At 72.5% G+C, this 56,612-nt stretch carries 47 protein-coding genes and 4 pseudogenes; 20 read left to right on the top strand and 31 right to left on the bottom strand.

Features of this window, described 5'->3' with window-relative positions:
• The 3 genes and pseudogenes from ACFYOP_RS06540 to ACFYOP_RS06530 all read right to left on the bottom strand — a co-directional run.
• Positions 1 to 1,599 carry a carboxyl transferase domain-containing protein gene (locus ACFYOP_RS06540; protein WP_356898368.1) on the bottom strand — a complete coding sequence of 533 codons (1,599 nt, stop codon included), beginning with the start codon at positions 1,597 to 1,599 and terminating at the stop codon, positions 1 to 3.
• The gene (locus ACFYOP_RS06535; RefSeq protein ID WP_356898423.1) at positions 1,596 to 3,269 is read right to left on the bottom strand and encodes an acyclic terpene utilization AtuA family protein; all 1,674 of its coding nucleotides are present in this window, start codon (positions 3,267 to 3,269) and stop codon (positions 1,596 to 1,598) included. The genes ACFYOP_RS06540 and ACFYOP_RS06535 overlap by 4 nt, the downstream gene beginning before the upstream one ends.
• A gap of 344 nt (positions 3,270 to 3,613) precedes the next feature.
• Positions 3,614 to 4,402, bottom strand: a pseudogene (locus tag ACFYOP_RS06530) (TIGR03084 family metal-binding protein); the annotation flags it as partial.
• A 421-nt stretch (positions 4,403 to 4,823) separates the two neighbouring features.
• Here ACFYOP_RS06530 and ACFYOP_RS06525 point away from each other — a divergent pair.
• Together ACFYOP_RS06525 and ACFYOP_RS06520 are read left to right on the top strand one after the other, a co-directional pair.
• Entirely contained in the window at positions 4,824 to 6,734 is a 1,911-nt protein-coding gene (locus tag ACFYOP_RS06525) for a galactose oxidase-like domain-containing protein (protein WP_356898370.1), read from the top strand.
• Between the two features lie 52 nt (positions 6,735 to 6,786).
• A complete protein-coding gene (locus tag ACFYOP_RS06520) occupies positions 6,787 to 8,622 on the top strand; it encodes a Dyp-type peroxidase (RefSeq protein ID WP_356898371.1) in 1,836 nt (611 codons plus the stop codon).
• Between the two features lie 198 nt (positions 8,623 to 8,820).
• Here ACFYOP_RS06520 and ACFYOP_RS06515 read toward each other — a convergent pair whose 3' ends face one another.
• Positions 8,821 to 9,807: a DMT family transporter gene (locus ACFYOP_RS06515; RefSeq protein ID WP_388450970.1), complete on the bottom strand. Its 987-nt coding sequence runs from the start codon at positions 9,805 to 9,807 to the stop codon at positions 8,821 to 8,823.
• Between the two features lie 145 nt (positions 9,808 to 9,952).
• On the opposite strand from ACFYOP_RS06515, the gene ACFYOP_RS06510 reads away from it, so the two are divergent.
• Positions 9,953 to 10,810: a LysR family transcriptional regulator gene (locus tag ACFYOP_RS06510; protein WP_356898372.1), complete on the top strand. Its 858-nt coding sequence runs from the start codon at positions 9,953 to 9,955 to the stop codon at positions 10,808 to 10,810.
• On the opposite strand, the gene ACFYOP_RS06505 is transcribed toward ACFYOP_RS06510, so the two are convergent.
• Together ACFYOP_RS06505 and ACFYOP_RS06500 are read right to left on the bottom strand one after the other, a co-directional pair.
• Positions 10,768 to 11,115 carry a hypothetical protein gene (locus ACFYOP_RS06505; protein ID WP_356898373.1) on the bottom strand — a complete coding sequence of 116 codons (348 nt, stop codon included), beginning with the start codon at positions 11,113 to 11,115 and terminating at the stop codon, positions 10,768 to 10,770. The genes ACFYOP_RS06510 and ACFYOP_RS06505 overlap by 43 nt on opposite strands.
• A 51-nt stretch (positions 11,116 to 11,166) precedes the next feature.
• Positions 11,167 to 14,079, bottom strand: a complete 2,913-nt coding sequence (locus ACFYOP_RS06500) for an FAD-binding and (Fe-S)-binding domain-containing protein (protein WP_356898374.1) — start codon at positions 14,077 to 14,079, stop codon at positions 11,167 to 11,169.
• A 231-nt stretch (positions 14,080 to 14,310) separates the two neighbouring features.
• Between ACFYOP_RS06500 and ACFYOP_RS06495 the strand changes: the two genes are divergently transcribed.
• A complete protein-coding gene (locus ACFYOP_RS06495; protein ID WP_356898375.1) occupies positions 14,311 to 14,922 on the top strand; it encodes an ATP/GTP-binding protein in 612 nt (203 codons plus the stop codon).
• A 107-nt stretch (positions 14,923 to 15,029) separates the two neighbouring features.
• Entirely contained in the window at positions 15,030 to 16,148 is a 1,119-nt protein-coding gene (gene serC / locus ACFYOP_RS06490) for a phosphoserine transaminase (RefSeq protein WP_356898376.1), read from the top strand.
• Positions 16,149 to 16,226: 78 nt separating this feature from the next.
• Here the strand turns inward: serC and ACFYOP_RS06485 are convergent, their stop codons facing one another.
• The 4 genes and pseudogenes from ACFYOP_RS06485 to ACFYOP_RS06470 form a co-directional block, all read right to left on the bottom strand.
• On the bottom strand, positions 16,227 to 16,592 hold the full coding sequence (locus tag ACFYOP_RS06485) for a hypothetical protein (protein WP_356898377.1): 366 nt from the start codon (positions 16,590 to 16,592) through the stop codon (positions 16,227 to 16,229).
• Positions 16,593 to 16,786: 194 nt separating this feature from the next.
• Positions 16,787 to 17,014 (bottom strand): annotated as a pseudogene (locus ACFYOP_RS06480) (ABC transporter permease); the annotation flags it as partial.
• 54 nt (positions 17,015 to 17,068) lie between these two features.
• The gene (locus tag ACFYOP_RS06475) at positions 17,069 to 18,043 is read right to left on the bottom strand and encodes a WD40 repeat domain-containing protein (protein WP_356898378.1); all 975 of its coding nucleotides are present in this window, start codon (positions 18,041 to 18,043) and stop codon (positions 17,069 to 17,071) included.
• Positions 18,044 to 18,104: 61 nt separating this feature from the next.
• Positions 18,105 to 18,947: a methyltransferase domain-containing protein gene (locus tag ACFYOP_RS06470; protein ID WP_356898379.1), complete on the bottom strand. Its 843-nt coding sequence runs from the start codon at positions 18,945 to 18,947 to the stop codon at positions 18,105 to 18,107.
• A 119-nt stretch (positions 18,948 to 19,066) separates the two neighbouring features.
• Here ACFYOP_RS06470 and ACFYOP_RS06465 point away from each other — a divergent pair, with 119 nt between their 5' ends.
• A complete protein-coding gene (locus ACFYOP_RS06465) occupies positions 19,067 to 19,666 on the top strand; it encodes a TetR/AcrR family transcriptional regulator (RefSeq protein ID WP_356898380.1) in 600 nt (199 codons plus the stop codon).
• A 65-nt stretch (positions 19,667 to 19,731) separates the two neighbouring features.
• Positions 19,732 to 20,424 carry a GDSL-type esterase/lipase family protein gene (locus ACFYOP_RS06460; protein ID WP_356898381.1) on the top strand — a complete coding sequence of 231 codons (693 nt, stop codon included), beginning with the start codon at positions 19,732 to 19,734 and terminating at the stop codon, positions 20,422 to 20,424.
• 73 nt (positions 20,425 to 20,497) lie between these two features.
• Here the strand turns inward: ACFYOP_RS06460 and ACFYOP_RS06455 are convergent, their stop codons facing one another.
• The 3 genes from ACFYOP_RS06455 to ACFYOP_RS06445 all read right to left on the bottom strand — a co-directional run bounded on the left by ACFYOP_RS06455 (position 20,498) and on the right by ACFYOP_RS06445 (position 22,422).
• A complete protein-coding gene (locus ACFYOP_RS06455; RefSeq protein WP_356898382.1) occupies positions 20,498 to 20,914 on the bottom strand; it encodes a DUF6336 family protein in 417 nt (138 codons plus the stop codon).
• A gap of 72 nt (positions 20,915 to 20,986) precedes the next feature.
• Positions 20,987 to 21,886, bottom strand: a complete 900-nt coding sequence (locus ACFYOP_RS06450) for an alpha/beta hydrolase (protein WP_356898383.1) — start codon at positions 21,884 to 21,886, stop codon at positions 20,987 to 20,989.
• Positions 21,887 to 22,005: 119 nt separating this feature from the next.
• Positions 22,006 to 22,422, bottom strand: coding sequence for a thioesterase family protein (locus ACFYOP_RS06445; protein ID WP_356898384.1), 417 nt, complete (start codon positions 22,420 to 22,422; stop codon positions 22,006 to 22,008).
• 162 nt (positions 22,423 to 22,584) lie between these two features.
• Between ACFYOP_RS06445 and ACFYOP_RS06440 the strand changes: the two genes are divergently transcribed.
• Entirely contained in the window at positions 22,585 to 23,019 is a 435-nt protein-coding gene (locus ACFYOP_RS06440) for a CBS domain-containing protein (protein ID WP_356898385.1), read from the top strand.
• Between the two features lie 175 nt (positions 23,020 to 23,194).
• Here ACFYOP_RS06440 and ACFYOP_RS06435 read toward each other — a convergent pair.
• Together ACFYOP_RS06435 and ACFYOP_RS06430 are read right to left on the bottom strand one after the other, a co-directional pair.
• A pseudogene (locus tag ACFYOP_RS06435) lies at positions 23,195 to 23,344 on the bottom strand (alpha/beta hydrolase); the annotation flags it as partial.
• A gap of 26 nt (positions 23,345 to 23,370) precedes the next feature.
• Positions 23,371 to 23,880, bottom strand: coding sequence for a carboxymuconolactone decarboxylase family protein (locus ACFYOP_RS06430; RefSeq protein ID WP_356898386.1), 510 nt, complete (start codon positions 23,878 to 23,880; stop codon positions 23,371 to 23,373).
• A gap of 24 nt (positions 23,881 to 23,904) precedes the next feature.
• Between ACFYOP_RS06430 and ACFYOP_RS06425 the strand changes: the two genes are divergently transcribed.
• The 3 genes from ACFYOP_RS06425 (at position 23,905) to ACFYOP_RS06415 (ending at position 26,604) form a co-directional block, all read left to right on the top strand.
• Positions 23,905 to 24,450: a MarR family winged helix-turn-helix transcriptional regulator gene (locus tag ACFYOP_RS06425; RefSeq protein ID WP_356898387.1), complete on the top strand. Its 546-nt coding sequence runs from the start codon at positions 23,905 to 23,907 to the stop codon at positions 24,448 to 24,450.
• Positions 24,451 to 24,654: 204 nt separating this feature from the next.
• Positions 24,655 to 25,506, top strand: a complete 852-nt coding sequence (locus tag ACFYOP_RS06420; RefSeq protein ID WP_356898388.1) for an endonuclease — start codon at positions 24,655 to 24,657, stop codon at positions 25,504 to 25,506.
• 108 nt (positions 25,507 to 25,614) lie between these two features.
• On the top strand, positions 25,615 to 26,604 hold the full coding sequence (locus tag ACFYOP_RS06415; protein ID WP_356898389.1) for an aldo/keto reductase: 990 nt from the start codon (positions 25,615 to 25,617) through the stop codon (positions 26,602 to 26,604).
• 194 nt (positions 26,605 to 26,798) lie between these two features.
• Here the strand turns inward: ACFYOP_RS06415 and thpR are convergent, their stop codons facing one another.
• The 3 genes from thpR to ACFYOP_RS06400 form a co-directional block, all read right to left on the bottom strand.
• A complete protein-coding gene (gene thpR / locus ACFYOP_RS06410) occupies positions 26,799 to 27,371 on the bottom strand; it encodes an RNA 2',3'-cyclic phosphodiesterase (protein ID WP_356898390.1) in 573 nt (190 codons plus the stop codon).
• A 187-nt stretch (positions 27,372 to 27,558) separates the two neighbouring features.
• Positions 27,559 to 28,908 (bottom strand): MFS transporter, encoded by a 1,350-nt coding sequence (locus ACFYOP_RS06405; RefSeq protein WP_356898391.1) that lies wholly within the window; start codon positions 28,906 to 28,908, stop codon positions 27,559 to 27,561.
• A gap of 27 nt (positions 28,909 to 28,935) precedes the next feature.
• Entirely contained in the window at positions 28,936 to 29,385 is a 450-nt protein-coding gene (locus ACFYOP_RS06400) for a MarR family transcriptional regulator (RefSeq protein WP_356898392.1), read from the bottom strand.
• A gap of 130 nt (positions 29,386 to 29,515) precedes the next feature.
• On the opposite strand from ACFYOP_RS06400, the gene ACFYOP_RS06395 reads away from it, so the two are divergent.
• Positions 29,516 to 29,698, top strand: a complete 183-nt coding sequence (locus tag ACFYOP_RS06395; protein ID WP_356898393.1) for a ribbon-helix-helix protein, CopG family — start codon at positions 29,516 to 29,518, stop codon at positions 29,696 to 29,698.
• 46 nt (positions 29,699 to 29,744) lie between these two features.
• On the opposite strand, the gene ACFYOP_RS06390 is transcribed toward ACFYOP_RS06395, so the two are convergent.
• Entirely contained in the window at positions 29,745 to 31,199 is a 1,455-nt protein-coding gene (locus ACFYOP_RS06390) for an NCS2 family permease (RefSeq protein WP_356898394.1), read from the bottom strand.
• A gap of 191 nt (positions 31,200 to 31,390) precedes the next feature.
• Here ACFYOP_RS06390 and ACFYOP_RS06385 point away from each other — a divergent pair, with 191 nt between their 5' ends.
• Entirely contained in the window at positions 31,391 to 31,771 is a 381-nt protein-coding gene (locus ACFYOP_RS06385) for a DUF2530 domain-containing protein (protein ID WP_356898395.1), read from the top strand.
• Positions 31,768 to 34,167, top strand: a complete 2,400-nt coding sequence (locus ACFYOP_RS06380; RefSeq protein WP_356898396.1) for an HAD-IC family P-type ATPase — start codon at positions 31,768 to 31,770, stop codon at positions 34,165 to 34,167. Before ACFYOP_RS06385 ends, ACFYOP_RS06380 begins: the two co-directional genes overlap by 4 nt.
• A gap of 38 nt (positions 34,168 to 34,205) precedes the next feature.
• On the opposite strand, the gene ACFYOP_RS06375 is transcribed toward ACFYOP_RS06380, so the two are convergent.
• Positions 34,206 to 34,940, bottom strand: a complete 735-nt coding sequence (locus ACFYOP_RS06375) for a hypothetical protein (protein ID WP_356898397.1) — start codon at positions 34,938 to 34,940, stop codon at positions 34,206 to 34,208.
• 205 nt (positions 34,941 to 35,145) lie between these two features.
• Positions 35,146 to 38,865 (bottom strand): Tat pathway signal protein, encoded by a 3,720-nt coding sequence (locus ACFYOP_RS06370; protein ID WP_356898398.1) that lies wholly within the window; start codon positions 38,863 to 38,865, stop codon positions 35,146 to 35,148.
• 341 nt (positions 38,866 to 39,206) lie between these two features.
• Here ACFYOP_RS06370 and ACFYOP_RS06365 point away from each other — a divergent pair, with 341 nt between their 5' ends.
• A complete protein-coding gene (locus ACFYOP_RS06365) occupies positions 39,207 to 40,472 on the top strand; it encodes a phytase (RefSeq protein ID WP_388451062.1) in 1,266 nt (421 codons plus the stop codon).
• A 67-nt stretch (positions 40,473 to 40,539) separates the two neighbouring features.
• On the opposite strand, the gene ACFYOP_RS06360 is transcribed toward ACFYOP_RS06365, so the two are convergent.
• Positions 40,540 to 40,944, bottom strand: coding sequence for a VOC family protein (locus ACFYOP_RS06360; protein ID WP_356898400.1), 405 nt, complete (start codon positions 40,942 to 40,944; stop codon positions 40,540 to 40,542).
• A 279-nt stretch (positions 40,945 to 41,223) separates the two neighbouring features.
• Here ACFYOP_RS06360 and ACFYOP_RS06355 point away from each other — a divergent pair, with 279 nt between their 5' ends.
• Positions 41,224 to 41,898, top strand: a complete 675-nt coding sequence (locus tag ACFYOP_RS06355; RefSeq protein ID WP_356898401.1) for a 1,4-alpha-glucan branching protein — start codon at positions 41,224 to 41,226, stop codon at positions 41,896 to 41,898.
• Positions 41,899 to 41,942: 44 nt separating this feature from the next.
• Here ACFYOP_RS06355 and ACFYOP_RS06350 read toward each other — a convergent pair whose 3' ends face one another.
• Positions 41,943 to 42,449, bottom strand: a complete 507-nt coding sequence (locus ACFYOP_RS06350; protein WP_356898402.1) for an ATP-binding protein — start codon at positions 42,447 to 42,449, stop codon at positions 41,943 to 41,945.
• A gap of 169 nt (positions 42,450 to 42,618) precedes the next feature.
• On the opposite strand from ACFYOP_RS06350, the gene ACFYOP_RS06345 reads away from it, so the two are divergent.
• The 3 genes from ACFYOP_RS06345 to ACFYOP_RS06335 all read left to right on the top strand — a co-directional run bounded on the left by ACFYOP_RS06345 (position 42,619) and on the right by ACFYOP_RS06335 (position 44,728).
• Positions 42,619 to 43,533: a helix-turn-helix transcriptional regulator gene (locus ACFYOP_RS06345; protein ID WP_356898425.1), complete on the top strand. Its 915-nt coding sequence runs from the start codon at positions 42,619 to 42,621 to the stop codon at positions 43,531 to 43,533.
• Positions 43,496 to 43,627 (top strand): DUF397 domain-containing protein, encoded by a 132-nt coding sequence (locus ACFYOP_RS06340; RefSeq protein ID WP_356898403.1) that lies wholly within the window; start codon positions 43,496 to 43,498, stop codon positions 43,625 to 43,627. The genes ACFYOP_RS06345 and ACFYOP_RS06340 overlap by 38 nt, the downstream gene beginning before the upstream one ends.
• Before the next feature lie 273 nt (positions 43,628 to 43,900).
• On the top strand, positions 43,901 to 44,728 hold the full coding sequence (locus tag ACFYOP_RS06335; protein WP_356898404.1) for a hypothetical protein: 828 nt from the start codon (positions 43,901 to 43,903) through the stop codon (positions 44,726 to 44,728).
• A 227-nt stretch (positions 44,729 to 44,955) separates the two neighbouring features.
• On the opposite strand, the gene ACFYOP_RS06330 is transcribed toward ACFYOP_RS06335, so the two are convergent.
• The 8 genes and pseudogenes from ACFYOP_RS06330 to ACFYOP_RS06295 all read right to left on the bottom strand — a co-directional run bounded on the left by ACFYOP_RS06330 (position 44,956) and on the right by ACFYOP_RS06295 (position 54,815).
• Positions 44,956 to 45,183: a hypothetical protein gene (locus tag ACFYOP_RS06330; protein WP_356898405.1), complete on the bottom strand. Its 228-nt coding sequence runs from the start codon at positions 45,181 to 45,183 to the stop codon at positions 44,956 to 44,958.
• A gap of 341 nt (positions 45,184 to 45,524) precedes the next feature.
• A complete protein-coding gene (locus ACFYOP_RS06325) occupies positions 45,525 to 46,217 on the bottom strand; it encodes a class I SAM-dependent methyltransferase (protein WP_356898406.1) in 693 nt (230 codons plus the stop codon).
• A gap of 12 nt (positions 46,218 to 46,229) precedes the next feature.
• Positions 46,230 to 47,276, bottom strand: a complete 1,047-nt coding sequence (locus ACFYOP_RS06320; RefSeq protein ID WP_356898407.1) for a cation diffusion facilitator family transporter — start codon at positions 47,274 to 47,276, stop codon at positions 46,230 to 46,232.
• Between the two features lie 98 nt (positions 47,277 to 47,374).
• A pseudogene (locus ACFYOP_RS06315) lies at positions 47,375 to 47,518 on the bottom strand (transcriptional regulator); the annotation flags it as partial.
• 121 nt (positions 47,519 to 47,639) lie between these two features.
• Positions 47,640 to 48,557, bottom strand: coding sequence for an RNA polymerase sigma-70 factor (locus tag ACFYOP_RS06310; protein ID WP_356898408.1), 918 nt, complete (start codon positions 48,555 to 48,557; stop codon positions 47,640 to 47,642).
• A gap of 46 nt (positions 48,558 to 48,603) precedes the next feature.
• Positions 48,604 to 49,812: an FAD-dependent oxidoreductase gene (locus tag ACFYOP_RS06305; protein WP_356898409.1), complete on the bottom strand. Its 1,209-nt coding sequence runs from the start codon at positions 49,810 to 49,812 to the stop codon at positions 48,604 to 48,606.
• A 201-nt stretch (positions 49,813 to 50,013) separates the two neighbouring features.
• Positions 50,014 to 53,172, bottom strand: a complete 3,159-nt coding sequence (locus tag ACFYOP_RS06300) for a sacsin N-terminal ATP-binding-like domain-containing protein (protein ID WP_356898410.1) — start codon at positions 53,170 to 53,172, stop codon at positions 50,014 to 50,016.
• Between the two features lie 701 nt (positions 53,173 to 53,873).
• The gene (locus ACFYOP_RS06295; protein WP_356898411.1) at positions 53,874 to 54,815 is read right to left on the bottom strand and encodes a DUF3027 domain-containing protein; all 942 of its coding nucleotides are present in this window, start codon (positions 54,813 to 54,815) and stop codon (positions 53,874 to 53,876) included.
• Positions 54,816 to 55,205: 390 nt separating this feature from the next.
• Between ACFYOP_RS06295 and ACFYOP_RS06290 the strand changes: the two genes are divergently transcribed.
• A complete protein-coding gene (locus ACFYOP_RS06290) occupies positions 55,206 to 56,558 on the top strand; it encodes an MFS transporter (protein ID WP_356898412.1) in 1,353 nt (450 codons plus the stop codon).
• The last annotated feature ends 54 nt before the right edge of the window (positions 56,559 to 56,612 follow it).

The raw sequence follows: 56,612 nt of genomic DNA, 5'->3' as shown, positions 1-56,612 counted from the left end.
TCACATTCGGAAGACGCCGAAGCCGCCGCGCGCGCCCTCGACCGGTGCCGTGTGGATCGCGGACAGACACAGACCGAGGACGGTCCGGGTGTCACGGGGGTCGATGACCCCGTCGTCGTACAGCCGCCCGGACAGGAACATCGGCAGGGACTCGGACTCGATCTGCGCCTCGACCATCGCGCGCAGACCGGCGTCGGCCTCGTCGTCGTACGGCTGCCCCTTGGCGGCGGCCGACGCGCGGGCGACGATCGACAGGACGCCGGCGAGCTGCTGCGGTCCCATGACGGCCGACTTGGCGCTGGGCCAGGCGAACAGGAAGCGGGGGTCGTAGGCCCGGCCGCACATGCCGTAGTGCCCAGCACCGTACGACGCGCCCATCAGCACCGACAGATGCGGCACTCTGCTGTTCGACACCGCGTTGATCATCATCGCGCCGTGCTTGATGATGCCGCCCTGCTCGTACTCCTTGCCGACCATGTAGCCGGTGGTGTTGTGCAGGAACAGCAGGGGTACGTCGCGCTGGTTGGCGAGCTGGATGAACTGGGCGGCCTTCTGCGACTCGGCGGAGAACAGCACGCCCTGCGCGTTGGCGAGGATGCCGACCGGGTAGCCGTGCAGGGACGCCCAGCCGGTCGTCAGGCTGGCGCCGTACAGCGGCTTGAACTCGTCGAAGTCCGAGCCGTCCACGATCCGCGCGATCACCTCGCGTGGGTCGAACGGGGTCTTCAGGTCCTCGGGCACGATCCCGAGGAGTTCCTCCGACGCGTACTCGGGCGGCTCGGCCGGCACCGGATCGGCCTGCGCCTTGCGCCAGTTGAGACGGGCGACGATCCGCCGCGCCTGCCGCAGCGCGTCCGGCTCGTCGAGCGCGAAGTGGTCGGCGAGACCGGAGGTGCGGGCGTGCATCTCCGCGCCACCGAGCGACTCGTCGTCGCTCTCCTCGCCGGTCGCCATCTTCACCAGCGGCGGACCGCCGAGGAAGACCTTCGACCTGTCCTTGATCATGACGGTGTGGTCGGACATGCCGGGCACATACGCGCCGCCCGCCGTCGAGTTGCCGAGGACGACCGCGATCGTGGGGATGCCCGCGGCGGACAGCCGGGTCAGGTCCCGGAAGAGCGCGCCGCCCGGGATGAAGATCTCCTTCTGGGAGGGCAGGTCCGCGCCGCCGGACTCGACGAGGGAGATCACCGGCAGCCGGTTGGCGTACGCGATCTCGTTGGCCCGCAGCGCCTTCTTCAGGGTCCACGGGTTGGAGGCCCCGCCGCGTACGGTCGGGTCGTTGGCGGTGATCAGGCACTCGACGCCCTCGACGACGCCGATGCCGGTCACGATCGACGCGCCGACGGGGTAGTCGCTGCCCCAGGCGGCGAGCGGGGACAGCTCCAGGAACGGCGTGTCCGGGTCGAGCAGCAGCTCGACGCGTTCCCGGGCGAGCAGTTTGCCGCGCCCCCGGTGCCGGTCGACGTACTTGTCTCCGCCGCCCGCGAGCGCCTTGGCGTGCTCGCCGTCCAGTTCGTCCAGCCTGGCGAGCATCGCGGCCCGGTGGGCCGCGTATTCGGGGCTCGTCACATCGACGGCCGAGCCGAGAACGGTCACAACAATCCCTCCGGGATGTCGACGTGCCGGGCGCGCAGCCACTCGCCCAGCGCCTTGCCCTGCGGGTCGAAGCGGGCCTGCGCGGCGACTCCTTCGCCGAGGATTCCGGCGACCGTGAAGTTCAGGGCGCGCAGATTCGGCAGGACGTGCCGTACGACCGCCAGCTCCGCGGTCTCCGGGAGGAGTGCGCGCAGCCGCTCGACGGTCAGTTCGTGGGCGAGCCAGCGCCAGGCCGCATCGGTGCGGGCCCAGACGCCGATGTTCGCGTCGCCGCCCTTGTCTCCGCTGCGGGCGCCGGCGACGAGGCCGAGGGGTGCGCGCCTCGTCGGGCCGGGCGCCGGCGGCTCGGGCAGCGCGCCCGGTGCGGCGTCTTGAAGGACCCGGGTGCGCCGCGGGTGCGGGACGGCGACGCGCTCGCCGCCGGGCAGGACAGCCGTGTGGGGGACGTCGCCGGCGTCGGCGTACGCGGCCTCGAACACCCCGTACGGCGCGCCCTTGCCGGGCGGGGCGGTGACGTGGAAGCCGGGGTAGCTGCCGAGCGCCAGCTCGATCGCGGCACTGCTGACGGCCCTGCCGACCTTGCCGGAGTCCGGGTCGCGCACGACGAGCCGCAGCAGGGCGGCGGCCCGTTCCTCGGTGTCGGCGTCCTCGTGGTCCGTGCGGGCGAGTTCCCAGCGGACCTCGGCGGGCCGCTGCCGGGCGAGGGCGTCCTCGACCTGTTCGCGCACGAGCCGGGCCTTGCCCTCGATGTCGAGCCCCGTCAGTACGAACACGACCTCGTTGCGCCAGCCGCCGAGCCGGCACAGGCCGACCTTGAGCGTGGGCGGCGGCGCCTCGCCGCGCACCCCGGAGATCCTGACGCGGTCGGGGCCGTCCGGGTCGAGGCGTACGGTGTCGAGCCGGGCGGTCACGTCGGGCCCGGCGTACCGGGCGCCGCCCGTCTCGTACAGCAACTGGGCGGTGACGGTGCCGATGTCGACGAAGCCGCCGGTGCCGTCGTGTTTGGTGACGACCGAGGTGCCGTCGGAGTGGATCTCGGCGACGGGGAAACCGGGCCGGCGCACGTCGCGGCCGGGTTCGCCGAAGAACGCGTAGTTGCCGCCGGTGGCCTGGGCGCCGCATTCGAGGACGTGCCCGGCGACGACGGCGCCCGCGAGTTCGTCGTACGCCTCCGGGCCCCAGCCGAAGTGCCAGGCGGCCGCCCCGCTGACGAGGGCCGCGTCGGTGACGCGTCCGGTGACGACGACGTCCGCGCCCGCGCCGAGGCAGGCGGTGATCCCGGCGCCGCCGAGGTAGGCGTTGGCGGTCAGCGCGCCGGGGTAGCGGGCGGTGAGGTCGTCGCCCTCGACGTGTCCGACGCGGACGGGGACGGCGACGCGGTCGGCCAGTGCCCTTACGGCGTCGGCGAGTCCGGCGGGGTTGAGGCCGCCGGCGTTGGCGACGATGCGGACGCCGCGGTCGCGGGCGAGCCCGAGGGTGTCCTCGAGTTGACGCAGGAACGTCTTGGCGTAGCCGAGGCCGGGGTTCTTCAGCCGGTCGCGGCCGAGGATGAGCATGGTGAGTTCGGCGAGATAGTCCCCGGTGACCACGTCCAGCGGCCCTCCGGTCAGCATCTCCCGCATGGCGCCGAACCGGTCCCCGTAGAACCCGGACACGTTCCCGACGCGCAGGGGGGTGGCGCGGTGGGGGGCGTGCGGGTCGGACGCGGCCGCGCCTTCCGCGGCCGCCGCCGCGTCGCGGGACGGGCCGGGCACGCCGGGGGGCGAGTCGGGCGCGGCCGCCGCCGAGGCCCCGTGGCCCGCCGCCCGGCCGCTCACGGCCGGCCCCCGCCGGGGAGGGGCGCCCCGGGCGACGCGTCGTGCGCCGGGGCGCGGCGCGGCACGTCCCCGGAAACGTCCGCCGCCGAAGTCCCGTGGCCCGCCGGGCCCGCCGGCGCGTCCGCCGACGCGTCCGCCGACGCGTCCGCCGACGCGTCCGCCGAGGGCGCCGTCCCCGCAGCGGCGCCCGCCGACGACGCGGCTCCGCCCGCCCCGCGGCCGTTGCCCGGCGGACCCGCGAAGGCCTGGGCGATGTTCAGCCAGTGGTCGGCGTCCGCGCCTTCGGCCCGCAGGGCCAGGTCGGCGCGGTGGGCGCGCTGGGTGACGAGCAGGGCGAAGTCGAGCGCGGGTCCGGTGACGCGCTGGGCGGCGTCCTCGGGGCCGTAGGTCCACACTTCGCCGTCCGGCCCGGTGAGTTCGACGCGGAACGGCTCTGCGGGCGGCGTCAGGCCGTTCACCCCGTACGCGAAGTCCCGGGTGCGGAAGCCGATCCGGGCGACCTGGGCGAGCCGGGCGGTGGGCGTGCGGACGACGCCGAGCGCGTCGGCGACGTCCTGGCCGTGGGCCCAGGTCTCCATCAGCCGCGCGGTCGCCATCGACGCGGTGCTCATCGGCGGGCCGAACCAGGGGAACCGGCTGCCGGGCGGGGCCTCGCGCAGCGCTCGCAGCAGCCGCTCGCGGCCCTCGCGCCAGCGGGCGAGCAGTTCCGCGGGCGGCAGCGCGGCGCCCTCGGCCGCGCCGTCGTCGACGAAGGAGTACGGCGCGGCGAGCGCCTTCTCCGCCTCGGCGGTGAAGCCCGCGGGGTCCGTGACGGCGACGAGTGCGACGGCGTCGGTCCAGGCGAGGTGGGCGATCTGGTGGGCGACGGTCCAGCCCTCGGCCGGTGTCGCGGCCGCCCACTGCCCGGGGCTCAGCTCACTGACGAGGTGGTCGAGGTCGTTGCTTTCGCTGCGCAAGTCGTCGAGTACGACGGCCGGGTCGGACACGGGACGCTCCCCTGTGGGCACGGCGGTGTGTGCCCCGGAGCATGGCAGTCCCCAAAGAAACAAGCAAGCATGCTTGCTTTGATTTACCGGGACCCGAAACTGTCGATCACGCTTCTGCGCAGGTCAAACCGCACTCGACCGCAGAATTGATTCTCTTTGAACCGCAAGAGTGGTTCCCCCCGAGGACTATTGCGGCGCCCCGGGCCCCCGCCGCACCGTTGAGCAGCGCCCCCACTCCCCCGCACCGGGTGAACGACTCGCGTCCGCCCGGTCAACACGCTGAACGACCGCGTTGCAGCGCGGTTACCCTCTGTGCTCATATGCCACCGTCAGTTACCGATGGCCTATTCCGTCCGCATATGCACACCGTGCGGACGGGCCGCTCCGTGCGCGAAAGGCCGTAAGGGCCACGAGGAGTCCCATGTCCCGACCGTCCCGACCGTCCCGACCCCGCCTGTCCACCCTGCTCTCCGCCTGCGCCGTCATCTCCGCGCTGACGGCCCCGCTGGTCGCCGCGGTCCCCGCCGTCGCCCACGACAGCGGGCCGGGGCCGCACTCCGTCAACCGGGGCGCCGGGCCCGACGCCTCCGAGAAGCCCGCCACCTCCGAGAAGGTCGAGGTCGACAAGGCCGAGGCCGCCGTACTCGGCCAGGAGCACGCCGAGACGCACGCCAGGGCGCGTATGCGGGCCGAGGACCTCGGCGACTACTCGCAGGAGATGCGCACCGCCCGCCTGGACTCGCTCACGAAGTCCCAGGCGACGCAGAACGCGAAGTTCAGCGCGCGGGAGTACGGCGCCTTCAAGGAGTACTTCCCCTCCCCCGACTTCGCCGTGCACGTGGCCCAGTTGCCCACCGGCAAGGTCCTGATGTTCTCCTTCGAGCGGATCGAGACCAATCCGACGAAGGAGACCGCGCCCACCGAGATCACCGGCGCCCAGAACGCGGGCCGCGCCTACCTCTGGGACCCGGCCAAGGGCTCCGGCTCCGACGCGTTCAAGAAGGTCACCCCGCCGACCGTGAACATGCCGGACGGCAAGAACGAGGAGCGGCCCGCGCCGTTCTTCTGCGCCGGCCACGCCTTCCTGCCCAACGGGATGCTCGGCGTCTTCGGCGGCAACCTGGGCGGCAACCACGGCGCCGGCGCCAAGCTCTCCCTGGTCTTCGACCCGTGGACGGAGACCTGGTCGCTCAACGAGCAGATGTCGGTGGGCCGGTGGTACCCGAGCGCCGTGACCGGTGCCGACGGCCGCATCCTCATCATGTCCGGCCAGTCCGAGCTCGGCTGGGGCACGCCCACACCCGTCGTGGAGCGCTTCCCGGCGCGCAGCCACGACGTCCCGACCGCCAGGAACGACACCCCGGAGAACGTCCCGGTGGACGTCTTCGGCGCCGAGGCCCCGTACCGGCACGACTATCCGCACCTGTTCTCGCTGCGCGACGGCAAGATCTACGGGCTCGGCCGCGACCACGACCAGCAGTGGCTCTTCGACCCGGCCACCGAGACCCGCACCAGCCTGCCGAACCGGCCGGACAACTTCATGCGGAACTACGGCTCCGCGGTGCCGCTGCCCGCCGGTTTCCGCGGCCCCGACTCCGTTCTGGTGCTCGGCGGCAACCGCGACGACCCGAACACGTACCAGCTCGTCGGCGGCCAGTGGAAGACGAAGGAGCCCCGCGCCTTCGGCCGTACGCAGGACGACACTCTGATCCTGCCCAACGGCACCCTCTTCACCGTCAACGGCTCCTTCGACATCCGGGACTACGGCAACGGGCAGTACAACCCGAACGCCGACCTGAAGTACCGCCAGACCGAGATGCGCGACGAAGACGGCAACTGGAAGCTGGGCCCGGCCCAGCGGCTGCCGCGCGGCTACCACTCCAACGCCGTCGTACTGCCCGACGGCCGGATCATGGTCACCGGCGACGAAGCCCAGCAGATCGCCAACGACCCCGACATCAGCGACGACATGGACGGCTCCATCGAGATCTACGAGCCGGCCTATCTGCACAACGGCGAGCGGCCCGACCTCACTTCCACACCCCGCCGCACGGTCGACTACGACAGCCGGTTCAGGGTCCTCACCTCCACCCCGGAGGACGTCAAGCGGGCCGTGCTGCTCGCGCCCACCACGGCCACCCACGCGGTCAACTTCAGCCAGCGCCACCTCGAGGTGCGGATCAAGAGCCGCGGCGACGGCTCGCTGGAGCTCCAGGCACCGCCGTCGGCGGAGGCCGCGCCCCCCGGCTACTACATGCTCTTCCTCCTCAACGAGGAGGGCGTGCCCAGCATCGCCAAGTTCGTGTCCTTCGGCCCGCCGAACGGGAGCTGAGACCGCCAGGCACCGACTTGACCGACTCACCAGAACGGAGGCCGAGGACCCGATGACGGACCTGGCACTGCGGCAGAGCACGGAGATCCAAGGCGATGTGCTCGCCGGTTTCAAGAAGGACCATGTACAACTGCTGTTCCTCAAGTTCGACGACGCGTCGCGTGCCCGGACCTGGCTGCGGCGGCTGAAGCCGCGTATCGCCACCACCAGGCAGGTCGCGGCGTTCAACGCGGCCTTCAGCGCCGCGCGCCGCAGCTCCGGCGGCGACGATCCGCGGGCCCTGACCGCGCTGTGGCGCACCGTCAGCTTCACCCACGGCGGTATGCGGACGCTGACGGGAAAGGACCCGTTCCCGGACACCAAGGCGGGCACGACCCAGCACGCGTTCAAGGAGGGCTCGGCCGTTCGGGCCGGAGAGCTCGGTGACACCGGGGACAACTCCCCGGAGAACTGGCTCTTCGGCGACAGCCTGGCCCAGCCCGTCCACGCGGTGCTGACCATCGCCGCCGACAAGGTCGAGGACCTGCGGGCGGCCCTCGCCGAGGAGCGCCAGGAGGCCGCCACCCACAAGGTGGTGATCATCTTCGAGCAGGACGGCCAGACCCTGCCGGGTGACCGGGCCGGAAAGGAGCACTTCGGCTTCAAGGACGGTGTCAGCGAACCGGCCGTGGAGGGCTTCGACGAGCCCGACCCGAAGCGGCCCGAGTGGAAGAAGGGCAGTCCGGGCACCCGGATCATCCCTGCCGGTGAGTTCGTCGTCGGCGAGCGGACCGTCAGCGGCAAGCCGTCCGACCTGCCGGAGTGGGCGAAGAACGGCTCCTTCCACGTGGTGCGGCGGCTCGGCCAGGACGTCCCCGGCTGGTGGGCCCAGATCGGCGCGCGGCTGAAGGAACTGAAAGGCATGAAGGTGGTGCCGCCGGAGGCCACCACCGAGTGGCTGGCCGCCCGTATGGTCGGCCGCTGGCGATCGGGTACACCGGTGGCCAAGTGCCCGTACGCCGACATGCCGTCCGACCCCGCAGCCGCGAACGACAACGAGATCAGCTTCGCGAACGACCTCGAGGGAGAGATCACTCCGCTGTTCTCCCACCTCCGCAAGACCAACCCCCGCGACGGCCTCGTCTTCCAGGAGGGCCAGGAGCCCGTTCCGGAGAAGGGCAACCTCGACGGCCGGCGCATCATGCGCCGGGGCATCCCGTACGGCCAGCCGTTCGACCCGGCGGGCTCCGCCGGCCACGGGCCCGACGCGGCCCGCGGCCTGGTGTTCGTCAGCTACCAGTCCGACCTGGTCAGGCAGTTCGAGTTCATCCAGAAGGACTGGGTCAACGACGTCGACTTCCCGTTGCGCAAGCCGTCGGTCGGCGCGGACCCGATGATCGGTGTGACGACCGACGTCTCCTTCATGGGCAAGCAGGTCCGCTTCGAGCAGTTCGTACGGACCGAGGGCGCGGTGTACGCGTTCACGCCGTCGATGTCGACGCTCGACCGGCTGGCCGACGGCAAGCTGGCGGACGACACCCAGAAGATCAAGGTCCACGTCACGGAGAGCGGCAACCACGACGTCTCCGCCGTCTCCACCTTCGACCGCGGGGACGAGGTCGACGCCGGCAAGGCGAAGCTGGTCCTCCAGGACGACGGGCGGCTCGCGGTCTTCGACGAGAACGAGGACCCCCGCTGGGCGTCGAACAACCCGCCCACGCCCGGTGCCCGCGCCGTCTTCCAGGAGGACGGCAACCTCGTCATCTACACGCCGGACAACCAGCCGGTGTGGGCCACGATGACCAACGGTCACCCGGGCGCCATTCTCTCGGTCCAGTCCGACGGGAACGTCGTGATCTACACCAGCAGCGGCGGCGACCCCATCTGGCACACCAAGACCCAGCACTGACACGGCACCGGCCGCAGGGGAGCAGTCCGCCGCGACGACGGCGGGCTGCTCTCCCGCACACGGTAGGCCTCTCATTCGTGCCCACCCGCTGTTCGCCTGCCGCCCGCAGGTCCTGCCGCCCGGGCGTTCACAGGGCACGCGGCGGGCCGGCGGTGCCGCCGTCCCTTCACCGGTCACGCTGCCGCACCGGCGGCCACGTCACCCGGGTACGGGCCGCTTCGCCGCCTGTGTGCGCACCGCCCCCATGCTCGCCACGACGACCAGCACGATCGCCAGGCCCTCGGACGGCGAGAGCGCCTGGTGCAGCACCAGGAACCCGGCGGCCGCGGCGATCGCCGGTTCCAGGCTCATCAGCACCGCGAACGTCGCCGCGGGCAGTCTGCGCAGCGCCAGCAGCTCCAGGGTGTACGGCAGCACCGACGACATCAGCGCCACCGCGAGCCCCAGCCCCAGCGTCGACGGCACGAACAGCCGCGACCCGGCCTCCACCAGTCCGAAGGGCAGACTCAGCAGGGCGCCGACGCCCATCGCCAGCGCCAGCCCGTCCGCCTGCGGAAAACGCCGCCCGGTGCGGGCGCTGAAGATGATGTACGCCGCCCACATCCCGCCGGCCGCCAGGGCGAACGCGGCGCCGACCGGGTCCAGCCGGTCGAAGCCGCCCCCGCTGAGCAGCACGACGCCACCGAGGGCGAGCCCCGCCCACAGCAGGTTCACCAGCCGCCGGGAGGCGATCACGGACAGGGCGAGCGGGCCGAGCACCTCGAGGGTGACGGCCGCGCCGAGCGGGATACGGTCCACCGCCTGGTAGAAGAGCATGTTCATGCCGCCCATGGCGGCGCCGAACGTGACCACGGTGGCCCAGTCCGCACGGGAGTGGCCGCGCAGCCGTGGCCGGCAGATCGCGAACAGCACGAGGGCCGCCAGCACGAGCCGCAGCGTGACGACGCCGAGCGCTCCGGTCCGCGGCATCAGCAGCACGGCGACGGCCGCCCCGAACTGCACGGAGAATCCGCCCGCGACGACGAGGGCGACCGGCCCGAGCGAGCGCCGGACGCCGGAGGGCGGTCCGGTCCCGTCCCCGGGCGCACGGGCCGCCGCGCCCGCCGCCTCCGGCAGCACGACCGCCGCGGCGCCGGCCTGCGCACCGCCGCCGGTGCCCGCGCCCGCGGACTGCGCGTCCTCCACCCCAGCCTCCCTGAACCGCTCGTCACCCCGACCGTCACCGGCCCCTGCGCCCGACCGTCATCTGCGGGCCTGTCGTCCTCCCCACGCTACGGACCGGAACGATGCGCGTGAAATGCGATTCTCGCTGCGGTTATGCTCCGGACGTATGAGCATCGAGCTGCGTCACCTCCGCTGTTTCCTCGCCGTCGCGGAGGAGTCGAGCGTGACCCGGGCCGCGGCCCGGCTCGGCCTCACCCAGCCCAGCGTCTCCCGCGCGCTCGCCACCCTCGAACAGCACCTCGCCGTCCGGCTGGTCGACCGCTCGACGCACCATCTCGAACTCACCGCGGAGGGCCGGGCCTTCCGCGACCGGGCCGCCGTCGCCGTAGCCGCCTTCGACGAAGCACTGGACACAGGACGGCTTCCGCACCGGCCGCTGCGGCTCGGTCACGCCTGGTCGGCCCTCGGCCCGTACACGACGCCGCTGCTGCGCCGCTGGCGTACGGAGCACCCGGACACGGCGCTCGAACTGCTCAGGATCGACGACCGCACGGCGGGGCTCGCCCGCGGCGAGGTCGACGCCGCCGTGCTGCGCGGCCCGGTGAACATCGCCGGGGTGGCCACCGAGCTGCTGTTCACGGAGCCCCGCGTCGCGGCCGTGCCGTCGGACGACCCGCTGGCGGCCCGCGCGTCACTGACCCTGGCGGACCTCGCGGCCGGTCCCGTCGTCCTGAACACCGTCTCCGGCCTGACCACCCTGGACCTGTGGCCCGCGGACATCCGGCCCACGGCCACGGTCACCGTGGCCAACACGGACGACTGGCTCACGGCGATCGCCGCCGGCCGCGGCGTGGGCGCGTCCGTCGCCTCCACCGCCCAGATGCACGCGCACCGCGGCGTCACCTACCGCCCGCTGTCCGACGCCCCCCGCGTCCCCGTCCACCTGGCCTGGCGCAGCTCGTCCCCGCACCCGGCGGTCCGTCACCTGGTGTTGCTGGCCCGCTCGGTGGCCGCGTCCGGCTGAGCACTCCGGTCGCGACGCCGAGCGGCCGCGGCCACCAGACGCCGCCAGACGATGCGCAACCCCCGTACCGCCACGATCAGCAGCAGCACCGCGGCGACGCAGAGCGACGCGCCGAACGCGCCGGCGGAGCTGCCCCGCAGCAGGGAGACGACGAACGAGCCGAGGCCCTTGTCCGTCGCCGCGTCCACCGGGTCCACCGCGATCGCGGACACCAGCAGCTGGGCCACGAGGGCGGCGGCGAGCAGCACCGTGCCCGCCCGTGCCAGCAGACTCACGATGTCGGTCCGCCCGACGATCTCCCGCATGGCATCCGCCCTTCCCGCGTGGTCGGCGCCCATCCTGCCGGACGCCGTACGTCACCCGGCGTGCAGGCCCCCCGAGCCTCCCGCCCCACCGTCCGCCGAGCCCCCCGAGCCCCCCGAGCCTCCCGCCCCGCCTTCCGCCCGCCGCCCCTCTCCGAGCGCCTCCGCCAGCACTTCCGCCAGGTGCCGGGCCCGGCGGCCGGCGAGCTGGTCGAGCTGGGTGCGGCAGGAGAAGCCGTCCGCCAGGAGCTCGGCGCCGGCGGCGGCCGTGCGTACGGCGGGCAGCAGTTCGTCCTCCGCGCAGGCCACCGACACCTCGTAGTGGCCGCGTTCGAACCCGAAGTTGCCCGCGAGGCCGCAGCAGCCGCCGCTCAGCTCGCCCGTCAGACCGGCCCGCTCCCGCAGCCGGCGTTCCGCCCCGTCACCGAGCACGGCGTGCTGATGGCAGTGGGTCTGGCCCGCCACCGGCCGGTCGATCCGGGGCGGCCGCCAGTCCGGCGCGCACTCCTCCAGCGTCTGCGCGAAGGTCCGCACGGACGCCGCGAGCCGGTGCGCCCTCGGGTCGTCGCCCAGCAGCTCGGGCAGATCGGTCCTGAGGGTGGCGGCGCAGCTCGGCTCCAGTACGGCGACGGGGACGCCGAGTTCGAGCAGCGGCTCGACGACGTCGAGCGTGCGCCGCATGACCTCGCGTGCCAGGTCGAGCTGGCCCGTCGAGACATAGGTGAGCCCGCAGCAGACCCGCCCCGGCGGCACGGCGATCCCGACGCCCGCCGCTTCCATGACCCGTACGGCCGCCCGGCCGACGGACGGCGTGAGGTGGTCGGTGAACGTGTCGGGCCACAGCACGGCGCTGCGGCCCGCCTCCAGCACCTGCGCCCGGCCGCCCAGATGCCCGCGCAGCCAGCGGCGGAACGTCTCGGGCGCCAGCCGGGGCAGCTCCCGCTGCGGCGCGATGCCGCCGAGCCGCTTGGCGAGCGTGGCCAGCGGCCGCACCCGCGCGACGGCGTTGACGGCCCCCGCCCAGGGCGCGGCGGCGCGCAGCCACTGCGGAAGGCGTCCCATGGCGTAGTGGGCGGCGGGCCGGCGCCGGTCGGCGTAGTGGTGGTGCAGGAACTCGGCCTTGTACGTGGCCATGTCGACGCCGACGGGGCAGTCGCTCCGGCACCCCTTGCAGGACAGGCACAGGTCGAGCGCGTCGCGCACCTCGGCCGAGCGCCAGCCGTCGGTGACGATCTCGCCGGCGAGCATCTCGTGCAGCAGCCGCGCCCGGCCGCGGGTGGAGTGCTGTTCCTCGCCGGTCGCCCGGTACGAGGGGCACATCACGCCGCCGCCCGCCGCGGCGCTTTCCGTACGGCACTTGGCGACGCCCACGCAGCGGCGCACGGCGCCGGCGAAGTCGCCGCCGTCGTGCGGGTAGCCGAAGGCCACGTCGACGGGCTCGGCGGGCAGTACGGCGAAGCGCAGATTCGCGTCCAGCGGCTCCGGGCGGACCAGCATGCCCGGGTTCATGCCGCCCGCCGGATCCCACAGGTCCTTGAAGCGGCCGAAGAGGGCGACCAGTTCGTCCCCGTACATCTTCGGCAGCAGTTCGGCGCGGGCCTGCCCGTCGCCGTGCTCGCCGGACAGCGAGCCGCCGTGCGCGACGACGAGCGAGGCGACCTGCGCGGAGAAATCGCGGAAGCGGCGGACGCCGTCCGGTGTCAGCAGGTCGAAGTCGATGCGGACATGGATGCAGCCGTCCCCGAAGTGCCCGTACGGGGTGCCCCGCAGCCCGTGCTCGGCCAGCAGGGCACGGAAGTCGCGCAGATACCCGCCGAGGCGGGCGGGCGGCACGGCGCAGTCCTCCCAGCCGGGCCACGCCTCGCCGCCGTCGGGTGTCCGGGTCGCGGTGCCGGAGGCGTCCTCCCGGATCCGCCACAGGGCCCGCACGGCGGCCGGGTCACCGACGACCGTGCCGTCCAGCGCGTCGGCCGCCCGTACGATCCGCCGCGCCCGGTCCGTGGCCTCCGCGGCGGTGGCGCCGCCGGTCTCGACGAACAGCCAGGCCCGGCCGCGCGGCAGGCCGTGTCCGGCGGGCACCAGGTCCTCCGCCATGCCCTCGACGGTCAGCGGGCCGAGCGGCAGCAGACCGGCGGCCGCCTCGGCGGCGGCGCTCTCGTCGGCGTAGCCGAGGACGGCGAGCGCCCGGGCGGCCGGCGCGTCCACGAGCCGTACGGTCGCCTCCGTCAGGACGGCGAGCGTGCCCTCGCTGCCGCAGAAGGCGCGGGCGAGGTCGCCGCCCCGCTCCGGCAGCAGGGCGTCCAGCGCGTAGCCGGAGATACGGCGCGGCAGGCCGTCGGGATAGCCGGTGCGCAGCAGGGCGAGGTGGCGTTCGACGAGGTCGGCCAGGCCGGGCGGGCAGCCGCCGGGCTCCAGGCCCCGGGCGAGCCGGTGGCGGACGCCGGCGTAGGTGACGACCGACAGGTCGCGGACGTTGTCGGCCGTCGTCCCCCAGGCCACCGAGTGCGAGCCGCACGCGTTGTTGCCGATCATCCCGCCGAGGGTGCAGCGGCTGTGCGTCGACGGGTCGGGTCCGAAGACCAGGCCGTGGCCGCGTACGGCCCGCTGGAGCCGGTCCAGGACGACGCCGGGCTGCACCCGCGCGGTCCGGGTGTCCGGGTCGACGGCGAGGACCCGGTTCATGTGGCGGGTGAAGTCCAGGACGACGCCGGTGCCGGTGGCCTGTCCGGCGATGGAGGTGCCGCCGCCGCGCGGCACGACCGGGACGCCGTGCCGCCGGCACACGTCGAGGGCCGCGGCGACGTCGTCGGCGTCGCGGGGAGCGACGACGCCGACCGGGACGCGCCGGTAGTTGGAGGCGTCCATGGTCGTCAGGGCCCGGGCGGCGGCCGAGAAGTCGACGTCACCGCCGACGGCGGCCTTGAGCGCGTGGGCCAGTTCGCTCGTATCCCTGGTGTGTTCAACCATGCGACCCAGGATGACGGCTGCACCGGTCCCCGCACCGGCAGGAAACGTGCCACTCGCACACATTGTGTGCCGGGCCCGGGCCCCCGTGTCGGGAGAGAAGCGCCACGGCCATCCCCAACTGATCGTCAGCCCTCCTATAGTGTCGACGACTTCGCCGAAGAACGGCGGCTCCAGTTGCGCCCCCCGTCACCCCGGAAGGCAACACTCGATGACCGGCACCGCCAAGAACCGATGACCCGCGCCACTCCCCGGGCGACCCCCGGAAACGGCGTGGCCGAGCCCCGTCCGGCCGCCGCCGGCGCGCTGAAGATCGCCGTCGTCGGCGGTTTCGGCGCCGGCCGGTCCACGATGGTGCGCTCCGTCAGCGAGATACGTCCGCTGCACACGGAGGAGGCCATGAGCGCGGACTCCCTGGTGGACGACGCCTGCGCGCGGGTCCCCGCCAAGACGGCGACCACGGTCGCCCTCGACTTCGGCCGCATCACGATCGACGAACAGCGGGTGCTGTATCTCTTCGGGACACCGGGACAGGAACGTTTCCGCTTTCTGTGGGACCGCCTGCTCTCCGGCACCACCGGCGCGGTCGTCCTCGTCGACACCCGCGCGGTCACCGACGCCTGGTACGCGATCGACCGGCTCCAGCGGCACGGCACGCCGTTCATCGTCGCCGTCAACGACTTCGGCGGCCCGTTCCGCTCCGCGGACGAGATCCGCGACGCGCTGGGCCTGACGCCGGGGGTGCCACTGGTCGAGTTCGACGCGAGGGACCACTCGTCCAGCAAGTTCGTACTGATCGCGCTGGTGGACCATCTGGGCACGCTCGGGCCGGGCGGCTGCTCCTGACCAGGGGGCGGCCCGCCGTGCGCGGTGCCGGCATCCGGACCGCGGCGCTGTCTCAGCGGCCGGACCGTGTCCCCGTCCGGCGGCCGGGGCGGTATACGCTCCGGAACGTGGCTGATATCCAGATTCCCGCTGACATCAAGCCCGCCGACGGCCGTTTCGGCGCGGGCCCCTCCAAGGTGCGTACGGAGGCGCTCGACGCGCTGGCCGCCACCGGCACCTCTCTCCTCGGTACGTCGCACCGCCAGGCCCCGGTCAAGAACCTGGTCGGCGAGGTCCGCGACGGCGTGCGCGAGCTGTTCTCCCTCCCCGAGGGCTACGAGGTGATCCTGGGCAACGGCGGTTCCACCGCCTTCTGGGACGTGGCGACGCACGGCCTGATCGAGAACAAGTCCCAGCACCTGTCGTTCGGCGAGTTCTCCTCCAAGTTCGCCAAGGCCGCCAAGCAGGCGCCGTGGCTGGCCGAGCCGACCGTCGTCTCCTCGGACCCGGGCACCCACCCGGACCCGCGGGCGGAGGCGGGCGTCGACGTCTACGCCTTCACCCACAACGAGACCTCCACCGGCGTCGCCGCCCCGATCCAGCGGGTCGACGGCGCGGACGACGGCGCGCTGGTCCTGGTGGACGCCACCTCCGGCGCGGGCGGCCTGCCGGTCGACATCACGCAGACGGACGTCTACTACTTCGCCCCGCAGAAGTCCTTCGCCTCCGACGGCGGCCTGTGGATCGGCGTGTTCTCCCCCGCCGCCCTGGAGCGCGCCGCGCGCGTCCACGGCTCGGGCCGCCACGTCCCGGAGTTCTTCTCCCTCCCGACGGCGATCGACAACTCGCTGAAGAACCAGACGTACAACACCCCGGCGCTGGCGACCCTCTTCCTGCTGAACGACCAGCTGAAGTGGATCAACGGCCAGGGTGGCCTCGACTGGTCCGTGCGCCGCACCGCCACCTCCTCGCGCACCCTGTACGGCTGGGCCGAGGCGTCCAAGTACGCGACCCCGTTCGTCGTCGACCCGGCGAAGCGCTCGCAGGTCATCGGCACGATCGACTTCGCCGACGAGATCGACGCCGCGGCGGTCGCCAAGGCGCTGCGCGCCAACGGCATCGTCGACACCGAGCCGTACCGCAAGCTGGGCCGCAACCAGCTCCGCGTGGCGATGTTCCCGGCGATCGACCCGTCGGACGTCGAGGCCCTGACGGCCTGCGTCGACTACGTGATCGAGAAGCTGTAACCGTTCTCGGGACAAGGGGGCCCGGCGCCGCGCACTCGCGGAAGCCGGGCCCTTCCTCGTTCCCGCGGCCGCTCGGCCTCAGCCCATCTGCGCCCTGACATGGTCGATCACTTCGCCGAACTCCTTGCTGGGCGAGAAGTCCAGGTACTCGCAGTCCTCGAGCGCCTCGGGGACGTGCCCGGCCGGCCAGTAGAAGGCCTGACCCGCCTCGTAGATCTCGTCGCCGGAGGCGGTCCGCATCTTCAGCCGCCCGGAGAAGAGATATCCCCAGTGGGGGCACTGGCACATGTCACCCGGCAGTCCCTTCACCGCGTCCGTCATGTCCGTGCCCTTGGGGAAGCGGACGAAGGCGGCGGTCATGTCGCCCCCGACCTCCGTCATCCGGAGCTCGACGCCACCGCCCTCGACGGCGACAGGCGTCTCCTCGCGTGTGGTTGCGGTCATCGTTCCTCCACGTCCGATCCGGTGCCGCGTCGTGTCGCACGACCCTCTCCCAGTCTCGACCCGGCCGGCCACGCGGTCGATCGCGCGCGCTGCGCCGCTGGTCAGCGCCCCGCACGCATGATCGCTCGATGGTGTGACGATCCGCCTTACGGACGGCTGGGCACCCGGCGTCCTACGATGATGTTCTCGATCGTCGACGGCGGCACGAAGACGCTGGAGATCATGGTGAGCGGGAAGGCCACCGCGTAGAGGCCGCCGGCCGCCTCCGTGCTGGGGACGAGCAGGCCGAACAGGATGCCGACCCAGATCAGGCAGAACCGCAGAAGCAGCAGCAGTCCGAACGCGGCCCCCGACGCCACGATCCCGGTGTCCGTGCGCCGGCCCATCGCGAAGGCGGTCGCGGCCAGGATCGTCAGCTGCGCGAACGGGCCGCGACGCGCCGCGGTCGACGCCTGCGGGGGCGAACCGGACGCTCCTTAGTTGCGACGCCTGCGCAGCGCCAGCACCAACAGCCCGGCGCCCCCCAGGACCAGCAGCCCGTACGTGGTGGCGCCGCCCTTCCCGTCACCCCCGGCGGCCTCTCCCCCACCCGAACCGCCGGGCTTCGCGCCCTCCTCGGCCCCGCCGTCGCTCCCGCCACCGCTCTCGACCGCCACCGGCTCGACGGAGCTGCGCTCCCCCTCCGTACCGAACAGCAGCGTCGTGCCGTCCGGCGTGTACGTCACCGACTCCGACTGCGGCTGGATCGGCCCGCGCACCCGGTGGTCGGCACCGAGGCGGCCGTCCTCCCAGGCGTACCCGCGGGCGCTGAAGTACGAGCGGAGCACGAGCTCCTCGCCGTCCGGCGAGAAGGCGCCGTCGGTCACCCAGGGCACCTCCCCGATCCGCCGGAAGAGGTTGGTCTGCCCCGTCCTCAGCGTGGCCGGTCCCTCGTAGAGGCCGCCGCCGTCCTCGTTCTTCGACGCGATGTAGACCCGCCCGGTCTTCGGATGCACCATCAGCGCCTCGGCGTTGCGCGCCCCGTCGGCGTACTTCACGTCGAACTGCGTGGCGTCCACGGTCTGGTCGCGCAGTTGCTTCGGCTCGGGGAAGCGGTAGATCCAGACGTGGTCCCAGCTCCCGTCGAGGTTGTCGCCGATGTCGCCGACGTAGACGGCGCCGTCGGGCCCCACGGAGATCGCCTCCATGTCCCTGGGCTGCCCGACGCCCCGGAGAGTGATCGTCGCCACCGTCTCGCCCGTCTTCGAGTCGACGGCGAAGACCCGCGGCTGGTCCTGGTCGTTGTGGGTCCAGTAGATCCCCGGGTGCGCCCGGCTCGCGGCGAGACCGCTGGACTCGGTGATCCGCGGGTCCTTGATCGTGAACCCGGAGTGCTCTTCGGCGGCCGCGGGCACGGCGGCGGCCAGCACGAGGACGGCCGCGAGGCCGGTGACGTACGGAAGCGAACGCATGCCCCAAGCCTGCCACCTCGGGCGACCGGCCTGTACGGGAGTGCCCTGGGGTGGCCGGCCCCTACGGGCGCTCGGCGGTGACCAGCCAGGCGACGCTGCGGAGCCGTACCGCACCGTCCCGCTCGTACCCGCGCAGGATGTCCGCCAGCGCACGCCGGGCGCGCTCGCCCGTCGCCTCGTCGACCTGACTCAGCAGATGGCGGCCGGGCCCGGACCCCATGAGGAACGCGGTGGCGTCCTCCGCGTCCCGCCCCCACCTGCCGTACGCCTCCGCCCGCTCGATCCCGATGTGGGTGAACCCGCCCGCCGTCAGGACCTCGCGGACCCGGTCCGGGTCGGCGAGGGAGAACATGCCGGGGCCGTCGGCGGCGCCGAAGCCGCCCAGCGGAAGCAGGTCGCGCAGGCCGGACAGCGCCTGGATCCACTCGTTGCCCCCGCCGTCCGCCGCGACGACGAACGCCGCCCGGCCGCCGGCGCGCAGGCCGCTGCCGATGTTGGTGAACGCGGCCTCCGGGTCGCCGAAGAACATCACGCCGAAGCGGCTGAGCACGACGTCGAAGTCGCGCCCCGCCAGCGGGTGGACCTGGGCGTCGCCGTGCTCGAAGGTGACGTTCCCGATGCCCTCGGCGTGCGCGGTCGCCCGAGCGCGTTCGAGCATCGGGCGGGACAGGTCCACGCCGGTGGCGCGGCCCTCCGGTGCGCGGCGGGCGGCGAGCCGGGTGGTGGCGCCGGCGCCGCAGCCGATGTCGAGGACCGCGTCCGCGGGGCGGATGGCGGCGGCGGTGAGGAGGACGTCGTTGAAGCCTTCGTTGATGGCGTCCCAGCGGTCCTGGTTACGGGCCCAGTGGGTGCCTTCGTAGCCGTTCCACGCCTGCTCCTGCTCGGTGTTCACGATGTGGGCCATGGCGGTGCCTCCGGACGCGACAGTTAGAATGGGCGTATGCCCAAACAGTATGGGCGATTGCCCATACTGTCCACCGCGACACAGTCCGTCCCGCGTCTCAGCAGCCCGGAAGGTCCAGAATGTCACCCCGTGGAGTAGCCGTCCCCGATGCCCGCGAGCGCCTCTTCGCGGCGGCCGAACGAGTCGTGGCCCGCGGCGGCCCCGGCGCCGTGACCAGCAGGGCCGTCACCGACGAGGCGGACTGCTCGAAGGGCCTGCTGCACGCCCACTTCCCGGGCGGGCTGGACGAGTTCGTCGCGGAGCTCGTCCTGGACCGGTTCGCCCGTACGGCCGCGCTGGCGGCGGAGCTCCCCGGCCGGGCGGGCCGGGACACGGTCACCGGCAACCTGATGGCCGTCGCCTCCGTCCTGCTCGACTCCACCGGCCCGGCCGTCTCCGCCCTGGCCCTCACCCGGCCCGGCGCCGCGCTCCGCTTCCGCGACGCGATGGTCGCCGGAGCGCCGGGATTCGCCGCCGTGCAGGAGTCGGTCGTCGCCTACCTGCGCGCCGAGCAGGACACCGGCCGGGTCGCCGTCGACCTGGACGCGGAGGCCGTCGCGCTCGCGCTCGTCGGCACGGTCCACCATCTGCTGATGACGACGTGGTCCTCGGCCGCACCGCATCCGCGCGAGCAGGTCCGGCGGCTGATCCCGGCGCTGACCGGTACCGAGGGGTCCTGACCTGCCCGCCCCCAGTGGCCGGACTCACATCGCCGACAGGTGCCGGGCCGGCAGCGGATTCGGTCATGATTGCGGCCATGCGCTTTCTGTTCGTCGGCGATTCCATGACCATCGGGAGCGCCGGCGAACACAGCTGGCGCTACCGCATGTGGCAGCACCTCGTCTCCACCGGCGTGCCCTTCGAGATCGTCGGCCCGCGCCGTGAGCTGTACGACATCGCCGCGAACGCCCCCGTGTCCCACGCCTACGCCGACCCGGACTTCCCGGCGGACGCCCGCCGGCACCTCGCCGGCTGGGGCGAGGGCTGGCTGCACATGGCACCCGTGATCCGCGAGACGGTCGCCGCGGAACGGGCCGACGTCCTGCTGGTCTCGCTCGGGCTGATAGACCTCGGCTTCTACACGAACAGCGACCAGACCGCGGCGAACGCCCGTACCTTCATCGCCGAGGCCCGCCTCGCCAACCCGCGCGTCCGGATGGTCCTGCTCCCGGTCATCCCGAACATCCGCGCCGAGTCCGACGCGCCGTTCGCCGCCGAGTGCGCCCGCTTCAACGTGCTCCTCGCCAAGACGGTCGCCGACCTGGACACCCCCGCGTCCCCGATCCTGCTCGCCTCGCACCCGCCGTCGTACGACATCCACACCGACACCTACGACGGCACCCACCCCGGCCCGACGGGCGAAACGAAACTGGCGGCCGCCTTCGCGACGGCGATGCACCAGGCGTGGGGGCTGGGCGGGGTGTACGCCGCCGTCTGACGGACCGGGGCCACCTGCCGGACGGGGGTCCGTTCTCACCGCCCGGGGCCTGAACCCGGCGCTCCGCCTCCGGTCAGGCGCCCCACAGCCAGGAGCCTCGGGCAGCCGATGTGACGAGTTCGCCCAGGACGAAGGCGACCGGGACCGGCACCAGCAGGAAGACGCCGGCACGGACCAGGGACGGCGCGACGATCGAGGTCACGTCGTGGGGCGAGGTCGTCGTGAGGAAGTCACGCCAGCGCAGGATGTCCCCCGGGCCGCAGGCCCAGAAGAACAGCCCGGTCAACAGGCAGACCGCGCCGGTCAGCAGCCCCAGAAAGGTGGTCGCTTCCAGGAGGTCGACACGGTCGTCGTGCTCCTGGAATGTGAACGCGGCGACGGCCACGCAGACCGCCGCCCCCGCTCCGTACGCCGCCCCGCGCGCCACGACCCCGCCCAGCCGCAGCCGCGGCTCGAGTACGCCGTCCTCGCCTCTGCTCACACTGCCCATGGCCACCCCCGTGTCACCGCCGAACGGTAGCAACGCGGGCCCGGCCCCCGGCCACGGTCGGCGAACGGCGGGCTATCCCACCCTCCCCAGGACGCCGAGCACCGCCTGGGTGACCACGTCCGGTCGGCTGCTGTGGATGTGGTGGTCCGCCGCCGGGACCACGGCGTGGTCGCCGGCCGGTGCGGACAGGGCGACGGACTTCTGCAGATCGGTCCAGCGGCGGCGCATGCCGTCCGGCATGCCCCGGCTCGCGCTCAGGACCGTCACGGGTACGTCCGGCAGGCTCGACGCGGCGCGGCGGCGGCGGATCTCGGGAGCCGCCTCGGTGATCATCCGGTACTCGGCGGCGGCGGAGCGGACCTGCTGTCTGCCACCGGAGGACGCCAGCCACGCGGCGGCCATCAGCTCCCGTACGCGCGGGTCGTCCGTCGTGCGGGCCGCCTCGCGCGCGGCGCGCCGGTGCCGGGAGCGGCCGGTGAGGCGGAGAGCCGTACGGGCCGCGAGCCGGCGCGCCTGCATCCCTTCGGCGACCCGGCCGAGCCACGGCTGGAAGTCCTCGTGCGCCGGGTCCAGCAGCACCATGCCCGCCACCAGGTCCGGTTCGGCCCATGCCACGAGCTGGGCGAGCAGACCACCCCAGCTGTTGCCGACCAGTACGCACGGCCCGTCGCCGACCCGGGCCAGCAGCGCGGTCAGGTCCTCGACGGCCGAGTCGAGTGTGAGCCGGTGGACCGGGTCGCTCCCGCCGAGCCCCGCCCGGTCGTACGCGATCACCCTCGTGCAGCGGGCGATCGGTGACAGGACCGGCGCCCATGTCAGCGACGGCGTACCGCTCGCCGCGTCGAGCACGACGGTCGGCCCGCCCTTGCCCGCCTCGATCCAGCGCAACGTCCGCCCGTAGCGGTCCAGTTCGCCTCGTAACGCGCCACCGGGCACCAGTGCCCCGACAGCCTCCGCAACCGCGTCGTCCACGACTTCCCCTCCAGCAGATCAGCGCCCGGCGCTTGCGCCAACGAATCTGCGAGGTGATCGGTTCCGTATCGGCGCGGCCCTTTGGATCCCGGGCCGGGCCGGTGCGGTGGAGAGGCGCGTCAGCCGGTGAGCAGGTCCGGGTTGTCGGCCAGGGCGGCCAGGTGTGCGCGCGGGTCGGCGATGAGCCTGCGGGTCGAGAGGTCGAGCATGCCCGCCACTCCGGAGACCTCCGCGGCGACCGTGCCGTCGTCCTTGACGATCTGCTGCTCGACCGTGAAGGTCTTGCCCTCCCCATAGACGAACCGGCAGGTCACCCGCACCGCGTCGCCGCCGCGCAGCTCGCGCAGGAACTTGACCGTCGTCTCGAGCGCGACCGGGCCCACCCCGCTGGCGAGCAGCTTCTCCTGCGGCAGACCGGCGGCGCGCAGCAGTTCCCAGCGCGCGTGCTCGGCGTACTGGAGATAGACGGCCTGGTTCAGATGGCCCTGCGTGTCGAGCTCGTAGCCCCGCACGGTCACGTCGGCGAAGAAAGTCATGCCCACGGCAACGTCAGGGTGCTGTCCGGCATTCCCGCCGGGGAACGGCCGCCGGTTCCGGCTTTCCGGGGGAACGGCCGCCGGTTCCGGCTTTTCGGACGGCGACGACGGGGCACTCGTGGTGGCGTCGGATGCATGCACATTCCCGCGAGGGGAGGACTCATGGCCGGAGAGCTGCGAGCCAAGGACATCATGACCAGCGGCGTCCAGTGCGTGGGCGCGCATCAGTCGCTCCACGAGGCGGCCAAGATGATGCGGGACCTGGAGGTGGGCGCGCTGCCCATCTGCGGCGACAACAACAGGCTCACGGGCCTGGTCACCGACCGGGACATCGTCATCACCTGCTGCGCCGAAGGGGTCAACCCGGCGGAGGTCCAGGCGGGTTCGCTGGGCGGCGAGCTGCACTGGATCGACGCGGAGGCGGACGCCTCCGAGGTCCTGGAGACCATGGAGAACCACCACATCAAGCGCCTGCCGGTGATCGACGTGGCCGGCGGCCACCGCCTGGTGGGCATGATCACCGAGGCGAACGTCGCCAAGAACCTCAGCGACCAGCAGATCGCGGAGTTCGCGACCCGCGTGTACGCGGAGGCGTGACACCACCCGCGTACTGCGCCGACTCGTACGACACGCGTCACCGCGCCCCACCCGAAGGGGCGCGGTGACGCGCCTGCGTGCCGCTGGTGCCGCGACCGGGCAAGAGGTTGCCGGGAGGGGCACTGGCTCGACGACGTCGCCGCCGCGTCGAGGAGGATCGCCGCGAGGGCCTCGGGCGCTGCCCGGCGGGCGCTCCCCGCTTCTCCGCGAGACCCGACAGCGTCAACGCGTGCGCCCCGTGGCCCGCCGCACGCAGTTTCGGCACCACGTCGTCCCACGCCCACGCTCCGAGCCACGCCCCTGCCACCAGCACGAATTCCGCCATGTCGAAAACGTAGGTTCCGTCCTCCCTCAGAGGCCGGCGCGCGTCAGGCGGTTGGCGAGCGTCGACATCGTGTACGCACCGATGCCCATGACGACCTCCAGCGCGTTCTGCGAGGTGAAACCGTGCGTGAGGAAGGCACGCAGTTCCGCGTCGCCGACGGCGCCGGACGTACGGAACACCTCCAGGGTGAACTGCCGTACCGCTTCCAGTCGTTCGTCGTGAAGCGCACGCTGCTCGCGGAGCGCGGTGATCAACTCGTCGGTCGCGCCGAGCGCGCGCAGTTTGCCGGTGTGCATGGCCACGCACACATGGCACTCGTTGCGGGTGGCGACCGTCATCACGACCACCTCCCGGGCCACCGGGTCGAGCGTCGTCGCCTCGAAGGCGGCGCTCAGTCTGAGGAACCCGTCGAGCAGGTGCGGGGAGGTGGCCAGCCTGGCGACGGCGGGAGGCAGATGCCCGAGCCGCTCGACGGTCGACGCCATGGCGCGGCGGGAGGCGGGCGGCGCCGACTCCAGGGTGTGTTCGGTGAACATGGGGCGGCTCCTACAATGGACAACATGGTTGACGAACCCGACGCCGAAAACGTAAACCAGGTTGTCGAATCCCGCAAGGTACTTCCGGGCGAGCCGAACGATGCCGACGACGCGCCCGGATACGAACTGCCCCTGCTCCTCTTCGCCGGGTTCCGCTCGCTCATCGACCGACTGCACGCCGAACTCGCCCGCCAGGGCCACCCCGACGTCCGCCCCGCCCACGGCTTCGCCCTGCAGGCGATCGGCACGGACGGCGCCACCGCCAGCGACCTCGGCCGCCGCCTCGGCGTCTCCAAGCAGGCCGCCGGCAAGACCGCCGACCGCCTGCTCTCCCTCGGTTACGCGGAGCGCGCGGACGACCCGGCCGACGCCCGCCGCAAGCTGATCCGCCTCACCCCGCACGGCCTGGACGCCCTGACCCGCTCGGCGGCGATCTTCGACTCGCTCCGCACGGAATGGGCCCGGGCGATCGGCCCCGACCGCCTGCGCGACCTCGAATCCGCCCTGCGCGCGGTCACCCCCCCGGAGAGCTTCCGCCTGGACGCGGCAGGCTGGCTGGGCGGCACGTGACGCCGTTCCGGCGCCGCGACCGGCGACCTGGACGGCGACCGCACCGCCGACGACGTACACACAACCGTCTTGGCATGTTCACCCCACCTCCCCGTCGCGCTGGAATGCTTTTCGATGTCCTCATCGAACGCCACCCGCGCGCCCGGCAGTTCGCCTGCCGATCCCCTGGGGACGCGGGTGCGCCCGGAAGCAGGGAACCCCCACATGCTTCGACTCCGCACGCCCGCCCCCAGGTCCGTGCTGCTCGGCTTGGCCGCCGGCCTGGCCCTGACCTGCGTGGCGACCACAGCCCCCGCCGCCACCACCGAGACCGCGGCGAATCGTTCCGCCGCCACCCACGAGGCTCCGGCGAATCGTTCCGCCGCCGCCCTGGACGACACCTACTACCAGGGCGCGCTCGGCAAGACCGGCCCGGCGCTCAAGGACGCACTGCACACGATCATCAGCGACCAGTCCAAGCTGAGCTACTCCCAGGTCTGGGACGCCCTCAGGAACACGGACGAGGACCCGAACAACTCCTCCAACGTCATACTCATCTACGCGGGTCGATCCCAGAGCAAGACCAGCAACGGGGGCGACGTCGGCGACTGGAACCGCGAGCACGTCTGGGCCAAGTCCCACGGCGACTTCGGCACCTCGACCGGCCCCGGCACCGACATCCACCACCTCCGCCCGTCCGACGTACGGGTCAACTCCATACGCGGCAACAAGGACTTCGACAACGGCGGCAGCTCGGTCTCCGGCGCTCCCGGCAACTACACCGACTCCGACTCCTTCGAGCCCCGCGACGCGGTCAAGGGCGATGTCGCCCGCATGATCCTCTACATGGCCGTGCGCTACGAGGGCAACGACGGCTGGGCCGACCTCGAACCGAACGACCGCGTGAGCAACGGCTCCCAGCCCTACATCGGCCGGCTGTCCGTACTCAAGCAGTGGAACGAGCAGGACCCGCCGGACGCCTTCGAGCAGCGCCGCAACCAGGTCATCCACGACCGGTACCAGCACAACCGGAACCCGTTCATCGACCACCCGGAGTGGGTCGAGGCCATCTGGTAGGCCGCGACGGCGCTCGTGCCTCCCGCGGCCGCCCGCCGCGGGAGCACACGCCCCGCCCCACCGAATGCCCTTGCTTCGAGCGGACTCGAAGGCGTTGGCTATGGCCTCATGAAGTACACGCAGCTCGGACGCACGGGACTCAAGGTCAGCCGCATCGTCCTCGGGACGATGAACTTCGGACCTCAGACCGACGAGGCCGAGAGCCACACCATCATGAACGCCGCGCTCGACGCGGGCATCAACTTCTTCGACACCGCCAACGTCTACGGCTGGGGCGAGAACAAGGGCCGCACCGAGGAGATCATCGGCTCCTGGTTCGCCGGCGACCCGGCCCGCCGCGACAAGGTCGTCCTCGCGACGAAGCTCTACGGCAACATGGCCGGCGACGGGGACCCGTGGCCCAACCACGACCGCCTCTCCGCCCTCAACATCCGCCGCGCGGTGGACGCGTCGCTGAAGCGGCTGCAGACCGACTACATCGACCTGTACCAGTTCCACCACATCGACCGCCGCACTCCCTTCGAGGAGATCTGGCAGGCGATGGACGTCCTGATCCAGCAGGGCAAGATCCTCTACGCGGGCTCCTCCAACTTCCCCGGCTGGGGCATCGCCAAGGCCAACGAGACGGCACGCCGCCTCGGCTCGTACGGACTGGTCAGCGAGCAGTGCCTCTACAACCTGGCCGAGCGCCGCGCGGAGATGGAGGTCATCCCCGCCGCGCAGGACTACGGCCTCGGGGTCATCCCGTGGTCGCCGCTGCACGGCGGTCTGCTCGGCGGCGTGATCAAGAAGGAGAACGAGGGCAGGCGTCGGGCGTCAGGACGCTCCGCCGACGCGCTCGCCAACAGCTCCGTCCGCGAGCAGGTGCAGGCGTACGAGGACCTGCTCGACAAGCACGGTCTCGAGCCGGGCGAGGCGGCGCTGGCGTGGCTGCTGACGCGTCCGGGCGTCACCGGCCCGATCGTCGGCCCGCGCACGGCGGACCAGCTCGCGTCCGCGCTGCGGGCGGTCGAGCTGGAGCTCTCCGAGGAGGTGCTCACGGGCCTGGACGAGATCTTCCCGGGACCCGGCCCCTCGCCGGAGGCCTTCGCCTGGTGACGTCCGCCGTGACGTCCGCCGTGACGTCCGCGGTGACGTCCGCGGTGACGTCCGCGGTGATGTAGGAAGTGACGCTGCGGTGGCGGTCGCGGGGGCTACTGGCCCAGCGCGGCCGCCACCGCGACGATCACGAACATGAGCACCAGCGCGCCGGCCATGATCTGATTTCTTGTCTTGGTCTTCACCCGACGAGGTTAACCCGCGCCGCCGAGCGGCCAGGAACCGGCCACTTCGTACCGCGGCTGTTCGCCCGGCACGCCGCTGACCGGCAGATTGCTGCGGACGAGCGCGAGCTCCCCCACCTGCCAGGGCGTGCCCTCGAAGGCGCCCAGCGCGTCCACGTACGGGCGCAGGTCGGTGGCGGGCTCGCGGGTACGGGCGAGAGTGAGGTGCGCCTGGTAGCGGCGGTGCTCCTCCATCCCGACGCCGGCGCGCCGGGCGGCGGCGTCCGCGCGCTCGGCCAGCAGCCGCATCGTCTCGATCCCGCCCGCCGCCCCGACCCACAGCGCACGACGCCCGAACCGCCCGCCCTGGTGCAGCCGCAACCCGAACGGCGCGGTCCGATGCGCGGCGCGCCCCAGCCGCGCGAAGAGGTCGGGCACGACCTCGTCGCCGACCTCGCCCATGAACGCGAGCGTGAAGTGCCATCCGTCGTGACCGGTCCACCGCAGGGTGTCGGCGTCGGGGAGCCGCTTCAGGGCCGCGACCTGGGTGGCGAGTTCGTCGACGGCCGCGGGTGGGGGCAGTACGGCGGCGAAGAGTCTCATACCCCTCAGTCTGCCGGTCCGCCCCCCGCTGCGCGGGCATGTTCCCCTACCCGCCCCTTCCCGAACCGGGCTCTGCCCGGACCCGCGCCTCAAACGCCGGCGGGGCTGATTTCGCGGAGCGATCCAGCCCGTCCGGGGCGGGGTGGGGAACATGCCCGCCGCAGGCGCCACCCGCACCCGCGGAGCCCTACGCCGCCGTCACCAACCGCTCCCGCTCCACGAACCGCACCCGCGGATGCCCCCCGTGCCACCCCACCGACAGCCGCAGCCCGCCGACCCGCGCCAGCATCACGCCGACGCCGGCCGCCGCGACCGCGGCCACCGCGCCGCCCGCCGCGAAGCCGACGCGCGCGCCGTACGTGTCCGTGACCCAGCCGACGAGCGGCGCGCCCACCGGCGTGCCGCCGGTGAAGACCATCATGAACAGGCTCATGACGCGGCCCCGCATCAGCGGGTCCGTCGCCATCTGGATGCTGGAGTTGGCCGTGACGTTGACCGTCAGGCCGAACATGCCGATCGGGACCATCATCACCGCGAAGATCCAGAAGGTCGGCGCGAAGGCCGTCACGATCTCCAGCACTCCGAAGAGCACCGCCGCGCCGACGAGCAGCCGCAGCCGCGACGTGCCGCGCCGGGCGGCGAGCAGGGCGCCGGCCAGGGAGCCGGCCGCCATCAAGGTGTTGAGCAGGCCGTACGTACCCGCGTCGCCGTGGAAGACGTCGTCGACGAACGCGGAGAGCCAGATCGGGAAGTTGAAGCCGAACGTGCCGATGAAGCCGACGAGGACGATCGGCCAGATCAGCTCGGGCCGGCCCGCGACGTAGCGCAGACCCTCGCGCAGCTGCCCCTTCCCCCGCGGGGCGCGCTCGACCTTGTAGAGCTCGCCGGCGCGCATCATCAGCAGCCCGGCGATGGGCGCGAGGAACGACAGGCCGTTGAGCAGGAACGCGTACCCGCTGCCGACCGCGGTGATCAGCACACCCGCGACCGCCGGTCCGACGAGCCGCGCGGACTGGAAGTTCGCGGAGTTCAGCGAGACGGCGTTGCGCAGCTGCTCGGGGCCGACCATCTCGGCGACGAACGACTGCCGGGCCGGGTTGTCCACGACGGTGACGAGGCCGAGCAGGAACGCCGTCAGGTAGACGTGCCAGACCTGGACGTGTCCGCTGAGCGTGAGCACGGCGAGCGCCAGGCCGGTGAGGCCCATCGCGCACTGGGTGGCGAGCAGCAGCCGCCGCTTGGGCAGCCGGTCCGCGAGCACCCCGCCGTACAGGCCGAAGAGAAGCATGGGGAGGAACTGCAGCGCGATGGTGATGCCGACTGCGGACGCTGATCCGGTCAGGCTGAGCACCAGCCAGTCCTGGGCGATGCGCTGCATCCAGGTGCCGGTGTTGGAAACGACCTGTCCTGTCGCGAAGAGCCGGTAGTTACGGATCCTCAGCGAGCTGAACATGCTCTGCTTACGGGCAGGTCGGGCGGACAGGGTGTCGGGGTCGGTCGGTGCGGGGGCGGAGTCTGCTCCGGATCCCGTACTCAAAAGGGTTCGCCTCCTCGGCGTCGGCGGTCATGGCAGATGCGCGAGCTTCTCCAGGACGGGGGCGGCCGCGCGCAGCTTCGCCCACTCCTCATCGTCCAGACCCTCGGCGAGCGTGGCCAGCCAGGCGTTCCGCTTGCGGCGGGAGTCCTCGAGCATGGTCTCGGCCCGTTCGGTCTGGGTGACCACCTTCTGCCGGCGGTCGTCCGGGTGCGGCTCGAGCCGGACCAGTCCCTTGGCCTCGAGCAACGCGACGATCCTGGTCATCGACGGCGGCTGCACATGCTCCTTGCGGGCCAGCTCGCCGGGTGTGGCGGTGCCGCAGCGCGCGAGGGTGCCGAGCACCGACATCTCGGTCGGGCTCAGCGTCTCGTCGACGCGCTGATGCTTCAGACGGCGGCCCAGCCGCATGACGGCCGAGCGCAGGGAGTTCACGGCGGCGACATCTGCGGCGTCAGTACCGTGGGACAGGTCAGGCATGTTCATTAGCGTAACTCATTAGCCGACCTAAATATAGCCGGTTACGGGGAAGATGCAGGTGTCACCCATACGAGTGAGACGCATCCCGAAAGTGACGCCTGCGCGGCCGAAGTACGACGACCCTGAGCGCATGGGATCGACAGTGCTCAGCCTGCGGATGGACGGTGAGTTGCTCGACCGGATCCGGCAGCATGCGGCGAAACGGCAGATGAGCGTCCAGGACTATGTGGTCCGGACGCTCATTCGCGACGACTTCGACGAGCGCTTCAAGGCGGCCGTCGACGAGACGGAGAAGTTCTACGGCGTGACCTGACGACGCCGCCGGTGCCGACGACGCCCGCCCAGGACGCCGCGGCCGGCTACGTGAGGCCCAGCGCCGGCATCGCGTAGTAGAAGACGAACACCGCCGACACGGCGTACATCGCGGCGGGCACCTCGCGCCCGCGCCCCGCCGCGAGCCGCAGCGCGCTGAAGGTGATGAACCCGATGCCGATGCCGTGGGTGATCGAGTACGTGAACGGCATCATCACCAGCGCCAGGAACGCGGGCGCGGCGATCGTGTAGTCGCTCCAGTCGATGTCCTTGATCGACCCGGCCAGGATCAGGAAGCCGACCGCCACCAGGGCGGGCGTCGCCGCCTGGGAGGGGACCATCGTGGCGAGCGGCGTGAGGAACAGCGCCAGCGAGAACAGTCCGCCCGTGACCACCGACGACAGGCCGGTACGGGCGCCCTCGCCGACACCTGCCGTGGACTCCACGAAGCAGGTGTTGGCGGAGCAGGAGGCGGCGCCGCCCGCGGCGACGGCGAGGCCGTCCACGACGAGCACCTTGTTGATGCCCGGGTAGTCGCCGTCCTTGTCCATCAGCTTCGCCTCGTCGCCGACGGCGAGGATCGTGCCCATCGCGTCGAAGAAGCAGGACAACAGCACGGTGAAGACGAACAGGACGCCGGTCAGCAGGCCGACCTTCTGGAAGCCGCCGAAGAGGCTGACCTCGAAGAGCAGCCCGAAGTCCGGGGAGGACACCGGGTTGCCGGGCCACTCGGGCGTGGTCAGGCCCCAGGACTCGACGTCGGCGACGGCGTGGACGACCATCGCCAGGACCGTCATCACGACGATCGAGATGAGGATCGCGCCCGGCACCTTGCGGATGATCAGCGCGAGGGTGAGCAGCGTGCCGAGGGCGAAGATCAGGACCGGCCAGCCGAGCAGATGACCACCGGTGCCGAGCTGGAGCGGGACGGTGGTGTGGGCGGCGTCGGGGATACGGGTGACGAAGCCGGAGTCCACCAGGCCGATGAGCATGATGAACAGGCCGATACCGATCGCGATGGCCTTGCGCAGGCCGAGCGGCACGGCGTTCATCACGCGCTCGCGCAGTCCGGTGGCCACCAGCAGCACCACCACGGCGCCGGCGATGACCACCATGCCCATGGCGTCCGCCCAGGCCATCTGCGGCGCGAGCTGGAGCGCGACGACCGTGTTCACGCCGAGGCCGGCCGCGAGCGCGATCGGGACGTTGCCGATGACGCCCATCAGCAGCGTGGAGAAGGCCGCCGTCAGCACGGTGGCCGTGACGAGCTGGCCGCCGTCGAGCTGGTGCCCGTACATGTCCTTGGCGCTGCCGAGAATGATCGGATTCAGGACAAGGATGTACGCCATCGCGAAGAAGGTGGCGAAGCCGCCCCTGACCTCGCGGACGGCCGTGGAGCCGCGCTCCGAGATCTTGAAGAAGCGGTCCAGGCCGCCGGTGGTCTGCGGGGGCGTGGGCGGCAGGCCGGGGGCATCGACCTTGGGGGTGGCCGTGGGGGACATGCGGATGACCTCGTGAGGGGATGTGGAGTGGCCGGCTCTTAGAGGTTCATACGAACGAAACCGGTCGGACGCAAACCTGTTCAGTATGAACATATAAGGGGAAGATTGGTATCTCCGCGCGTAGACCCTTGCGGTGAAGCCTTCGACGCCGCCCCGCGAGAGCCGCCCGGACCCGGACCTACACTGTGCCCATGGCGAAGTGGATCCCACGGCACGAGGCACCCGAACCCCTTGAGGGGCCGATCGTCGCCACCGTCACCGGCGGCACGATCCTCTGGTTCGTGATGTTCCTCGTCCAGGTCCCCTTCTACAGCTGGTTCGCCGACCGCGACCTGACGTGGTGGGTGTGGACCTGCCTGGCCGGCGCGGGTCTCGGGCTCATCGGCATCTGGTACGTACGGGGACGCGACGCGGCGCTCAAGCGCGCGGCGGCCGAAAAGGCGTCGTCCGGGGACGCCGGGCCGGACCGGCAGGAGCCGGGCGCGACGCCCGCCGGAGCGGCCTCCCCCGGCCTGATCCTCCGCCGCTTCGGGCGGTGGTCCGGCACACGCCGCCGTAACGTCGAACCATGACCCAGCGGGCGGACACAGCCGACGGACCGGAGCGCGACCCCCTCGTGAACCACGGCGCCGGCCGCCGGCCCACCGGCCTGACCTCCGCCGAGGTCGCGGAACGGGTCGCACGCGGCGAGGTCAACGACGTACCCGTACGCAGCTCCCGCTCCGCCGTCGACATCGTCCGCGCCAACGTCCTCACCCGCTTCAACGCCATCATCGGCGTGCTGTGGGTGATCATGTTCTTCGTCGCGCCGGTCCAGGACAGCCTCTTCGGCTTCGTGATCATCGCCAACACCGGCATCGGCATCGTCCAGGAGCTGCGCGCGAAGAAGACGCTCGACTCCCTCGCGGTCATCGGCGAGGCGAAGCCGAGAGTGCGGCGGGACGGCGTCGCCACCGCGATCAGCACCTCCGAGATCGTCCTCGGCGACCTCGTCGAACTCGGCCCCGGCGACAAGGTCGTCGTCGACGGCGAGATCGCGGAGGCGGACAGCCTCGAGGTCGACGAGTCGCTGCTGACCGGCGAGGCCGACCCCGTCCTCAAGCAGCCCGGCGACCCGGTGATGTCCGGGAGTTTCGTGGTCGCGGGCGGCGGCGCCTTCACCACGACGAAGGTCGGCCGCGAGGCGTACGCGGCGCAGCTCGCGGAGGAGGCGTCCCGTTTCACGCTCGTCCACTCCGAGCTGCGCTCCGGGATCTCCACGATCCTCAAGTACGTGACCTGGATGATGGTTCCGACCGCGACCGGCCTGATCATCAGCCAGCTCGTCGCCAAGGACAACAACTTCAAGGACTCGGTCGCGCGGACCGTCGGCGGCATCGTGCCGATGATTCCCGAGGGGCTGGTCCTGCTCACCTCGGTCGCCTTCGCGATCGGCGTGATCCGCCTCGGCCGCAGGCAGTGTCTGGTGCAGGAGCTGCCCGCCATCGAGGGCCTCGCCCGCGTCGACGTCGTCTGCCTCGACAAGACCGGCACGCTCACCGAGGGCGGTATGGACGCCACCGAGCTGCGGCTGCTGAACGGGGCGGACGAGCAGCACGTACGGGCGGTCCTGGGCGCGCTCGGCGCGTCCGACCCGCGGCCGAACGCCTCGCTCCAGGCCGTCGTCACCGCCTATCCGGACGGCGGCGGCCACCGCTGCACCGCCGCTCTCCCCTTCTCCTCCGCCCGCAAGTACAGCGGCGCGACCCTCGCGGACGGCGACGGCAGGCGTACGACGTGGCTGCTCGGCGCACCCGATGTGCTGCTGCCCGCGGGGAACCCGTCGCTCGCGGAGGTCGACGAGCTGAACCGGCAGGGGCTGCGGGTGCTGCTCCTCGCACGGGCCGAGGGCTCGCTCGACGCGCCCGCCGGGAAGACGGCGGCCGCCCTGGTCGTCCTCGAACAGCGGCTGCGCCCGGACGCGGCCGACACCCTGCGCTACTTCGCCGACCAGGACGTCGCCGCGAAGGTCCTCTCGGGCGACAACGCGGTCGCCGTCGGCGCGGTCGCGGCCAAGCTCGGTCTGCCGGGCGCCGGCTCGACGCTCGACGCGCGCGGGCTGCCGGCCGAGCGCGAGGCGATGGGCGCGGAGCTGGACGGGGCCGCGGTCTTCGGCCGTGTCAGTCCGCAGCAGAAGCGCGACATGGTCGGCGCGCTCCAGTCCCGCGGCCACACGGTGGCGATGACCGGCGACGGCGTCAACGACGTCCTGGCGCTGAAGGACGCGGACATCGGCGTGGCGATGGGTTCGGGCTCGGAGGCGACCAAGGCCGTGGCGCAGATCGTCCTGCTGAACAACAGCTTCGCGACGCTGCCGTCGGTGGTCGCGGAGGGCCGCCGGGTCATCGGCAACATCACGCGCGTGGCGACCCTCTTCCTGACGAAGACGGTCTACTCGGCGCTGCTGGCGATCATGGTCGTCTGCAGCCAGATCGAGTACCCCTTCCTCCCCCGCCACCTGACGCTGCTGTCCACCCTCACCATCGGCGTCCCGGCCTTCTTCCTGGCGCTCGCCCCCAACAAGGAGCGCGCCAAGCCGCACTTCGTACGGCGGGTGATGCGGTACGCGATCCCGGCCGGCGTCATCGCGGCGACAGCGACGTTCAGCGCGTATCTGCTGGCCCGCTCGTACTACAGCGGGCCCGGCTCGCTGGCCGCCGAGACGAGCGTGGCGACGCTGACCCTGTTCCTGGTGGCGATGTGGGTCCTCGCGATCATCGCCCGTCCGTACACCTGGTGGCGGATCGGGCTGGTGGCGGCGATGGGGCTGGGCTTCCTGGTGGTGCTGACGGTGCCGTGGCTGCAGGACTTCTTCGCGCTGAAGCTGGTGGGCCGGGCGATGCCGTGGACGGGCGTGGTGATCGCGGCGGTCGCGGCGGCGCTGCTGGAGCTGTCGTGGCGGGTGGTCGGGCGGCGCTTCCCCGCGTAGCTCCGCCCGCCCGGGCGCCCCCGACCGCCGCCCGGCCGTCAGGCGTGGGCCCAGTCGTGCGGCGCGGGTGAGTGGTAGAGGCCCTCGATGTTGTCGGGAACCGGTGTGTAGACCATGTCGTCGTTCCGGCGGTGACGGCCGGACTGCGTCGACTCGGTGTCCCCGGTCCTCGGCGACAGCCGGCCCTCGGCGGCGAGGTGCTGGGCGCGCAGCAGCAGCGTCCTCGGGCTGAGGCCCAGTTCCTCGGCGACCGTCTGGAGGTCCAGGCCGGACTGCCAGCTCCATTGGAGGACGAAGTCCATGCCGTCCGACCAGACCACCGAGTCGTCCACGGGCCGCGCCACCACCGGCTCGCCCGACGGGGCGGGCGGGACGGACTGGGAGGGCTGGACCGGTGGAGCGGGCGCGCTGGGCTGGACCGGCACCTCCACGCGTGGACGGGGAAGCGGGACGTCCTGCGGCATGGGCTCGTCGTCCTGCGCGGTCACCGCCGGCCGGTGCTCCGGCCGTACGGTCAGAATCCGATCGGCGACACTGCGGGCGTCGGCCTTCCCGACGGTTCTGCGGGCTACTCGTACCTCTCTCGCGTTCAGTCCCATCAGCTCGGCGACCGCGCCGTCGCTGCCGACCGTGACGGCGAACGCGGCGAGCGTACGGGCCCGGTCCGCATGCGCCTCGTCCAGGATCGCGCGCGCCTGCCGAACCTTGTCGTCGCTGCTGCAGAACGCCTCAGCCAGGACCGAGTTCCTCTCCCAAAATTCACGTGGTTCCACGCGCGAGTCAACGATTCTGCACAGCGGGGGACACCTGGCCCGACGACCGATCGCCGAAATGGCCTAATTCATCGTTAAAAGTACCCAGTCGGCCGTATCAATCGACCACCACGAAGGCCGCCCGGCCGCCCCTCGACCGGGGCATGGCACAGGCCCCGTGCCCACCGGGACCGGTGGGCACGGGGCCTGCACTGTGAGCGGGCGGCTACTTCGTGAAGTAGCCGGCGACGTCGGCGATCAGGTTCACAGACCCGGCGTGGTTGTAGAAGCTCACCCTGCCGTTGACGACGGGCACGATCACCAGGTTCGGGGCCGTCTGGCCTGCCACCAGGTTCAGGTTCGACGCGCTGGTGCGGGTCGTCCCGTTCGGATAGACGGCGACGTACGTGAGCGCAGTCGGGCTGGTCCCCGTGACGTTCATGACGACGGCCGTGACGCCGGTCGCCGGGACGCCGTTCCTGCCCGTCACCTGGAGGGTCACCGTCTTCCCGGCGCCCACCGTCGCCTTCGCCACACCCAGACCCGTACGCGTGTCCATGAAGCGGGTCGGGGCGAGGGGCCGGTACGTGGAGCCGGTGTCCGCGTCGGTGAAGTAGCCGGAGACGTCGGCGACCAGGTCCACGGAGCCGGCGTAGTTGTAGAAGTCGACCTTCCCGTTGACCACCGGCACCACCACCAGGTTCGGTGCGGTCTCCTCGGCCACCACGTTCACGTTGGACGCGCTGGTACGGGTCGTCCCGTTCGGGTACACGGCGATGTACGTCCGGGCCGTCGGGTTCGTCGCGGTCACGTTCATCACGACCGCCGTGACACCCGTCGCCGGAACACCGCCCCTGCCCGTCACCTGGAGCGCCACCGTCTTCCCGGCACCGACCTTCGCCTTCGCGACACCCAGACCCGTACGCGTGTCCATCAACCGCGTCGGCTGCACCGGCTGGTAGGTGGAGCCTGCGTCCGAGTCCGTGAAGTAGCCGGAGACGTCGGCGACCAGGTCGACCGACCCGGCGTAGTTGTAGAAGTCGACCTTCCCGTTGACCACCGGCACCACGACCAGGTTGGGCCTGGTCTGCCCGGCGACCACATTAAGGTTCGACGCGCTGCTGCGGGTCGTCCCGTTCGGATAGACGGCGATGTACGTCCGGGCGGTCGGGTTGGTCGCGGTCACGTTCATCACGACCGCCGTGACACCCGTCGCCGGAACACCGCCCCTGCCCGTCACCTGGAGCGCCACCGTCTTCCCGGCACCGACCTTCGCCTGGGCCACGCCCAGACCCTTGCGCGTGTCCATCAACCGCGTCGGCTGCACCGGCCGGAACGTGCCGGTGAGCTTCGGCGGCGGCGGTGTCACCGTCAGGGTGCCCGCGTACATCTGCCGTCCGCGGTGGGAGGAGACGCTCACCGTCCAGGTGCCGGCCGGTACGGCGCGCAGGTCCACCTCCGCGGTGAGCGTCCGCCAGTCGGCGGAGACACCGGTCACGGTGGCCGGGTGGCTCTTGCCGTCGGCGACGATCTTGACCGTGTCGCTCTCGTGCAGGGCCTCGCCCCGCACGGTGATCTCGGCGGTGGTCCCGGCGGGGACCGAGTCGGGCGTCACGGACTCGGCTGCGAACTCCTCGCCGCCGCACCAGCCCGAGTGGCAGGCGGTCTCCACCCGGTAGGACACCTGTGACGCCTTCTCCGGCAGCGACACCATCAGGAGCGCCGGGGCCTCGTTGCTGTCCCCTTCGGAGCGCACGCTGCACGTGTACTCGTCGCCGGACTTCATGCAGTCGTCGGTCCAACTGCCGTCGTACACCGAGACGGCGGCCCTGTCCGTCCCCCCGGAGGGGTTCGAGACCGTCACCTTCAGCATGTCGTAGTTGACGGTGGGCAGGACGGCGCACACCGCCGTGCGCTCCTCCGTGAGCGTCCCGGTCAGCGGAGCGTGACCGTAGGCGGCGGAGGCGGCACGCGGACACTCGGCGGCCGGGCCGTCGGCGGTGGCGATCCGCCAGATGTCCAGGCGGTGGTACGTGTCGGACGCTTCGAGACCGAGCGGCACCTGCATCACCACCTGGTAGGTGGTGGACCCGGTGACCACACAGGACCGGTTGCGGAAGGAGCAGTCCGTGCTCTTCCCGTCGGCGCCCAGGGCCATGATGTTGAGCGTGCCCTTGGGGTCGCGGACGTCGATGCGGACCCGGTCGGTCGCCGCGGCCGTGGTGACCTTGTGGCAGCGCAGCGCCCCGGCGTCACCGCCGTAGAAGCCCGGCTGGGACGGTCCGCCGACAGCGGTGGCCGCGCTCTTCGTGCAGCCCCACGCCGTCGAGGTCACGTCGCGCCGGCTCAGGGTGTACGCCGCGGCCGTGTCCTGGCCGGTGAAGACGACGGTGTGGGCCTTGCCCGGCGTGAGCGGGCAGACCGACCACCCGTTCTTCATCGCGTTCCGTTCGCACTTCAGCGCTCCGGACTCGTCGGTGACGGAGAAGTTGGCGGACGCGGTCCCCGACACGGTCCGCAGTTCGAAGAGTTCAGCGGCCGAATGATCGGCGGCCGGGATGGCCAGGCAGTGTGTGAAGACTCCGTCGCCGGTGGTGAGCCGGGTCGCGTTGCTCGCGTCGCTGAAGGTGCTGCGCGGCATCACGGCACAGGTGCCCGGCGGCGGCGAGTCGGTGCGGAGGAAGTTGATCGCGTACGGGCCCGGCGCCTCGCCCGCGTCGGCGTGGACGATCGCCCGGTACGGCGCGATGCCGGACAGTTGGCAGTCGCCGGCGCGGAGCGCGCTGCTGTCGCACTGCAGCGCGCCCGCGGCGTCGAGCACCTCGGTGTCGATACGCGGCCCGGTGCCGGTGCGGGGCTGCCCGGAGATGCGGGAGTCCTTCGGCATGGGCAGTTCGAGGCAGTCGTACTGGCCGGCCACGAGCGTGCCGTCGTGTGTTCCCTCTGCCACGCGCACGCAGCCCTCGGAGCCGGTGCGGTCGAGGAAGGCCGTGCCGTAGCCGCCCTCGTACACCTTGTACGGGTCGCCCACCAGCAGCGTGTAGGAGCCTGCGGCCGGGAAGGTGCACCAGCCGCCCCGGCAGACCTCGGTCGCCTCGCCGTCGTAGACGTACATCCAGAATTGGCTGTTGAACTCGTCGACCGGGTTCACCAGATAGCGCCCGGCGGCCGGCACCGTCAGGATGCGGCAGCGCACCTCCCCGGTCGGGGAGGCGGGTGGGGCGCCGTAGCGGCCGACGCTCACGGTGGGGCAGCCCTGGGGGTCGCTCAGCCGGGCGACCTGGAGCTGGTAGTCGACCGACTCGCTCTCACCCGTCACGTACGTCAGTACCCGGTACGGTCCGTCGCCCGGCAGGGCGCAGCCCGGCTTGTCCGACGGGTAGGGGCAGATCTCGCCGCCTGTCTCGTCGGTGATCCAGCGCCTCGCCTGCCCGTACGCGACGGTGCTCGCATAGGTGACGACGCGCTCTCCGGGCGCCGCGTCGAGCGACTGGCAGTCGACCTGAAGGCCGTTGAGGGCGGAGCGGACCGGCACCGGCTGGTCCCACGACGTCCCGGTGGCCGGCGCGCACCGATCCGTGGAGTTCAGCGGGACGACGATGAGCCGGTAGTCGCTCTGCTCCCAGTTGTCGTTCCGTACGTGAACGGTGTAGGTGCCGTCGGCGGGTACGTCGCAGCCGCCGGCCTCGGAGTTCTTCGCGTAGCAGTCGAGGGGGCCGGTGGGGCCGTCGATCGTCACGGTGACGTCGTATTTCGCACGCAGCAGCACCAGGTGCTTGCCGGCCTTCGCCTGCGCGGTGAAGCAGTCCTGCGCGCCGGCGGCGAGTGTGCCGCTCGCCACCGTGTCGCCCGGGTCACCGAACGGGGCGAGCTTCAGCGGCGCGCAGGCCGCCGGCGCCGGCTCGTCGGCGGCCTGCGCCCAAGTGGCGGGCAGCAGAAGCGACATGAGCGTTGCGAGCACCAGCGTCACGAGTGCGACCGGTGCGGATCTTCGATGCGTAGATGGGGTACGCGGAACAGGTGCCTGTCCAGGCATGGCCCCCCCAGGGCTGTGGTGGATGAACGAGATCTTCGCATGCGGAACCGACAGCTCAAAGGGGGTTCCCGTGGCCCGCCGCGGATGCGGATTTCCCGGTACCGCTCCGCCGAATTCACCGCGCCAACATGCCGTCATCACCCGCTGCCCACCGCCCGCGGCGAGAGTGCCGGGTGAGCGACGCGTCATCCACGCGACATCAAGGAGCACATGTGACCACGCGCCACCCCCTGCGCCCCGCCGCCCTCGTCATGGGCACCGCCCTCGCCGCGATCGTCGCGGCCGTGCCCGCCCAGGCGGACAGCAAGGACCGGGCCGGCCTTCCCACCGTCCAGCCGCGGGCCGAGACGGCCACGCTGTACGACGACGAGGAGGGCGGCAACGCCAACGCCGACGACCCCGCGATCTGGCGCAACACCGCCGACCCCGGCCGCAGCCTGGTCGTCGCCACGGCCAAGGAAGGCGGCCTGCGCGTCTACGACCTCGACGCCCGCCAGGTCCAGTCGATCGCGGCCCCGGCTCCCGCCACGGACGAGGACGCCCCCGGCCGCTTCAACAACGTCGACCTGCTCCAGGGCGTACGGCTCTCCACCGGGCGCGCCGACCTCGCCGTTGTCAGCGACCGCGGCAACGACCGGCTCCGCTTCTACCGCATCGACCGCGACCGGCCCGGCGGCCCGCTCGCCGACGTCACCGACCCGGCGGCCACGCCCGTCTTCTCCTCCGGCCAGGAGGAGATCAACGACCAGAACACGGTCTACGGCCTCGCGTCCTGGACCGACCCTTCGACGGGCCGCTCCTACGCGCTCACCAGCCGGCGCAACCGGACGTCCGTCGCCCTGCTGGAGATCACGCCCGGGCCGGGCGGCACGGTCGGCTACCGGAAGGTCCGCACCATCGACCTGCCGTCCGCCTTCTCTCTCCCGAACGGCACGTCCTGGACGCCGTGCGACGAGCCGGGCGAACTCCCCCAGGTGGAGGGCATGGTCGTCGACCCGGCGAACGGCATCCTCTACGCCGGCCAGGAGGACGTCGGCATCTGGCGCCTCCCGGCCGACCTGCGGGGCAAGCCCGTCCTCGTCGACAAGGTCCGCGAGTACGGCATCCCCGGCACGTACGACGAGGAGACCGAGGAGTGCACGCCGGGCGCCGACCCCGGCTACGGCGGCGAGCACCTCTCCGCCGACGTCGAGGGCCTCACGCTTCTCACCGAGGACGACGGCGACGGCTATGTGCTGGCCTCCGGCCAGGGCGACAACTCCTTCGCCCTCTACGACCGTGAGCTGGAGGACGACAACGAGTACGAGGGCGGCTTCCGCGTCACCGCCGCCTCGCCGACGCTGGACGGCTCCGAGGAGTGTGACGGCGCGGCGGTGCTGAACGCCCCGCTCGGCCGCAAGTACCCGAACGGTCTGCTCGTCGTCCAGGACGGCCACGACGCCCCCGAGGACGGCGAACGCGAGGCCACCGGCTTCAAGTTCGTCGACCTGGACGACGTGCTGGACGCCGTCGACTAGGCAACGGGGCCACCGGGAGCCGACGTGCTCGGTGCCGCGCAGGGGTCACCCCCTGCGCGGCACGCCCTCACGGCCGGGCGTAGGGCCGGGTCATGATCTCCATGTTGTGCCCGGACGGGTCGTCGAAGTACGCGCCCCGGCCGCCGAAGAGGCGGTTGACCGCTCCCGGTTCGGTGTGGTTCGGATCGGCGAAGTACGTGACGCCCACCGCCTCCAGCCGGGCGATCATGGCGTCGAACCCGTCGTCGGGCACCTGGAACGCGTAGTGCTGCGGCTGGATCGGCTCGTCGGTCATCTCGTAGTAGTCGAGCGTCACGCCGTTGCCGAGGTCGACCGGCAGGAACGGCCCGAACGGCGCTCCGACCTCGAGGCCGAGGATCGTGGCGATGAACTCGGCCGACAGCCGCCGGTCCTTGGCGAACACGGCGGTGTGGTTGAGCTGGACGGTGGTGACGGACTGCTCGTGCGGCATGGTGAAGTGACTCTCCAGGGTGTGTCGTCTTGGGTCCTCGCGTGCATGCGCGAGGAAGAGGTCGGAGCTGGAGAGGGAACGGCGGGCCCCTGGCCCGCCTCGCGCTCACGCCGAGGCCGGGCGCCTCACTCGTGCGTGGCCCATGGCCGACCCGGCAGTCACCCGACCGACCCTAACGACCGCCGCGACGGGCTGCAATCGACTTCCGGCCGTGGGTGCGGGCGCCGGTGGGCGGTCGCCGTGCGGGAATCGATCACGGGCGGAGGGAGTTCACCGGGTATGGCTGTCATCCACAGGACAACACTGTCGCCCGGCAAGCTGGAACTGCTTTCGGCCTGGCTCCCCACGCGGCCCTGGTACCTCGGCACGGGCGGCGAACCGGTACTCGCCAAGGCCGGCGGCTTCCGGCTCGACGACCCGCAGGGCGAGGTGGGCATCGAGTTCATGGTGGTCACGGACGTGTCCGGCGACGAGCCCGTCGCCTACCACGTACCGCTCTCCTACCGCGCCGCACCGCTCGCCGGAGCGGACGCCGGAGCGGACGAGGCGGCGCTCGTCGGGACGAGCGAACACGGCATGCTCGGCAAGCGCTGGGTGTACGACGGCTCCCACGACCCGGTGGTCGTCGAACGGTTGCTGGCCTTGGCGCAGGGCCGGGCCGAGGCGCAGGCCCAGAGCGAGTCGGACACCCCGGACCCGTCCGTCACGGTCCACTTCACCGGCCCCGGCCTCCCGTCGGTCACCCCGGGCGGCGTCACGGACGGGCCCGCCGGCACGACGGTCGCCCTGGCCCCCGAGCCCCTGACGCTCCAGGTGACGCGCGTCCTGCGCCCCACGGAGGAGACCGCGCCCGGCACCGCGGCCCGTGGCCACATCACCGCCACCTGGCACCTCCCGGACGGCACCGACCACCGCGCCCGCTTCTTCACGCTCCACGACGCGTCGCCGCGCTGAGGCGGAGACCTGCGCCGGGCCGGACCTGCGCCGAGACGGCCGGGTCAGGGGCAGAAGTCCGTGGCCGCCCCGACCGAGACCTCGGCCCAGACGGTCTTCCCGACCGGGTCGCGCGGTTCCGCTCCCCAGCGGTCCGCCAGCACGTCCACGAGGACCAGCCCCCGCCCCGACACCTCGTCCGGGGCGGGCGCTTCGACGACGATCGGGGGCGGCGTCGAGGACGCGTCCGCGACCTCGACCCGTACCCGCCGCGCGTCCAGGGCCAGCCGCAGCCGGAAGTCCCGCCCCGGCACGCGCCCATGCCGTACGGCGTTGCCGGCCAGCTCCGCCACCAGCAGCGCGACGGTGCAGGACAGGTCCGAGTCGGCGGGGTGCCCCCACTCCGCCAGGTGCCGCACGGCGACCCGCCGCGCGAGCCGCGCGCCTCTGGGCGTCGAGCCGAACAACGCCGCGAACTCCGTGCCCGGGCCCGCCCCTTCCGTCCCGTCCGGCGTTCCCTGCTCGGGGCGCTCCCCCGATGTGTCCGTGGTCTTCAGCACCGCGTCGCTCATCCCGTTCGCTCTCTCGTCTGCGGCACCATCCGTAGGTGTACGGATCGTGACGTTCCGTGGTCAAGAGTCGTCCGGCGGCCCTAGGGTCGGAAGGGGATGAAGCCTTACACCGCAAGCCGTAAGGAACGGAAGTGAGCCCATGGCCAAAGAAATTGAGCCCGAGGCGTCGATGGCGGCCCTCTTCGGCTCACAGGTCCGCAGACTGCGCCTGACAGCCGGTCTGACACAGGCACAACTGGGGGCGAGGACCCACGTCGTCAGCACCCGCATCACCCAGGTCGAGCGGTCGTCCGGCGCGAAACCGACGCAGGAACTCGCGCGGGCGCTCGACACCGCCCTCGGCGCGGACGGCCTGCTCGTGGAGCTGTGGCCGCACGTCCAGCGGGAGGCCTTTCCGGACTGGTCGCGCACGTTCATGGCGTATGCGGCGCAGGCCGCCGCGATCCGCGAATACACGGCGCATGTCGTGCCGGGCCTGCTCCAGACCGAGGAGTACGCACGAGCCGTGCTGAGCGTGGGCCTGTCCCTCGAGAGCGAGGAGCAGTTGGAGGAACGGCTGGCAGTCCGCCTCGAACGACAGAAGCGACTCGCCCAGCCGGACCGTCCCCAACTGAACGTCATTCTCGACGAGTCGGTCCTGCGGCGCCCGGTCGGCAGCGCCGATGTCATGCGCCGCCAGTTCGCCCACCTGCTCAAGGCGGCGTCCGAGCCGCACATCACGGTGCAGGTCCTGCCGTTCGCCGCCGGTGCGCACGACATGCTGGGCGGCTCCCTGACGCTGCTGACCCTGCCGAACGGCTCGGAAGTGGCCTACACGGAGGGCGCGCACCACGGCCAACTCTTCGAGGATCCGACCGAGGTCGAGCGTCTCGCGGTGACTTACGATCGGCTGGGGGCCGCTGCCCTGCCCCCCTTCATGTCGCTCGACATGATCCGATCCGCGATGGAGGACGACTACCGTGGCGCGAATCTCCCTTCCCGGTCCGCACGACGCCGCCTGGCGAAAGAGCAGCTACAGCAATCAGGAGGGCGGCAACTGCGTCGAGGTGGCCGACGGGCTCCCCGACACGGTTCCGGTACGTGACAGCAAGACCCCGCACGGCCCCGCCCTCACCTTCACCACCACGTCCTGGGCGTCGTTCATAGGCGAGTTGAAGGCCGCGGCAGACCGGGCCTGAGCCGATCGGGGTCCGGTCCGTGACCGCTGGTCGCGGACCGCCGGAACCTGGCTCGCGAGGGGGCGGTGGGACACGGACTCCCCCAAAGAACCTGGGGGAAAGAACTACCCACCCACCCTCCCCTCCCCTTCGTCACTCGGACGGGTGACTGGCTTGCGGGGGCGGGAAGTTGGCGGTTACGTTCGCGGCAACAACCCCAGACATATGACGGCCCCCGGCCAGGACGGCAATCCTGATCGAGGGCCTCACCACCTAGGAAGTAGTGGCTTCCCAATGGCTGAACGGCAGTCTAACGCGCCCCTGTGCGCCCCCGCCGGAGCTCCGACCTCCGGCGTGATCCACGTCCGCACCCGCCTCACCGCCGACTTCACCGTGGTCGCCAACGCCCTGGCGCAGCGCCGCGGAAGCGCGGTCACGGTGGGCGTCGCGATCTACATCCTGTCGCTGCCGGACGGCACACCCGTCCGCATCGACGCGCTGTGCGAGCACTTCACCGAGGGCGAGACCCTCATCGCCCGCGCGCTGCGCGAACTGGAGGCGGACGGCTATCTGGAGCGGCGACGTGAGCGCTGCACGGACGGCAAGCTCCGCACCCGGACGCTCTTCTACAACGTGCCGCCGGGCGAAGCCCCGGAGCCCCCGCTCCCGCCGTCGCCGCCGCTCCGGCGCAGTCCCGAGCCGCCGCCGCCCGCGCCCGACCCGGTCCCTCACCCCGACCTTGACCCCGTCCCCGCACCGGACCCGCGCGCGACCGTGATCCTCGCGTCGCTGCGCATCACCGACCGCCGGCTGATCCTGTCCCGCCGCGAGACCGACCGGCTGGCCCCGGCCGTCGCCCAGTGGCTGGACCACGGGGTCAGTCCGGAGGACATCACCGCCCATCTCACCGCCCGCCTGCCGGACCCGTTGCGGGCCCGCCCGGCCCGCATCCTGGCGTACCGCCTCCGCGAACTCCCCCCGCCCCTCCCGGACCGCCCCGCAGCGCCGGCCACCGTCCCCTGGCAGACCTGCGACGGCTGCGAACGCGCCTTCCGCGCCCCCGAGCCGGGCCACTGCCGCGACTGCCCACCGCCGGAGCCCCACCTGGCGGCGGCGTGCTGAACAGGGCGTGTGCCGCCGCTCCCCGCGTGCAAACCACGCTCATCACTCAGGCGGGGATAATTGCCGGCTGATGCATCAGCACACCATGACGCGATTGCGTGTCGTCACCAACCCGAAAAGCCCCGGGACTGGGTGTCCCGAGGCTGGGCTCGCCCTTGCGGGCCGCTTATTGGCGGTCGCGGCGAGCACATGCTCGTAGCCGAAAAAGCTTTGAGCGCAGGTCCTTCTCAGATGCCCGTCGTCTGCACGGAGACGAGGCCGTTCACCGCGCCGGTGACCGCGTCGACCGGGACGACGGAGGCGACGGACTGGGCGGTGCCGACGACGTCGCCGACGCTGACGCCCGCGCCGTAGCCGTTGACGCCGGCGTGCGCGCTGGCGATGCCGCCGGAAATGCCGTCGAGCTCGCTGTCGGAAATCTCGGCGGTCTCAACAGAGGTGAAGTCGTTGCGCACTTTCTCTCCCTTTTCACATTGGAAAATGCCGGGACTGTCGACCCGAACTCACGTCAAAGGACAACAGGCCGGCGCAGACGGCAGCCTGACGCCCGTAGCGGGACCGCAGACACGGCCCCTGCACCAAAGGATGAGATCACGCCAATGGCCCAACCGGCAATCCAGGTTCCGCTTCTGACGGTGAATACTTCTTCACCACAAAGTCAACTGACGTGCACGCCCTTCACGATGTCCAACCACCGTGTCCGACAACGGAGTTCCACGTGCGAGATATCGGCAGATGTCCATTTCGCCGAGGATCGGGACATGGATCGACCGGAATGCACCGGCGGCCACTGACGTCAGACGCGGGCGATCAGCGCGTACCGCTCGTCCGTCACCGGGCCGCCCCACAGGGCCGGTTCGTCGGTCAGCGGCTCGATGCGCAGGTCCGTGACGAGGGGGCGCACGGCGGCCGCCAGGTCTGCGGCCGTGACGCCGCCGTGCCAGGGCAGGGTCTCGGAGTCCGCCACGTAATCCACACCGGTCTCGCCCGACTCGCGCCAGCGGCCCTCGATCAGGATCAGCGTGCCGCCGGGGCGTATGCGGCCCACCCAGTCGGCGAGGGCGGCCCGCGGGTCGGGCAGGGTCCAGACGAGGTGGCGGGAGAGCACGGCGTCGAACCGTTCGTCACCGGTCGGCGGGGCCGCCGCGTCGCCCACCAGGAAGCGGCCCGGCAGACCGGCCGCCGCCAGCTTGGCGCGGGCCCGGTCGGCCATCCGCGGGGACAGGTCAACCCCCGTGACCCGGTGTCCGGCCTCCGCCAGCAGAGCGGAGAGCGAACCGGTGCCGCACCCCACATCCAGCACGTCGGACGGACGCGGGGGAGGCGACGAAGGCGAGGGACGCGACGGAGGCGACGGCAGCCAGGACGTCAGGAGCCGTCGCGACCAGGCCGCGCGGGTCGCCTCCGCCCGGAGGCCGTGGTCCGGCTCGGCATCGAAGTCGGCGGCGGCTGCATCCCAGTACGCGGTGATCGCTGCGGAGTCGGTCATGCTCCGAGCCTGTCATCCGGCACTGACACTGCCGTGGTGCGCGAGCGCGGCGTGCGGGTCGCCGCCCACAGGCCGGTGGTCGATGTGGACGGTGGCCGCCGTCATCCGCGGTACGGCGTGGATCAGGGCGTGTTCGGCCGCGACGGCCAGCGCGTGCGCCTGGACGACCGTCAGATGCGGGGCGACCACGATGTCCGCCTCCGCGCGCAGGGCGTGACCGATCCAGCGCATCCGCACCTGCCCCGTGTCCAGCACCCCCTCCACCCCGCGCAGCGCGCGCTCCGCGGTCTCGACGAGGGCCGGGTCGACCGAGTCCATCAGACGCCGGCAGACCTCGCGGGCGGCGTCCTTCAGGACCAGCAGGATGGCGACGGTGATCAGCAGACCGACGACCGGGTCGGCCCACCGAAGGCCCAGCGCGGCGCCGCCCGCGCCCAACAGGACGGCCAGCGAGGTGAACCCGTCCGTACGGGCGTGCAGGCCGTCCGCGACGAGCGCCGCGGAGCCGATCCGCCGGCCGGTGCGGATGCGGTAGCGGGCGACCCACTCGTTGCCGACGAACCCGACCAGCGCGGCCCCGGAGACGGCCCACAGGTGGGTGATGTCGCGGGGGTGCAGCAGCCGGTCGACGGCCATGTAGGCGGCGAGGCCCGCGGAGGCCGCGATGGTGGCGACGATGACGACACCGGCCAGGTCCTCGGCCCGGCCGTAGCCGTACGTGTAGCGGCGGTTGGCCGCGCGGCGGCCGAGCAGGAAGGCGATGCCGAGCGGGACGGCGGTCAGGGCGTCGGCCGCGTTGTGGACCGTGTCGCCGAGCAGCGCCACCGACCCCGAGAGGGCGACGATCACGGCCTGGGCGGCGGTGGTCGCGCCCAGCACCGCGAGGGAGATCCACAGCGTGCGCATTCCCTCGCGGGAGGTCTCCATCGCCGCGTCGACCTTGTCGCTCGCCTCATGACTGTGCGGCCTCAACAGCCGTCCGCGGCCGTGGTGGTGGTGATGACCGCCACCGTGATCGTGATTGTGATTGTGATGATGAGTGTGCCGGTTGCCCGCCATACGCCCACCGTGGCACAGGAATCACATTGCGGCTACAACCGTCATACGCCCTGTGACCAGGTGCGATTCCTTCGCAAGTACGGGCATGACAGAGCTGCTCAGCGCAGTACGGCCGCCGGCAGGTCCGTCCCCAGCGCCGCCGGCCCCGGCAGGTGGAGGCCGTGACGGACGTACCGGCCGTGCCGCCGGGCCGTGAGCAGGCCCCCGCGGCGCGGGACGGCGAGGTGGCGGGAGACCTCCGGAGCGACCGGCCCGCCGGCGCCGTCGGTTGACGATGCCCGTCAACCGGCGGGCGCACCCGGCCCGGCGGCCGAACGCAGGGGGCCGGTCCCGGCGGCCGGGCCGGAGCCGGGCCGCCGGTCGTCACCGCAGGGTCAGCGCCGTCTCGGACTCGACGCGGGTCAGCTTCTCCGGGTTGCGGACGTAGTACAGGCCGGTGATGCGGGCGCCCTCGACGCGGGCTGCCATGACGCCGTCGAGCTCGCCGTTCAGGCGCACGACGAGTGCCGGGGCGCCGTTGACCAGAGTGGGCTCGCAGGTGATCACGCCTTCCGCCTTGCCCAGGCCGCCGAGGCCGAAGCGGGCCACCTTGTCGGCACCGGTGACCGGTCGCGGCGCGGCACGCTTGACGCCGCCGCCGTCGCCCATCAGGACGACCCCCGGCGCGAGTACGTCGAGGAGACCCTGCAGGTCCCTGGTCTCGATCGCGCGCTGGAACGAGTCCATGACCGCCCGGGTGTCGCTCGCGGACACCGCCTCACGGGGTCGGCGGGCGTCCACGTGCCGGCGGGCGCGGTGGGCGATCTGGCGGACGGCCGCCGGGGTCTTGTCGACGGCGGCCGCGATCTCGTCGTAGCCGACGTCGAAGACCTCGCGCAGCACGAAGACGGCGCGCTCGGTCGGCGACAGCGTTTCGAGGACGAGCATCATCGCCATCGACACGCTCTCGGCGAGCTCGACGTCCTCGGCCACGTCCGGCGCGGTGAGCAGCGGTTCGGGCAGCCAGGACCCGACGTACGCCTCCTTGCGGCGCTTCATCGTGCGCAGCCGGTTGAGCGCCTGCCGGGTCGTGATCCGGACCAGGTAGGCGCGCTGGTCGGTCACCTGCTCCAGGTCGACCTTGACCCACCGCAGCCAGGTCTCCTGGAGGACGTCCTCCGCGTCGGCCGCCGATCCGAGCATCTCGTAGGCGACGGTGAAGAGCAGATTGCGGTGGGCTACGAAAGCCTCGGTCGCCGGGTCGGGGGCGGGGTCGCCGACAGGACTGACGCCTTCGTTCATGGCCGATGCCTCCTGGAATGTACGTGCTGCGAGGGTGATGCCGGGTCTAGGCAGCCCGTTCGGCGGTGGCCGGCGCCTTGCCGCGGTGGGCCTCCAGCAGTTGCCGGCGCTTGGCGGCGCCTCCCGAGGCGCGGTGCAGGCTGTACCCGCCGGGCTTGTGCGCCTCCTCCGCCAGGTGCTTGACGACGATCTTGCACACGAGCTCCTTGAGCTTCGCGCCCGGACGGCCGTCGATCTTGAACGGCACCGCGACGTCGGACCGGTTGCCGAACTGGAAGATGCCGTCGCGCCGGCCCAGGCTGATGCACTGGGCGCCGAACGACTGGTGGAGGGGCGCGGGCCGCTCACCCGCGACGCGGCTGAGCACCGTGTCGGCGGCCCGTGCGCCCAGCGGCATCGCGGCCTGGCAGCTCATCCGCAGGGGCAGGTCCGACGGCGCCGCCGAGTCCCCGGCCGCGATGACGCGCTCGTCGTCCACGCTGGTCAGTGTCTCGTCCGTGAGCAGGCGGCCCAGGGCGTCGGTGCTCAGCCCGCTGCGCGCGGCCAGGTCCGGCACGCCGAATCCGGCGGTCCAGACGGTCACCTCGCTCGGCAGCTCGCGGCCGCCACTGAGCCATACGGAGCGGCGGGTCACCGCCGTCACCAGCGAGTCGGGTCCGTCGAGCACGGTCACACCGAGCTTGGCCAGCCGCCCGGCCACCGAGCGCCGGCCCCGGGGGTGCAGATAGGGGCCGAGCTCCCCTCCGCAGACCAGGGTCACGGCACGGCCGGTCTCCGCCAGCTCGGCGGCGGTCTCGATACCGGTCGGACCGGCTCCGACCACCGTCACCGGGGCCGACCCGGATACGCCGTCGAGGACGGACCGCAGCCGCTGCGCGTCCTCCAGGGTGGCGACGGGGTGGCTGAACTCGGCCGCTCCGGGCACGCGCGGGTCGGCGCTCCCGCTGCCCACCGCGTAGACCAGGTAGTCGTAGCGGACCGTCCCGCCGGACGCCAGAGTCACGCCGCGTCCGGCCGCGTCGATCCGCGTCACGGTGTCGACCACCAGCCGGACGCCCTCGGCCAGGATCTCCCGGTAGCCGGCGACCGCGTCACCGGACCCGGCCACCAGTTGGTGCAGCAGGATCCGGTGGACGAAGGACGGGCGCGGGTTGATCAGGGTCACTGTCACGTCGTCGCGCTGCGTCAGACGGTTGGCGGCCATCACGCCGGAGTATCCCCCGCCGATCACGACGACATCGATGTTCGCGGTCATGGTGTCCCCTTCGCTTCTGAGCGGTTCGACATCAAGACACCGCGCGACCGGATCCTGTGACACGGCATGACGCAGATCACTCCCCGGACACCGTCGGCGCCCAGAGCCCCGCACGTCCTACGCGCAGCCCCGGGCCCCGCACGTCCTACGCGCGGTCCCGGGCCCCGCACGTCCTACGCGCGGTCCCGGGCCCCGCACGTCCTACGCGTCGAACCAGCGGTCCCGTGCCAGCTCGTCCGTACGCGACGGGTCCTCCAGCAGCGCCGCCACCTCGAAGCGGCGCGGCCACTGGCCCGCCGCCCAGGCCAGGCCCGCCGCCACACCCTCCAGGGTCGCGGCGTGCAGCACGCCGTCGGGGGTGCGGCGCCAGTCCAGCTCGGTGCCGCCCGCGATCAGCTCCTCGTGCTCGACGTACGACGCCGGGGTGGCCGGTCCCAGCAGGACGCGGACCGACTCCGGGACGTCGTGCTCCTCGCCCTCCGTCGTCACGTCCGCCTCGACGGTCTCGCTCAGCCGGCGGACCTGGAACAGCTCCGCCAGGTCGTCGGCCCGGGACGGGGCCACCGGCAGCAGCGGAAGCCCGGCGGTCAGGGGCAGCAGGTCGGGGGTGTCGGCGACGACCGCGTCGGCGGCGTCGACGACCCGCACCTCGCCGTCCACGACCGCGCGCAGCTCGTCGGGCAGCGTGACCTGGTCCGGGTCCATGTCGGCGAGAGCCGTGTAGAGGGCGTGGAGCTGGCGGGCCGTCACGTCGCGTTCCGGCTCGGCCAGCCGGGACAGCAGCTCCGCCGCGCCGCCCGGCTCGTCGAGGAGCGCGGCCACGGACGTACGGACACCGAGCGCGTGCAGCACCTGCGCGTCCTCGAAGCCGGTCGTGTCGGCCGTCTCGTACAGGCCCTCCAGCAGCGGGTCCGCGCCCGAGGCGCGCAGGCCCGCCGGGCGGCGGCCGTCGAGCACCGGGTGGTCGCGCAGCCACCACGCCGTGTAGGGACGCACGGTCTCGGTCGTGCCGTCGGGCAGCAGGACCCGTACGTTCTGGGTGAGCGCGTCCCGCAGCGGCGGCTGGGCCAGCAGGGCGAGCGCCTGCGGCCAGCGGTCGTCGTCCACCAGGTCCAGGTCGCGCACGGCGACGATCTCCGTGGCGACCGGCGGCACCGGGGTGTCGGGCAGCCGGTCGAGGACGTCCTCGCACCACACGTCGACCGCGTCCAGCAGGCCCGCGTCGTCGGGCTCCGCGAAGTCCCCGTCGCGCGGCTCGATCTCGTCCGGGTCGAGGACCACGTCGGTGGCGCGCACGAGGGCGAAGTTGGCGAGGACACCGCAGGCGGCGAGGGGCTGCTCGCCCCATCGCTCGGCCAGTTCGGCGTCGCACAGGGCCAGTTCGCCCTCGCGCATCACCGAGGCGAACGGGCTGCCGGGCAGGACCAGTTCACCGGCCGGGGCCGGCTCGCCGTCCTCGTCGGGCAGCGCCAGCGCGCCGAGCCACGGCTCGTCGCCCGGCTCCAACTCGGCCTCCCTGACCAGGGCGAGAACCGTCTCCGCCAACTCCTCCGCGTCGAGCGAGTCCGTGTCCTCGTACCAGACCTCCCCCTCGTCGAGCGACGCCGCGACCGCCGCCCGCACCTGGGGCGTCGTCAGGACCGCGCGCGGGGTGGCGGGCAGGGCGCCCAGCTTCTCCAGCAGCGGATGGGCCGCGTCCGGATGGACCACCTTCAGCCCGAGCCGGGCCAGGTCCGCCGGGGTGTCGGCCAGCGGGAGCAGCGTCTGGCGGGGGCCGATGGCCGTACGGGAGTCGGTCAGGGGCACCGGCAGACCGGACAGGCGGTCCGGGTCGACGCCGGCGAGGCTGTCGTAGAGCCGCCGCCACCAGGCCGGTTCGCGTTCCAGACCGGCCAGGCGGTCGATCGCCTCGGTCAGCGGCACCCGCGCCACGCCCAGCGTGCGCAGCTCAACCCGGCGTTCGAGACCGGCGGGCAGCAGCGTCGGCATCACCTCGGCCAGCACGCGCACGGTGTCCGTGCCCGCGCCCTCCAGCACCTCCGCCTCGATGGGGCGCAGGCCGCCGGTGGTCACCCGGTCCGGCAGGCCGGTGTCCTCCTCGGACACTCCCCCTACGCCCAGCGGCGTGGGAGGTACCCCCACGCGTGGACTGGCCGCCGCCAGGAACGCGGTACGCGGCAGGCGCGCCAGGACGGCGGCCCGCAGCATCCCGTCCAGCTCGCCCTTGCCCAGCGGGCCGGGCACCAGGTCGATCAGCCCGGTCGACACCGGCTGCCAGGCGCCGAGCAGTTCGGCGTACGCGTCGGCCGCCCGCTCCACCAGGAAGTCCGTGAGCGGCCCGGGGGCCGGGTGACGCCGGGTCGTGTCCAGCGGCAACGACGCGATGAGCAGCGCCGGTACGCCGAGGGGCTCGTCGGTCGGGGTCGGCGCGTGCACCACGGGCTGGGTGAGCGGCCGGACGGGCGCGCCCTCGTCGTCGACGGGCACCGCCCAGGTGACCGCCCAGTGCGGCCGCAGCCGCTCCTCCACGGGCCGGTCCGCGAGCAGCGCCGGCTCGATCGCGCCCCCGTGGCTGACGACCCGCCAGCGGCGCTCGCCGTGGACGCTGTCCTCGACGCGGACGTACGGCTCCTGCTCGTAGCGCCTCAGCACGCGGGTGGCGCCGGGGGTCTCCACGACGATCTCGGCGAGGCCGGGGAGGGTCAGCAGCAGCGCGTCGTCGATGCCGGCGAGCAGCCGCTCCACGAGGTCGACGGCGGCGCCGTCGCGCAGCGGCAGCACCACGACCGTGTCGTAGCCCTCCGGCGCGGTGCCCTCCGCGGGCAGCGGGAGCCGCAGCAGCGGTACGTGGTCGTCCCGGCGGCGCAGTTCGTCGCCGAGTCCGGGGCTGACCTTCGCCACCTGCGCGGTCAGCTCCCTGGCCTCGGCCAGCGACCAGCGCACGCCGCCGTGGCGGCCGAGCACGGCGGGCTCGTCACTGACGGCCAGCACGGCGGCGAACCCGACACCGAACCGGCCGACGGCCGCCTCGTGCCCCTCGCGTTTCGCGGACGCGCGCAGGGTGCTCAGCGACTCGACCCCGGTGGCGTCCAGGGGGGCGCCGGTGTTCGCGGCGGCGAGCGTCGTCCCGCTCAGCGTCAGCCGCAGCCGGCCGGGGACACCGGCGCGGGCGGCCGCGTCCGCGGCGTTCTGGGCGAGCTCCACGACAAGGCGGTCGCGGTAGCCGCCGAGGGCGAGGTCCTCCTCGGCGTTCGCGTCCTCCCGGAAACGGGCGGGGCTGGCCCCCCACGCGTCGAGCACACCGCGCCGCAGCCGCGCCGTCCCGAACGGGTCGGCCCACTCGGTCGTCCTGACGCTCACGCTGTGCTCCGCTCTCTACGCTGGTCACTGGTCGGCTACGGGGGTCGGCGGCCGCCGAGTGCCGATGCGCCCGAAGGTACCGCGTACGGGGCCGGGCTGACGCCCGCGTCGGTTCCGGGTGTCCCGGAACGGGGCCGGCGATGCTGTGAGCCTGCCGGCGCGCTTGTCGGGGCTCCGCCCCGAACCCTGCGCCCCAAATGCCGGCGAGGCTGGAGTTGCCCGGCCGCATGCCCCGGCCCCTCAGCCGCCCGCAGGCAGCCGACCCGCCTCGTCGGGGCTCCGCCCCGAAACCCCCGCGCCTCAAATGCCGGCGGGGCTGAAGTTGCCCGGCTGCCCGCCCGTGCCTCAGTCACCCGCAGGCTGTCAGCCGGCCCGAAACCCCGTGCCTCACACTCCCCCTGCGGCCTGGCGGCCGTGGGAGGCGCCCCCAGCGGGGCTGAAGTGGGCAACTCCAGCCCGGCCGGCGATTGAGGCCACCGCGCGGAGCGCGGTACCGGGCCAGGGCGAAGCCCGGCCCGCCCGCCCAGCGGCACGGACCCTGGGGCGGGGCGGAGCCGCAAAGCACCGGGCCCGGGCGGACCCCGGCACAGGGTCCGGGGCCTGAGCCGGTTCAGGAAGGTCGGGGCCCCCGCGGCCGCCAGGCCGCAGGGGGAGGCTAGGGGAACAAGCCCGCCGCAGGCGGCAACCGCGCCCGCACGCGCCTACGAGTGCCCCAGGTCCTCCGCCCCGTCCGGCTCCGTCGGAACCGAGCCCCCGTCCCGCGCCGGCCGCAGGACCAACTCGTCCGCCGCCATCGAGTCCAGCACCGGCGGCGCCGGCACCGGCGGCTTCGGCATGACGGCCGCCTCCGAGTGCCCGCCGCACCCGTACGCGAGGGACACCACACGCCCGTCCGCCGGCGAGAACTCGTTCGCGCAGACGCCGAAGGCCTGCCGCAGGGAGCCCCCGATCGGCACGAGGAAGCCGCAGGAGACGCAGGACGCCGGCGCCGCCTGCGCCATGGGCGTCTTCGCGCCGTAGGACTCCTCCCAGCGGTCGGCCGCCGTGTGCAGCCCGTAGCGGGACAGCACACGCGCCCGGCGCATGCCCAGTTCCTCGGCGAGCGCCGCGATCTGGCCGCGGCTGCTGTTGGTCGTGGCCTCGATCGCCGGCCGGCGGTCCGTGAGCTCCGCGTCCTCCGCCTCAACCCGTTCGGCCAGGTCGTGCGACGGCGGATGCTCGGCGAGGACCGAGTTCGGCGGGGGCTCGTCCTCGCCGGTGTAGCCGGGCTCCAGTCGCAGGTCCTCCGCCTCCGTGGGCAGCAGGTCGCCGGGCCCCATGTCGCCGGGCCGCAGCCGCTCGCTCCACGGCACCCACTCGGGGGCCAGCAGCGCGTCGGGCCCGGGCAGCAGGACGGTCTCGTCGAGCGTGACCAGCTTCGCGCGGGACGCACGGGTCACGGTCACGGCCCAGCGCCAGCCCCGGTAGCCCGGCTCCCGGCACTCGAAGAAGTGCGTGACGACCCGGTCCCCTTCGGAGACGAGCGACACATGCTCTCCCACCACCCCGGGCGCGGCCGCTTCCTCCGCGGCATTCCTGGCGAGGTCTACCGCCTCGGCGCACAGGCGGTCGGGGGTACGGCTTCGCGTCGTCGCAGCACTCACTAGTCTCGCTTCTCTCCTACGCCGTCTCACGGATGCGCCCGGCCGATGAAGAGGCACGGGTGAGGGCGGCGAACGGAGCGGACCGGAGGGCCGCATCGACGTCCGCACGCCCGGACCGTCCAGATCCCGGGCACACCTAACGTCATCCATTCTGCGGGATGCCGAAGAGGCGCGCGGCCGAGAACAACCGCCGGTGGCGCGCTACGCACGCTACCCCTTCCTACGCCTGCCGCCCACCTGCCCGTCCCAACACGGGACGAACCGACGACGACGGAGCGTCGGCAAGACCGCTCGGGACGGGCCCCGGCGCACACGACAAGAAGGAAACACGCCGCACGCCGGTGCCCCGATCTCGGTTCGGGACGGCAGGGCTTGGGGCACTATGACGGGGTGGCAGCCGCAAGGTCGTCCGAAACCGACGGCCCGGTCCGCAAGGCGGGCCGGGCGGTCGGCCGCGCGCTGCATCTGCCCTTCACGGGCACCGCCCGCGGCATCCGCAAGGCGACCCACGCGCACGGCGCCGGCGAGTCCGGTCTCGGGAAACTCATCGAACTGCACGCGGTGAACGGCGCGGGCGACGTCATGATCACCGTGGCGCTGGCGTCCACGGTCTTCTTCTCCGTACCGACCGACGAGGCCCGCGGCCGGGTCGCGCTCTACCTGGCCATCACCATGGCGCCCTTCGCCCTGCTCGCCCCCGTGATCGGTCCCCTGCTCGACCGCATCCCGCACGGCCGCCGCGCGGCCATGGCGGGCGCGATGCTCGCGCGCGTACTGCTGGCGCTCATGCTGTCCCGCGCCGTCGCGACGGGCAGCCTGGAGCTGTACCCGGCGGCACTGGCCGTGCTGGTGTCCTCCAAGGCGTACGGGGTGGTCCGCAGCGCCGTCGTGCCACGGCTGCTGCCACCGGGCTTCTCCCTGGTCAAGGCGAACTCACGGGTGACCCTGGCGGGCCTGCTGGCCACCGGCATCGCGGCGCCCATCGGGATCGGGCTGCAGCAGGTCGGGCCGCAGTGGCCGCTGTACGGGGCGTGCGTGCTGTTCATCCTGGGTACGTACTGGGCCTTCACGATGCCGCACAAGGTCGACTCGGCGAAGGGCGAGACGCCGGTCCAGGTGATCGCGCACGGCGAGAAGAAGCCGACCCTGCGTACGGTCGGCCCCTCGGTGCTGTACGGCCTCCAGGCGAACGCCGCGCACCGCGCGCTGTCCGGGTTCCTGATCTTCTTCCTCGCGTTCCTGCTGCGTGAGCATCCGCTTCCCGGCCAGTCCGCGGCGGTCTCCCTGGCGATGGTGGGCGTCGCGGCCGGCACGGGCAACGCGCTGGGCACGGCCATCGGCGCGTGGCTGAAGGCCCGCGCCCCGGAGGCGATCATCGTCACGATGGTGACGCTGGTTCTGGGGGCGGCCATCACGGCGGCGGTCTTCTTCGGCGCGGGCATGGTGGCGGTGCTGGGCGCGATGGCGGGGTTGTCGCAGGCGCTGTCGAAGCTGTCCCTGGACGCGGTGATCCAGCGTGACGTCCCGGAACAGGTCCGGACGTCGACGTTCGCACGCTCGGAGACGCTGTTGCAGATGGCGTGGGTGGTGGGGGGTGCGATCGGCATCGTGCTGCCGCTGAACGGGACGCTGGGGATGTCGGTGGCGGCGTGCGTTCTCGCGGCGGGGGCGGCGGCGTCCTTCCACGGCCTCCTGACGGCGGCGCGCCACCGCCCGGGGACGCCGAGGGCGCGGGTGGCGTAGGCGCGTGCGGGTGCGTGCCGCCTGCGGCGGGCTTGTTCCCCTAGCCTTCCCCTG

Origin of the sequence: Streptomyces sp. NPDC006294, assembly GCF_042870895.1 — a bacterium.
Taxonomy (GTDB): Bacteria; Actinomycetota; Actinomycetes; order Streptomycetales; family Streptomycetaceae; genus Streptomyces.
This window is presented reverse-complemented; position numbering and strand designations above follow the sequence as displayed.

Excerpts from the sequence above, each read along its gene's own strand:
- ACFYOP_RS06525 (WP_356898370.1), top strand. The coding sequence starts at position 4,824 with ATGTCCCGACCGTCCCGACCGTCCCGACCCCGCCTGTCCACCCTGCTC.
- ACFYOP_RS06520 (WP_356898371.1), top strand. The coding sequence starts at position 6,787 with ATGACGGACCTGGCACTGCGGCAGAGCACGGAGATCCAAGGCGATGTG.
- ACFYOP_RS06510 (WP_356898372.1), top strand. The coding sequence starts at position 9,953 with ATGAGCATCGAGCTGCGTCACCTCCGCTGTTTCCTCGCCGTCGCGGAG.
- ACFYOP_RS06505 (WP_356898373.1), bottom strand. The coding sequence starts at position 11,115 with ATGCGGGAGATCGTCGGGCGGACCGACATCGTGAGTCTGCTGGCACGG.
- ACFYOP_RS06500 (WP_356898374.1), bottom strand. The coding sequence starts at position 14,079 with ATGGTTGAACACACCAGGGATACGAGCGAACTGGCCCACGCGCTCAAG.
- ACFYOP_RS06495 (WP_356898375.1), top strand. The coding sequence starts at position 14,311 with ATGACCCGCGCCACTCCCCGGGCGACCCCCGGAAACGGCGTGGCCGAG.
- ACFYOP_RS06485 (WP_356898377.1), bottom strand. The coding sequence starts at position 16,592 with ATGACCGCAACCACACGCGAGGAGACGCCTGTCGCCGTCGAGGGCGGT.
- ACFYOP_RS06475 (WP_356898378.1), bottom strand. The coding sequence starts at position 18,043 with ATGCGTTCGCTTCCGTACGTCACCGGCCTCGCGGCCGTCCTCGTGCTG.
- ACFYOP_RS06470 (WP_356898379.1), bottom strand. The coding sequence starts at position 18,947 with ATGGCCCACATCGTGAACACCGAGCAGGAGCAGGCGTGGAACGGCTAC.
- ACFYOP_RS06465 (WP_356898380.1), top strand. The coding sequence starts at position 19,067 with ATGTCACCCCGTGGAGTAGCCGTCCCCGATGCCCGCGAGCGCCTCTTC.
- ACFYOP_RS06460 (WP_356898381.1), top strand. The coding sequence starts at position 19,732 with ATGATTGCGGCCATGCGCTTTCTGTTCGTCGGCGATTCCATGACCATC.
- ACFYOP_RS06455 (WP_356898382.1), bottom strand. The coding sequence starts at position 20,914 with ATGGGCAGTGTGAGCAGAGGCGAGGACGGCGTACTCGAGCCGCGGCTG.
- ACFYOP_RS06445 (WP_356898384.1), bottom strand. The coding sequence starts at position 22,422 with ATGACTTTCTTCGCCGACGTGACCGTGCGGGGCTACGAGCTCGACACG.
- ACFYOP_RS06440 (WP_356898385.1), top strand. The coding sequence starts at position 22,585 with ATGGCCGGAGAGCTGCGAGCCAAGGACATCATGACCAGCGGCGTCCAG.
- ACFYOP_RS06430 (WP_356898386.1), bottom strand. The coding sequence starts at position 23,880 with ATGTTCACCGAACACACCCTGGAGTCGGCGCCGCCCGCCTCCCGCCGC.
- ACFYOP_RS06425 (WP_356898387.1), top strand. The coding sequence starts at position 23,905 with ATGGTTGACGAACCCGACGCCGAAAACGTAAACCAGGTTGTCGAATCC.
- ACFYOP_RS06420 (WP_356898388.1), top strand. The coding sequence starts at position 24,655 with ATGCTTCGACTCCGCACGCCCGCCCCCAGGTCCGTGCTGCTCGGCTTG.
- ACFYOP_RS06415 (WP_356898389.1), top strand. The coding sequence starts at position 25,615 with ATGAAGTACACGCAGCTCGGACGCACGGGACTCAAGGTCAGCCGCATC.
- thpR (WP_356898390.1), bottom strand. The coding sequence starts at position 27,371 with ATGAGACTCTTCGCCGCCGTACTGCCCCCACCCGCGGCCGTCGACGAA.
- ACFYOP_RS06400 (WP_356898392.1), bottom strand. The coding sequence starts at position 29,385 with ATGCCTGACCTGTCCCACGGTACTGACGCCGCAGATGTCGCCGCCGTG.
- ACFYOP_RS06395 (WP_356898393.1), top strand. The coding sequence starts at position 29,516 with ATGGGATCGACAGTGCTCAGCCTGCGGATGGACGGTGAGTTGCTCGAC.
- ACFYOP_RS06390 (WP_356898394.1), bottom strand. The coding sequence starts at position 31,199 with ATGTCCCCCACGGCCACCCCCAAGGTCGATGCCCCCGGCCTGCCGCCC.
- ACFYOP_RS06385 (WP_356898395.1), top strand. The coding sequence starts at position 31,391 with ATGGCGAAGTGGATCCCACGGCACGAGGCACCCGAACCCCTTGAGGGG.
- ACFYOP_RS06380 (WP_356898396.1), top strand. The coding sequence starts at position 31,768 with ATGACCCAGCGGGCGGACACAGCCGACGGACCGGAGCGCGACCCCCTC.
- ACFYOP_RS06370 (WP_356898398.1), bottom strand. The coding sequence starts at position 38,865 with ATGTCGCTTCTGCTGCCCGCCACTTGGGCGCAGGCCGCCGACGAGCCG.
- ACFYOP_RS06365 (WP_388451062.1), top strand. The coding sequence starts at position 39,207 with ATGGGCACCGCCCTCGCCGCGATCGTCGCGGCCGTGCCCGCCCAGGCG.
- ACFYOP_RS06360 (WP_356898400.1), bottom strand. The coding sequence starts at position 40,944 with ATGCCGCACGAGCAGTCCGTCACCACCGTCCAGCTCAACCACACCGCC.
- ACFYOP_RS06355 (WP_356898401.1), top strand. The coding sequence starts at position 41,224 with ATGGCTGTCATCCACAGGACAACACTGTCGCCCGGCAAGCTGGAACTG.
- ACFYOP_RS06350 (WP_356898402.1), bottom strand. The coding sequence starts at position 42,449 with ATGAGCGACGCGGTGCTGAAGACCACGGACACATCGGGGGAGCGCCCC.
- ACFYOP_RS06345 (WP_356898425.1), top strand. The coding sequence starts at position 42,619 with ATGGCGGCCCTCTTCGGCTCACAGGTCCGCAGACTGCGCCTGACAGCC.
- ACFYOP_RS06335 (WP_356898404.1), top strand. The coding sequence starts at position 43,901 with ATGGCTGAACGGCAGTCTAACGCGCCCCTGTGCGCCCCCGCCGGAGCT.
- ACFYOP_RS06325 (WP_356898406.1), bottom strand. The coding sequence starts at position 46,217 with ATGACCGACTCCGCAGCGATCACCGCGTACTGGGATGCAGCCGCCGCC.
- ACFYOP_RS06320 (WP_356898407.1), bottom strand. The coding sequence starts at position 47,276 with ATGGCGGGCAACCGGCACACTCATCATCACAATCACAATCACGATCAC.
- ACFYOP_RS06310 (WP_356898408.1), bottom strand. The coding sequence starts at position 48,557 with ATGAACGAAGGCGTCAGTCCTGTCGGCGACCCCGCCCCCGACCCGGCG.
- ACFYOP_RS06305 (WP_356898409.1), bottom strand. The coding sequence starts at position 49,812 with ATGACCGCGAACATCGATGTCGTCGTGATCGGCGGGGGATACTCCGGC.